Origin of the sequence: Streptomyces sp. CA-250714 (assembly GCF_050936705.1) — a bacterium.
Classification (GTDB): domain Bacteria; phylum Actinomycetota; class Actinomycetes; order Streptomycetales; family Streptomycetaceae; genus Streptomyces.
This window is the reverse complement of sequence record NZ_JBNJMI010000001.1, coordinates 1538545-1596215: the sequence shown is the minus strand read 5'-3', so window position 1 is coordinate 1596215 and position 57671 is coordinate 1538545. Positions and strand designations below refer to the sequence as shown.

Sequence of the window (57671 nt, the reverse complement as noted above, 5' to 3'; positions counted from 1 at the left end):
ACCACGCTCTCCGTCGGTCAGCGCTACCGCGTCCGGCTGGCCTGTCTGCTGGGAGGCGAGTACGACTTCCTGCTGCTCGACGAGCCGACCAACCATCTCGACCTCGCCGGGCTCGAATTCCTCACCGCGCGGCTGCGGGCCCACTCCGGCGGCGTCGTCGTGGTCAGCCACGACCGCGCGCTGCTGGCCGACGTGGCCACGACCGTCCTCGATCTCGATCCGACGCGGGATGGCCGCCCCGCCGTCCACGGCGGCGGATACGCCGGCTACCGCGAGGGCCGGGAAGCCGAACTCGCCCGCTGGGAAGCGGAGTACGAACAGCAGCAGGCCGAGCACGCCCGGCTCACGCAGGCACTGTCCGAAGCCCAGAACCGCCTCAGCACCGGGTGGCGCCCACCCAAGGGCACCGGCAAGCACCAGCGGGCCACCCGCGCCGGGGCGCTGGTCCGCTCCGTTCGGCGGCGCCAGGACGACCTGGAGCAGCACAAGGTCACCGCGCCTGTGCCGCCCCAGCGGTTCCGCATGCCGGCACTCCCCGCCCGGCCCGGCGTCGTACTGCTGCGCGCGGACCAAGTGACCGTGGACGGCCGATTGCGCCGGCCGGTCAGCCTGGCGCTGCACTCCGGCGACCGGCTGGCCGTCACCGGGCCCAACGGGGCGGGAAAGTCCACACTGCTGTCCGTACTGGCGAACGCGGAAGGGCTGGTCCCGAGCGCGGGCCAGGTGCACCGGGCACGCAACGCGCGGGTGCGGCTCCTCGGACAGGAGTCGCCGCGCGCTTCGCTTCAGCGGGCCCGCCGGCTGTACGAGGCGCATACGGCGCGGCTGGTCAGCACGGGTGCGCTGGCCGCGGACGAGGTGGTCGGGCTCGGGGCGCTGGGCCTGCTGCTCACCCCGCGCGACGCCGACAAGCCCGTCGCCGAGCTGTCCATGGGGCAACAGCGCCGACTGGAACTGGCGTTGGTGCTGGCTGCCCGCCCCCATGTGCTGCTGCTCGACGAGCCGACCAACCACCTGTCGATCACCCTGGTCGACGAACTCACCGAGGCGCTTCAGGCGACCGACGCGGCGGTGGTACTGGCCACGCACGACCGGCAGTTGCGGCGCGACGTCAACTCCTGGCCACGCCTGGACCTGGCGGCTCCCATGAGGGAGGCGACGGTGTACGCGTAGCGAGGGAACGCGGCTTTGGCGACGCTGCGTGGCTCGGCTCCCTCCTGACGCGGCTATTGCTTCTCCCGTGTGCCACGAGCGAGGAGGCCGCCGGCCGCTCCGCGCGGAGCGGCCGGCGGAAGCCGCGTAGGGCGACGACGTAGGCCGGAACGCACCCCCTCGGCGGGGTCGCCGGTCTGTCGTTATCGTGCTGCGGTGACTGGCTCTGCGCAGTGGCCGCTGCTGTTTCTCGATGTCGACGGACCGCTCATTCCCTTTGGCGCGGCACCGGAGCAGTATCCGACCTTCGCGGCGGGCGTCGAGCTGCCCGCTGCTGCCGCGAACCCCCTCGTGACCAGGATCGATCCCGAGCACGGGACCCGGCTGGCTGCCCTGCCGTGCGAGGTGGTCTGGGCCACGACATGGATGGCTGACGCGAACGAGTGCATCGCGCCCCTGCTCGGTCTGCCGGAACTGCCCATGGTCGGCTGGCCCGAGCCGTCCGCCATCGACGACCAGGACGAACGCGACGGACTGCACTGGAAGACCCGCGCTCTCGTCGACTGGGCCGCGGGGCGGCCGTTCGCCTGGGTGGACGACGAGATCACCGACACCGACCGGTCCTGGGTCGCCGCCAACCACCCAGGACACGCCCTGCTCCACCGCGTCGATCCCCGCCTCGGTCTGACCGACGGCGACTACGCGGCCCTGGACTTCTGGCTGCGGCAGTCCTTTTGACACGCGCCGCTCAGCGAACACGTTTCGCCGGTGGCGATAGCCGGTTCCCGGTGTGCAGCCGCAGGCCTACGGTGACCGCATGGACTCACCGATCACGGGCACGGCCGCTGGTGTGCCGTTCACCGCGCTGCCGCCGGCCCATAACGGCGCCGCGCCGCTGATCGTCACCTGGCACATGTTGGACGCGCCGAGGTCGGACGCGGCGTTCGCTGCCGCGTTGCCGATGCACGGGCTGCCCGCGTGGCGGGTGCACCTCGGCATGCCGATGTGCGGGGCACGCATGGTCGACGGCAGCATGGACGCTGGCTTGGAGTTGATGCGCCAGGACGCCCTGATGTCCTTTCTGTACCCGTTCGTTCGGCAGGCGTCCGAGGAGTTTCCGGCCGCGCTGGAGTCGATCCGTGCGCAACTGCCCGTCGATGACGGCCCGATCGGCGTGCTCGGGGGCTCGCTGGGTGGGGCCGTCGCGCTGCGGGTCCTGGCCGACACCGAGATTCCGGTCTTCGCGGGCGCCGTCGTGAACGCCGCCGTTCGGATACGGTCCGTCGTCGACCTGTTCCCGGGCGACTACTCGTATGACGCCGAGTCCGAGAAGGCCGCCGACAGCCTGGACTTCGTCGCCCAAGCGGACACCATCGCCGGTCGTGCGCCGCTGATGGTCGTCAGCGGCGAGCTGGATCACCCCGGGCTGCGGGCCGACGCGTTGGACCTCGTCGACGCACTGGGGGAGCGGTCCGAACTGCTGTCGATCCCCGGGCTGGCACACCCGCTCGCCGACGAGCCCGGCATCGAGCCCGCACCCCAGCTCCCCCTGGCCGGCGAAGTGGACACCGCCCTGACCACCTGGTTCCACCGCCGCCTCGCCGACGCGGGCTAGGTCGTGCTTCGCAGGGGCGGACGCGCCCCGAAGGGGCGCGGGGAACTGCTCCCCTGGGGGTACCTCCCGGCCGGAGGCTGGGGGACTCCGGCCGGGAGGTGCCCCCAAAGCCACAACGCAACCCGCAGCCCGCAAGCGCCGAACAGGGGCACCCCCTCACCGGAACAACAGAGAAAACCGCGTGGTGCTGTCCTGCGCGGCAACATCGGATCGTCGACGCGGGCCGCCCTGCGTGCCGTGGGCGAGCTGACCGGCCGCCGCGCCGTCGCCATGTGCGCGCCGGCCCACCCGGAGGCGCCCCGGCCCACCCGGCTGCGCCGCGGCGTACGCGCCGCCGGGGTGGACGCCGAGGTCCCGGAGGTCGCGGACTTCTCGGCCGAGCCGGCCGAGCCGGCCGGGCCGGGTGTCATCGACGTCCTCGACACCGGTGTGCTCGGCGCCGACCTGCCCGACTGGGGCACCGTCGATGCCCGCGCGGGCCGCGCCGCCGTCGCCGCGATCGAGACCGCCACCCGCGCGGCCCTGGCAGGCGAGGTCACCGGCATCGTCACCGGACCGATCAACAAGGAGGCGATCTGGGAGGCGGGCTCGAAGCACCTCGGGCACACCGAGATGCTCGGCGAGCTGACCGGCGTCACCCGCCAGGACACCATGTTCGTCGTCCCGCAACACGGCCGTTGCCGGACACCACCTGCGGATCTTCTTCACCACCCGGCATGTGGCGCTGCGCAAGGCCCTCGACCAGCTGACCGCCGAGCGAGTACGCCGCTCCATCGACGAGGCGGTCACCGCGCTGCGCGTCTTCGGCACCGACCGGCCCCGCCTCGCCGTGGCCGCGGTCAACCCGCACGGCGGTGAGAACGGTGCCTTCGGCGACGAGGAGATCGAGCACATCGCGCCTGCCTGCGAAACAGCCCGCGCCGACGGGCTGGAGGTGACCGGCCCGGTGCCCGCCGACTCCGTCTTCCACCAGGGCCTCACCGGCCGCTACGACGGAGTGCTCTCGCACTTCCACGACCAGGGCCACATTCCGGCCAAGACCTACGACTTCGACGGCACCATCTCCGTCACCGCGGGCCTGCCGATCCTGCGTACCTCCGTCGACCACGGCACTGCCTTCGACATCGCAGGGACGGGCCGGGCCGACCACGCCACCATGCGCTCCGCCTACCGGGCCGCCGTGGACTACAGCCCGTTCGCCCAGGCCATCCGTGCCACCTATGGGTGAGCCGTCCGCCGTCCGCCCCGGCACCCGGGCCGTGCTGGGGGTGCGATCGTCGGCGATCCGGCGCATCGGCGTGCGCGTCGCACCACACGGAATACGATCTAAGAGGGCGTAGCCGGGTGCTGGGGTGCAGCGCGGTGTTAGGAATAAGTCATGAAGCTGCCTTTCCGCCGCACCCGCACCCGGCCGGAGCGCCCATCTGCCGGCTCCGGAGTGAAGGGGCGTTCGCTGCTGCGCATGCGCAGTGCGGCCGGTCAGGTGTTCCTGCTCCAGGTCGTGCTGGTGCTGCTGCTGGTCGCGGCCGCGGTGACGGCCCAGGTGGTGCAGGCGCAGCGGGACGGCGCGAGCCGGGCCCGGGAGAAGTCGGTCGCGGTGGCCCAGGCGTTCGCGCACGCCCCGGGCGTGGCGGAGGCGATGCAGGGCCCGGATCCGGCGAAGGTGCTGCAGCCGCGTGCCGAGGCGGCCCGTAAGGACGCCGGCGTCGACTTCATCGTGATCATGAACCGGAAGGGGATCCGGTACTCGCAGCCCGACCCGTCGCTGATCGGGAAGAAGTTCGTCGGCACCATCGAGCCTTCGCTCCGCGGCCGCACCACCGTGGAGACGGTCACCGGCCCGCTCACCGGCGGCGACACCGATGTCGTCCAGGCGGTGGTGCCGGTACGGGACTCCGACGGCAAAATCATCGGCATGTCGTCGGCGGGACTCGCCATCCGCAACGTCACCGGCATGATCAACCAGCAGCTTCCGATCATCCTCGGTGCGGGGGCCGCGGCCCTCGTGGCCGTCACCGGCGGGACCGCACTGGTCTCCAGACGACTGCTGCGGCAGACACGCGGCCTGGGGCCGGCGGAGATGACGCGGATGTACGAGCACCACGACGCCGTCCTGCACGCGGTACGGGAGGGCGTGCTCATCCTCGACTCCGACGGACGTCTCGTACTGGCCAACGACGAGGCGCGCCGCCTGCTGGAGCTGCCGCCGGGAACCGAGCGCCAACACGTGAGCGAGCTGGGTCTGGACGAGGGCATGGCACGGCTGCTGGCCTCGGGGAAGGCCGTCACCGACGAGGTGCTGCTGTCCGGGGACCGGCTGCTGGCGGTGAACATCCGCCCCACCTCCCCGCGCGGCGGGGAGCCGGGCAGCGTGGTGACGCTCCGCGACACCACCGAGCTGTCGGCCGTCTCGGGCCGCGCACAGGTGGCGCGGGAACGACTGAAACTGCTGTACGAGTCGGGCGTGCGGATCGGTACGACGCTGGACGTGGCGCGTACGGCCACCGAGCTGGCCACGGTGGCGGTGCCCGGCTTCGCCGACCTGGCAGCGGTCGACCTGCTCGACGAGGTCGTACGCGGCCAGGAGCCCGCTCCGCAGACGCAGCGCCGGGTGCGGCGGATGGCGGTCAGCGACGGGGCGACGGGCCTGCCGCTGTACGAGGTCGGGGAAGCGATCGTGTTCCGGCCGGGTTCGCCCCAGGCGCGGGCGCTCGATGCGGAGCGGGCGGTGCTGGAGCGGGATCTGCACCGGGCGGAGGAGTGGCTGCAGCACGACCCGGACCGGGCGCGGCGGACACTGGAGTTCGGCGTGCACTCGCTGATCACCGTCCCGCTGCGGGCCAGGGGCGTGATCCTGGGTATCGCGCACTTCTGGCGCCGCGGCGACTCGCCGGCCTTCGACGAGGACGATGTGTCCTTCTCCGAGGAGCTGGCGGCGCGGGCCGCGGTGGCCATCGACAACGCCCGCCGTTACACCCGCGAGCACGCGATGGCGGTCACCCTGCAACGCAGTCTGCTGCCCCGCGGACTGCCCGAGCACGCAGCACTGGAGGCCGCCTGGCGCTATGTGCCGGCCGAGGCGGGCGTGGGCGGCGACTGGTTCGACGTCATCCCGCTCTCCGGCGCACGTGTCGCGCTCGTCGTCGGCGACGTGGTCGGGCACGGACTGCACGCGGCCGCGACGATGGGCCGGCTGCGTACCGCCGTACACAACTTCTCCTCCCTCGATCTGCCGCCCGACGAACTGCTCGCCCACCTGGACGAACTGGTCGTCCGCATCGACGACGAGGACAGCCGCGCCGGCCTCGCGACCGGGCGGCAGTACGAGGAGGTGGCCGGGGCGACGTGTCTGTACGCCATCTACGACCCCGTCACCGGCTCCTGCACGCTGGCCCGCGCCGGACACCACTGCCCAGCCGTGGTGTACCCGGACGGCACCGTCGACTACGCGGAGGTACCCGCGTCGCCGCCGCTCGGCCTGGGCGGTCACCCGTTCGAGACCATGGAACTGCAGCTGCCCGAGGGCACGCGCCTCGTGCTGTACACCGACGGCCTGGTCGAGAGCCGGGACCGGGACATCGACACCGGTCTGGACATTCTGCGCGGGGTGCTGGAGGAGACGGCGGACAGCAGCCCGGAGGAGACCGCTCGCGCGGTAGCGGACAACGTCATGCCCGCGCACCCGTCCGACGACGTCGCGCTGCTGGTGGCCGGAACCCGACGGCTCGACCCGGCCCAGGTCGCCGAATGGCAGGTGGAGCCCGACCCCGCGGCCGTGGCGCCGGTACGGGCGGAATGCGCGGCGCGGCTGCGCGAGTGGGGCATGGAGGAGATCGGCCACACCACCGAACTGATCCTCAGTGAGCTGATCACCAACGCCATCCGCTACGGCCGCCCGCCGATCCAGGTCCGCCTCCTGCACGACGAGGGCAGCCTCATCTGCGAGGTCTCGGACGGCAGCGGAACCTCACCGCATCTGCGCCGCGCCTCCACCACGGACGAGGGCGGGCGCGGCCTCTTCCTCGTCGCCCAGTTCGCACAGCGCTGGGGCACCCGCTACATCCCGGGCGGCAAGGTCATCTGGACCGAACAGCATCTGCGCGGCGGCGCCTCCGCCCGCGCCGCCGAGCAACTGCCGGAGGACGCGCTGCTGGACCAGTTCGACGACGGGGCCTGGTGAGCTCCCAGGGCCCTCCTTACGCGTCTTACGGGTCATACGCGTCTCACGGGCCCGAGCGTGAGGCGTGCGCGGCCCGGTCGAGGAGCCGTCGCCACACCCCGTACGCGAGCTCCTCCTCGCCGCGGCGTAGCCCCATGCGGTTGCAGTGCATGTGCAGCAGGCTCAGCACGATGCTGTCGCGGCCCGCCTGGAGTCGGCCTGTCCGCGCCAACTCGGCCATCCGCCGCGTCAGTCGCTCCGCGGCCGGGCGCCAGGAGGCGGCGGCCTCGTCGAGCAGCAGGCGGGTCGGGCCGTCGCCGGTGCGGGCGGTCCACAGGCTCCGCCCGGCAGCCCGGTAGACGCTGCCGCCGGCGTTCTGCGTCGCTGCGACGCGAGCGATGGCGTGCCGCGCCTCTGCCTCGGGGATCAGACAGGCGCACAGCCGGTCGAGGGTGAGAGCGACCAGCGCGACACGGCCGAGGTCCGTGTCCGCGCCCAGGTCCGGCAGCGGGCCAGGGTCCGGCAGGCCGGTCCCGCCGCCGCGAACGTGCCGGAGGAGTTGAACGACGGCCGTGCTGTCCCGCCGGAACCAGTCCTCCGCATCGGCGATGAGTTCCGGACCGCCGTAACGCTCCACCTCGCGCTGGTAGCTCACGAAGGTGTGGTCCGAGATGTGCCCGCCGCGAGCGAGGTCGTAGGTCCAGGCGGTCACATCGCGCAGCACCTCCTGACGCGTGGCCTCGTCGGGCACGAAGAACCGTATGCGCAGGTGGGGGGCCGGATCGGCGTAGCGTACGAAGAACGGCGCTGCCACGCCGTACCGTTCGGACAGCTGCTCCGCGAGGGCGGCCAGGCCCACCCTCAGCAGCGTGTCATGGGCGTCCGGCTCGGCGTAGAGCTTGACGGCCAGCCAGTCGCTGCCGACCCGCTTGATCCGTCCTTCAGGCCCGTCCCGGCCGTCCTGCCCGTCCCATGCGCCGTCGGTGCGGGCGCGAGCCGCGCGTACCCCGACGCGCCGGGCCGGCGGACCCGGGTCCTGACCGGCCCTGACGAGGGGCACCACGACCTCGGAGGCGTACGGCTCACCGGCAGCGTCGCGCAGGAAGCCCTCGTCGGGTGCGGGCAGCACCTCCTCCAGGACGATCCCTTCCTCGCCGGCCCGTGCCAGCGTCTCCCGCAGCTCGCGCAGGCAGGGCGCGCTGGTGAGGTCGAGCAGCAGGGTGTTGTCGTAGCTGACGATGTTGACCAGGCGGGGCACCAGCCATGTCTCGGCCCAGGCGTTGACGGCCTCGGCGAACGCGGCCTGCCCGTCGGCTCCGCTGCCGCCGCCCCGGCCGCCGGGAGGAGCGACGTCGGGTTCGCGCAGCCGCCACTGCGCGCGGCGCAGCACCAGGTTCCCTCGCTCGACGCGGGGCAGGAACGGCATGGTCCCGCTCAGCTCACCCCAGCTGAACGAAGCGATCGACCCCGAGAGCGCGCCGGAGACCTCCAGCAGGAACCGGCACGCGTTCGGCGCTCCCAGCCAGTTGAGCAGCGTGCGCTGGGTGATGTGCAGCCGTCGGCCCAGGGTGCGGCTGCGCAGATAGAGCTTTCCGTCGGCCACGCCGACGAGGACATCGTCCAGGCGGATCACCCGCGACTCGTCCCGGCCGGGCGTGACATTGACCGGCAGCTCCCACGCATGGGCTGTGGGGCGGATCGAGACGTTCACCAGCCGGGCGTCCCCGGGGAGATACGCCAGCTCGGCGCAGACGGCGTCGCCCTGGCGCTGCTCCTCGGCGGCGGCCAGGTCCTGGAGCGAGGCCCGGACATCCGCGTCGAGCAGATCGTGGAACCGGGCGAAGGTCCGGCCGCCCGACGCCACCCCGATGGTGCTGCAGACGGCACGCCAGCCCTCGCCGCCGGAGCTCGGGGCCATCAGTTCGAGGTACAGGTCGAGTACGGGCGGCGGGGGCCGGTCGTCGTCCGGGGCGGCGGAGGCGTCGGCGAGCTCGCCGAGCAGCCGGTCGTCGAGCTGGACGCTCGGCTCCCGCCGTGCGAGGGCCGTCGCCACCAGCCGGGTCAGCGCGGCCTCCCGTGCCGACCGGGCGGCGGGCTCCCTGCCGACGCCGGGCAGGGGGAACTCCCGTGGCGGGGAGCGGTATCCGCGGGGCGGCCCCAGGCCGGTCTCCGCGGACAGCGCCTCCAGCACCGGGATTTCCGACTGGTCGCCGTACCGTTCGCAGAAGGCGTCGGCGTACTCCGTCAGATGCGGCGGGTAGCGGTGCTCCGTACCCACACGGGCCAGCACATGTGCGGCCTCCTCCGCCAGGGCGGCCACCGGTCGGGGGAGCACCAGGGGCGGGTCGACGGCCAGCGCGGCGTCGATCTGGAGGGTGGGCCCGTCGTATCCGCCGAGTGCGGTGGGCATCGGCGCGCTGGCCGTCCTCAGCAGCTCCGACACGGGGAGCTCGCCCCGGTTGAACGCGCCGATCGCGGCCTCCACCTCGTCGATCGCCTGGGCGACTGACGGGTCGGTGACGGGCGGCAGCATCGACCGCAGCAGCACTTCCGGGGAGCTCACCGATGGCGAGGAGGCGTCGGCCGGGTCTGCCCGATCGGTCGGCGGGGTGAGCAGGCGCGGGCGCTCGGCCGTGATGAGGATGTCGCTGTCGAGGAGGCCGCCGAGCAGGGCGGCGATCCGCTCCGCACCGGCGTTCGGATAGGCGTCGGTGAGCAGGGCGGTCAGCCGGCCGAGCGTCGTCGGCGTACGGGTGTGGTCGAGTACGGACCGCACCGGAGCCGTGAGCCGCACGCTGACGGAGCGCCGGCTCCTGGGCGTGCCGTCGGCGTCCGAAGTTGCGTCGGCTGCGTCGCCCTCCCCGTAGCCGTCAGCGGTGGGCAGCCACACCCGGCCGCGGGCCACATGGAGCAGATCGTTGCGCCGTACCCGGACGTCCCCGGAACGCCCGTCGGCGAAGGCGAGCCGCTTGACCAGGTGCATGACCCAGCCCGCGTCGGCGCGGGCCCGGGCGGCTCCCATGGCGGACGGGCCGAGCCGGGTGCGCTGCTGCTCGCCGAACACACCTGTGGCCACGCCCGCGACGAGCCCGAGAGGCGTCGAGCGGAAGCTCATCCGGTTCAGATAGCGGCCCAGGCTGCGCACGGCCCGGCGGCGGTCCTTGCGGGTGAGCCGGTCGAACCGCTCTACGGCGTCCGCCAGATGAGATGTGGCGACCCGTACGGCGTCGGCCACGCCCGGGGTCCACCACAGCTTCAGCAGCTTTTCCGCGTAGTCGTCCTGCCAGGCGTCGGTGTGCCCGGCGTCGCCGTCCGCTACGGACGACAGCGACCTCAGCAGTTCCAGCATCGGGCGAGCGGGCAGGGCGGGCGCCCTCAGCATGAAGAACCCGCATGCCCGGTAGGTGTCGGCGGTCGAGTGGCTCACGTAGCGTTCACGCCCGATTCACGCCCGCACATCGGCCCGGGTCAGGAACAGCACCTCGTCCCACTCGGCCGCCGCGCGCGACACGGTACCGAGCAGGGTGAGCAGGACTCCGGCCGCGCCGTTCAACAGCCCGGCGTGGTGCTCCAGTTCTCCCCGTGCGGGCTGATCGGGGAACAGGTGGGGGTGGTCCGGGTCCGCGTGCGCGCAGACCCGCGCCCGGAGGTCGTCACACATCCGCCGCAGGCCCGGCGCGCTGGTCTGTGCGGCGGCACGGCCGCAGATGGCCAGCAGCCCCGACAGCCCGTGGCACACCGTGGGAGAGAACACGTTCCACTGCTCGACAGGGGTGCGTTCGACACCGGCGAGCGCGGCCGCCGCAAGCTCGGCCGGCTCCGGGTCGCCGCCGGCCGCGGACGCCGACAGCAGGGACACGGCGACGCCGGGTGCGCCGTAGCACCACGCGGCCCGGCCCGGCACCTGCTCGGCGGTGGTGTCGGGGCGCCCGGTGTCCGGGTCGGGCGGCAGAGCGGCGGCCCACGTCGGATGGTCGAGTCCTGGGATACGCCATGCGTCGAGCTGCCGGACGAGGTCACCGATCCGCTGCCGCACCCGGCGGACCCGCGTGTCTCCCCGCTCGTTCCAGCCCGCGATGCCCGTCGTATGGGCTGCGTCGGCGCGGCAGAGCGCCGCGAGGATGCCCGGCGGCCCGTGGGCGAAGCCGAGATTGAACATGCCGTCGGGGAAGTTCTTCAAGTACCACGGAAGCGTGACCGGCTGTCCGTCGGTGCCCGGAGCGGCGGGATAGCGGGAGGGCGCGCAGAACCACCGGGGCCTGCCGCCGTCGTCGCGGGTCAGCTCCAGGAGGTAGTCGACAAGCCGGTCGGTGGCCTCCCGCGCGGCGCCGGTCGCGGGCTCGCCGAGCACGTCAGCGGCCTTGAGCAGCGCGGAAAGCTGGCCGGCCGCGCCATCGATGACGTCGTAGTCGTAGGAGGCGACGCTCTCGGCGGAGAGGGAGAGCTTCAGGGCCAGCGCCTGCCGGCCGAGCTGGTCGGTCATCGTCGCGAGCGCCGGGAGGTAGCGCGGCTCCAGGCGGGCGTACTCGGCCACCACCCAGACGACGCCCGCGGTCCCGCTGTACAGCCCCGCTGCCGCCAACGGCGCGTTGGCACTCGCCTCGGCGGTACGACGTAGCTGGAGCTGGCCCGCCTTCAGACAGCGGTCGTCATCGAACACTTCCGCGGCGTATCGGAGGGCGAGCGCTACGCCTGGTGCGCCCTGCGCCAGATCCACTTGCCCCTCGGCGTCTCCGGCCGACGCCGCCAGCCGCTCGGCCGTGCCACGGGCCAGGCGCAGAGCCTCGTCGTCGCTCACCTTCCGCACGGAACGCGACTCCACGGCGCGGCTCCCCTCCCAGGTCCGTAAGAACTCCCAGGTCCATAAGAAAGCGACCACCCGGAGGGCTCACCCGTCCCACTGATACGGACCGCGACACCCTCCGCGTGGCCTGCCATGAGGCGTGTATGCGGAGTCAGTCGCAGGACGCCCCGGGACACGTCGCCCGCGACGTCCCGGCCCCGCAATTCGGCTCCTGGGTCACCATCCCGGCGGAGACGGCCGGGGTTTCCACGTAACGGACGCGCAGGTCGAGAGAGAATTCGTCGGCGGATTCCCATTCGCTGTTCATGTTGTTTCCCTCCGAGAGGAGCACATGGATTTCCCCGAGGAATCGGCGCTTGGAGATGCCGGATTTATCTCAGGGCGCTCAAGGAACGTAACCGAGCGCCGCGGACAGCGTCAACACACCTGTAACAACGGTCACTTGACGAGCACACGCCCCATTTCTGCCGCGCCCCGTCAGGGGCGCGGGGAACTGCGCGAGCGACCACGACGCACCCGCAGTCTGCGTACATCAGGCAGGGGCACCCCCCTCACACTGGAACGGGAGGGCCGGCCCTCGCGACGAGGCGAGCCCATATTGCGCGGCCTGCGCCTCGAACATGCCCTGATACAGGCCGCCGGAAATGCCCATCAGCTGCTCATGGGTGCCGTGTTCGGCAACGCGCCCATGGCCGAGGACATAGATGTGGTCCGCCGTGGCCGTCGCGGCGAGCCGATGGGTGATCAGCACCACCGCGGTGCCGCTGTCGGCCAGTGTCCGCAGCCGCTCGAACGCCTCGATCTCGGCGTGTGGATCGAGCGCGGAGGTCGGCTCGTCGACGAGGAGGAACGGCGCGTCGCGGTAGCGGCTGCGGGCGTTGCCCAGTTTCTGCCACTGTCCGCCCGAGAGCTGGACGCCGCGTTCGTACCCCTTGAAGACGATGGAGTCCCAGCCGTATGGCAGGCCCTCGACCAGCGCATCCACATCGGCAGCCCGCGCGGCGTCCTTGACCCGGGCCATGTCCCGGGGACGGTCACCGGCACCGATGGCGATGTTCGCGGCAGCTGTCATCTGCCAGTTGGGGAAGTCCTGCGCCAGCAGACCGACGGAGCGGAAGATCTGGTCCCGGTCGGCCTCGGCTGCCTCCACCCGTTCTCCCTCCGGTCCCTCCCACCACACCTTGCCGCTGCTGGGCAGCAGCAGCCCGGCCAGGATCTTGGCCAGCGTGGACTTGCCCGAGCCGTTCGCACCGACGAGTGCGGTCACCTCACCCCGCCGTACGGAGACGTCGACGCCGCGCAGCGAGGGCACCTCGGCGCCCGGGTAGGTGAAGGAGACGTCCCGCACCTGGATCGCCCGTACCGGCGAGGGCAGCGGTTTGCCGGTCTGCGGGATGGCGTGCCGGGCCGCCAGCTCCGTGGCTTCCTCGGTGTCGCTGAGCTGCAGCATCTCCTCGTACATGCGGTTGACCTGCTGGACCAGGGAGGTGAGCCGGGCAGTGGAGTTGCGGATGGCGACGACCGCGGTGCCACCGACGGCCAGCGGGAGACCGCCGCTGGTCAGCAGCCACCACAGCACTCCGTAACAGCCCAAGGACGCCACGCCGGAGAACGCACCGGCGACCAGATCGGTGTGGGCCTGCGCCCGGGCCAGGCGCCGCTGTTCGTTCTCCATCAGCCCCGACATCTCCTCGTACCCGCGCAGCAGCAGCGAGCCGGCCGCGTGGGCCCGGACCTCTCCGGCGGCGTGCGGCATCGTCAGGTACTGCAGCAGCGTGGTGACCGCTCGCCGGTGATCCACCCAGTGCCGCCGTGAGATGTACTCCCGGCGTGCCGAGCGCACTGCTCCCCAGCCCTTGGGCAGGGCGATCGCCAGCAGCATCGGCAGCAGTGCCCAGTGCAGCGAGGCCAGTACGACGGCTGCGGCCACCAGGCCGATCACGACGTTGGCGACGCCTACGGACAGGCCGAGCATGCGCCTTGCCGAGTCGGTGCCGAACTTGCCTGCCTCCAGGTGCCGTTGCACATGCGGCTGCTCGGTTGCCACGACTTCCACCCGTGCGACCGCGCGGTAGTACCGGATGGAGACGGCTCGCTCGACCTGCGGCTCCAACCGCCCGGACATCGCCGTCGACCAGGCCGCGAGCAACGCGGTGCCCACGGAGACGACGGCCAGCATCGCGAGCGCGGGCAGGGACTGCTCCAGCTTGTCGCCGGCCGGACCGTTCGCGAACAGCTCGTTGAGTACGCCGTTGACCGCCACGAGCCCGAACGCCGCCGTCAGCCCCTGGCCGATCTGCGCTGTCACCAGCCCGGCCAGCGCCCGGGGGTCCGCGCCCCATCCGGCCCGCAGCACGACGCCCACCATCCGCGGCAGCGCGGCAGCCAGCTGCCCGAACCGCACACGTGCCAGTGCGCCCTCGTGCTCGACGAACGACTGGTCCCAGCGCAACCGCCCGCCGAACAGCTCCTGTTCCGCTGCTGAGACTCCGTCCACGGCCGCCCTCTCGCGCGGCTGCTCTTCGCCGACCGACGCCGGACCGTCCGCATCGGCCCCTTGCCTCATACCGACTCTCCGGTATGCGGGCACTGGGGCCGGGGGAGCTGCTCGGTTACGTCAACGCCGGGCGCTGGGGCAGGACTTGGGGCCACGGTTTCCTCCGGATGGGCGCCGCTTCGGGCGGAGGATCACCGTACTCACACACCCGGACCGGGGTCAGGGCGGGCGCCGGTCGCCATCCACCGGCGCGCGCGGGGTGCGGCGTGCGCCCCGTGGGCCTGAACCTGCCGGCCTGCCGGAGCCGGCATCCGGGGCCGCAAAAGGTGCGGCCAAAAAGGAAAGGCAAGGAGATCGCTACTCCCTGCCATGCTCAAGGTATAGCGCACTGGGGGGCTTGCGGCAAGGCCCCGGTGGTGCCGCAGACTCACGGACCTGAGCCGGAGCCTGCGGAAATGAGAGTCACGAAATGCATGTGGTGTTGTCGGGGTACGACTCGCGCGGCGGCGTCGAGCCGCTGGTGGGGCTCGCGGTGCGGTTGCGGGAACTGGGCGCGGAGGTGCGGGTGTGCGCGCCGCCGGACGAGGAGTTCGCGGAGCGGCTGGCAGGGGTCGGCGTGCCACTGGTGCCGGTCGGCCGGTCGGTGCGCGCGCTGGCGACCGGGACGAAGCCGCCGTCGCCGGCCGACCTGCCCCGGCGCGCTGCCGAGCTGATCGCCGCGCAGCTCGACGCGCTCCCCGCGGTGGCCGAGGGGTGTGACGCGCTGGTGGCGACCGGCTTGATGCCGGCCGCGGCCGGAGCGCGGTCGGTGGCCGAGAAACTGGGCATCCGCTACGTATACGCGACGTTTCAGCAGCTCACCCTGCCGTCGCCGCACCACCCGCCGATCGCGTATCCGGGTCGGCCGTTCCCACCGGAGGTGACCGACAACCGGGTGCTGTGGGACCTGGACGCCCGGAGCATCGACGAACTCTTCGGCGAGGCGCTCAACGCCGAGCGGGCAGCGATCGGCCTGCCGCCGGTGGACACCGTCCGCGACTACGTCATCGGCGACCGGCCGTGGCTGGCCACGGACCCGGTCCTGGACCCGTGGCAGGAGACCGGAGAGCTCGACGTCGTACAGACCGGCGCGTGGCTCCAGCCCGACGAACGCCCGCTTCCGGACGAGCTGGTGGCGTTCCTGGAGGCCGGCACACCACCCGTGTACGTCGGCTTCGGCAGCGCGGCCATGCGCGGGGCGACGGACGTCGCCCAGGTGGCCGTCGAGGCGGTCCGCGCGCAGGGCCGCCGCGTCCTCGTGGCCCGCGGCTGGGCCGGCCTTGATCTGATCGACGACCGGGACGACTGCTTCGCCGTCGGCGAGGTCAACCATCAGGCACTGTTCGGCCAGGTGGCCGCCGTTGTGCACCACGGCGGCGCGGGCACCACGACGACGGCCGCCCGGGCCGGCGTGCCCCAAGTGGTGCTGCCCCAGGGCGCTGACCAGCCGTACTGGGCCGGGCGAGTGGCCGAGCTGGGCATCGGCGCGGCACATGACGGTCCTACGCCGACGACCGAGTCCGTGTCGGCCGCGCTCACCACGGCACTGGCCCCGGAGACCCACGTACGAGCGAGGGCCGTGGCCGCCACGATGGCCACCGACGGCGCGTCGGTGGCCGCGAAGCTGCTGCTCGACGCGGGCTGAGCCGCAGGGTCCCGCGCACCCGCGGGAACCGTCGAGCCGGGTGCGGAACACCAGCACCGCACACCCGCACACCTCCACGACCTGAACCGACAACGGCACGGGCGGCCCACATCAGTCGGTGTGTTGCTCACCACGCCCACCAGGTTCGTCACGCCAGTACGGACACCTTGCCGCGCGCCATTGCCGCGAGCGATCCCAGAACGGAGCCCATGCCGTGCACCCGCTGACCACCAGCGTGTTTGACCTTCCCGACCACCTTTCCCCCAAGGCGGACCCGACGCTGATCGCCGGTGACGAGCAGCACTTCGCGGCCATCGCCGAGAGCCTGGAGCAGACGATCGCCGAACTGTCCGACAACCTCGATGCCGCACGCAGGGCACCCGGCGGCACCGGCCGGCAGGCGATGGACCGGGACGCCGAGATCCACCGGCTGACCGCTCGGCTGCGCACGCTGCGCCGCTTCGGTCTCGACCTGTGCCTCGGGCGCATGGTCGGCGCGGACGACCCCGAGCCGGTGTACGTCGGACGGCTCGGCCTGACGGACAGCGAGGGACGCCGGCTGCTGGTCGACTGGCGGTCACCCGCGGCCGAGCCGTTCTTCGGAGCCACCCACGCCAATCCGATGGGCCTGGCGAGCCGCCGCAGATACCGCTGGACCCTCACCCACTCTCGGCTCCGCGCTGGTGGGGGGACCCCCGCCCGGATCAGCGACTACTGGGACGAGGTGTTCACCCCGGACGGTCTTGTCGGAGACGAGCTGATCAGGCGCTGCGAAGGGCACGCCGCGCTCGACGACCAGTCCGCGTTCATCGCCAGCCTGGGCAGCAACAGGTCGGAACGGATGCGCGACGTACTCAGCACCATCCAGGCCGACCAGGACGCCATCATCCGCGCGGGATCACGCGGCGCTCTCGTCGTCGACGGCGGCCCGGGTACGGGGAAGACCGTCGTCGCCCTGCACCGCTCCGCCTACCTCCTCCACTCCGACCCCCGTCTGGGTCACCGCCGGGGCGGTGTGCTGTTCGTCGGTCCGCACCGGCCCTATCTGGCGTACGTCGCGGATGTCCTGCCGAGCCTCGGGGAGGAGGGCGTGCAGACCTGCACCCTGTGGGACCTCGTGGCCGAGGGAGCCACGGCAGCGGTCGAGGCCGATCCGGAGGTGGCCCTCCTGAAGTCGTCCGCGGACATGGTGCGGGCGATCGAGAAGGCCGTCAGGTTCTACGAGGAGCCGCCCGCCGAGGGGATGACGGTCACGACCGACTGGGCCGACATCCAGCTGAGCGCCGACGACTGGGCCGAGGCGTTCGACGCGGTGGAACCAGGCACTCCGCACAACGAGGCACGCGAGCAGATCTGGGCGGAGCTGGTCGCGATTCTGCTGGACAAGCTCGGCGGCGATGTCCCGCCCGACCTCTTCCGGCGGTCGCTGCTGCACGACGAGGAGCTGGTCACGACCCTCAACCGGGCATGGCCGCTGCTCGAAGCGGCCGACCTCGTCGGGGACCTGTGGTCGGTACCCGCCTATCTGCGGATGTGCGCTCCCTGGCTCAGCCGCGACGAGGTGCGCAAGCTACAGCGCAAGGAGGCCCCCCAGTCCTGGACGGTGTCCGACCTGCCGCTCTTGGACGCGGCACGGCAGCGGCTCGGCGACCCGGAGGCGGCCCGCCGGAAGCGCCGGCACGCGGCCATCCTCGCCGGCCAGCGCGAGCGCATGGCGCAGGTGGTCGACAACCTGATCGAGGCAGCGGCCGTCTCCGGTGCCGACGGTGACGACGGCGAGGGCCTGGTGACGATGCTGCGCGGCGCGGACGCCCGGAACAGCCTGGTCGACGATGCCGAACTGCCACCCGTCGATCAGGATCTGCTCGCCGGTCCGTTCGCGCACATCGTCGTGGACGAGGCACAGGAACTGACCGACGCGGAGTGGCAGATGCTGCTGCTCCGCTGCCCGTCCCGGAGCTTCACCATCGTCGGGGACCGCGCCCAGGCCAGACACGGGTTCACGGAGTCGTGGCAGGAACGGCTCCGCCGCATCGGCCTCGACCGGATCAACCTGGCTTCGCTGAGCATCAACTACCGGACACCGGAGGAAATCATGGCCGAGGCCGAGCCGGTCATCCGCGCGGTGCTCCCGGACGCCAACGTGCCGACCTCCATCCGCAGCAGTGGCATCCCGGTCGTCCACGGCTCCGTCTCCGACCTGGACTCGACCCTCGACACCTGGCTCGCCACCCACCCCGACGGCACCGCCTGCGTCATCACCACCGGCGCGGACCGTACGTCCCGAACGAAGCCCCGCGTCCGCTCACTGACCCCGGAGCTGTCCAAGGGCCTCGAGTTCGACCTCGTCGTCCTCATAGACCCGGAGGACTTCGGCGAGGGCGTCGAAGGAACTGTCGACCACTATGTCGCCATGACCCGGGCGACCCAACAATTGGTCATCCTCACCAGCTCGTGACCCCGCGCCCCGTCAGGGGCGCGGGGAACTGCGCGACAAGCCACGACGCAAGCCGCAGCCCGCAAGCGTCAGCAAGGGGCACCCCCTACCCGCAACAACGGAGAGGGCACCCTCGTCGGAGGCCGACGGCAAACTACCGCTCAGCCATCCAGCCAGTCGCCGCCCACGGCTGAAGGCACATACCCCTGCGCGTTCCAAAGGAAATGCGGATGCGCGCAGCCGAACATATAGGCCAGCAGGGCCGTGTCCTCCTTCCACGTCGCCGGCCGGTGCAGGGCGTGGAAGAGAGCCGCGCCCACCTCCCCGGAGTCGACCTGGACATCGCGGGCGCCCTCACCGCCCGCCAGCGAAGCGACAACAGCGGCTACGTAGGTGCGGCGCAGTATCTCCCACGCCGTACCGACGTCACCGTGCCATTCCCCGTGCAGGGCCTCGAACGCGGCGAGCTCCCGGTCGAACAGCCGCCACACCTGCGGGTGTTCCGACCGGCAGCGTGCCGACAGCCGGGCCGCGCGTTCGCCGAGACCGCCCACCGTGGGGGTGTGGCCGGTGCGCAGTACGACGCCGTCGGTCAGCAGGCCGGTGCAGGCGTTGGGCTCGATGCCGCACAGCGGGCAGTCGTCCATCGGAGGCAGGCCGTTGGTGATCCCGTCGAACCACAGCGCGTGCCGCCCGGTCAGACCCTCCCAGACGATGGTGGTGTCCATCAGCCAGGTGTTCCACAGCAGGCCGTGGGACTCCGGCATGCACCCGTACTTGATCAGCGCGAGCACACAGGCTCCGTACAGTGCCTTGTCGTGCGTGGACATGGAGCTCAGCCAGAAGTTGCTGCCCTCCCCGGTGACCGCGTCCGCGCGGGCGTCGGTCATGTCATTGAGCACCCGGCACAGCACCAGTGAGGCGAGGTGTTCCTCCTGCCACAGCTCGGAGTCGGGGGAGACGTGCCAGAACAGGCAGTCCATGAGCTGGAGCAGGGTGTAGGCCGGCTTGTCGAGCGGCGTCGACTGGGAGAGCGTGGCGCTGCCCGACACATGCCGTTTCAGCCAGTACTCGTCGACGGACCGCTTGTAGGCGGCGTACAGGCCGCATATCAGGGCCCGCGCACTGTTGGTCGCGCGGTCCTCGGCCAGCCGCTGCTCCACCACCCGCGCGGTGGCGGACACCTCGATCGCCGCCTCGACACGCTTGTACTCGTGGAGCACCAGGATGTCGTCCTCGTGCCGGAACCTGAGGCCGAGATTGCGGTCGGAGTCGTTCATCTTCCGGGTCCACACCCAGCCGCCGGTCAGCACGCTGTCGAGCTCTTTCCGGTAGGGCCACGTCTTGACCGTGAGCGGACGCCCGTCGCTCCTGCGCCAGTCGTAGTCGTCCAGGCTGCGCCTGAGCGGCTTGGGCAGATGAGCACAGAGCGTACATGTGCACGAATCGTCATCGGCGGGGGAGTCCGTGCGCTCAGCCCGCTCGCGCCAGGCGCCTTCCAGCAATGCGCAGGAGAGCCGGCACAGACTGATGCCGGTCTCCATGCCGGGGAATGCCCGCTGTATGACGGACAGGCATTCATCCAGCCTGTGCAGGCGTTCCTTGCCCTGTTCGTCGGGTGCGGGGAATTCCCTGGGCGCGCGGGCCAGTGCTCCTTCCACGGGGAATGTCATGCCGCCGTTGTGCCGAACTTCCCGGCGGGCGGCCGCATTCCGGCGGACAATGCCGGATTGTTCGCGCCGCTTGTAGTCTTCCGTACAACTCCTGACAGCGTTTCTGACCACGTTTGCTAATTCGCTGCTGGTGCCGCTTCGTCCCATCGGTGAGTCCTCCTGCTCGTGGGAACCCTCACGTCGGTGTTGCGGTGCATGTCATGCGCGGTGCGGTGGGGCGTACGGTGCCGAAGCGCGCTCCTCCCCGGCGCCAGGGGCAGTCTCCCCAACAAACGGCGGGCACATCCGAGATGGGCAGATGGCAGATGCCCCGCGCACGTGACCGTTCAAGAGTGAACGAACTCGGTCAAGAAGGCAACACTTTCCGAAAGTGCGGCTCCCCACCCGAGGATTTCGCGCAAGGCTCTGGCGACCGGTCCCGGGCGTCCTCCAGGGCGCCGGCACTCGAACGGAAATCCGAGGTGTATGGCAGAACACGGCATCTTCTGCGAGAGGGTACTTCTCCTCGCTAAGCTCTCCGACTCCCAGCGAGTTGACGCACTCGCGGAGAGCCGCTGCCTGCCGCCACACCATTTCGGGCTCCCGTGAAAGGGAACCGAAAGCAAGCACCAGCAGGCCATTCGGCTGGTGCGTTTCCGACCGCCCCGCAAGAGCAAATTGTTGAGGATCCAGATGGCACAGGACACGACCCCACCCGCGGCCCGGCTGCCCGCTGCCTGGTACGCCTGGTGGTCACTACCCGTAGCGATATGCGTGGTCACGGCCGTGGCGATGGCCGCCGGACTGGCCGAGGCCAGGCCGGGCGTTCTCGTCGCCGGCGCGGTGGCGACGGCGGCCACGGCCGTGTGCGTCGAGCGACTGCTGACCTTGGAACTCCGGGCCCGCCAGACCGCGGAGAAGCACCGGGCCCAGGCAGCGCGGGACAAGGAACAGTGGGAGCAGTGGCTGGCGGCCGTGGAGCAGAAGCACGCCGCCGAAACCTCCGCACTGCGCGAACAGCTCGCCGGGCTGACCGAGCGGCACGAGACGCAACTGCTGCGGCTGGCCGAGGAGTTCCTGCCCAACGCGATCGACGAACTGCGCGCGGGCGAGGCGATGGACGACATGCTGCGCCCGCTCGCCGAGGACCCGGACGTACCGGAGGAGTTCCGCGCCTCGTTCAGGAAGATCCTGCGGACCGCGATGCTCAACATCGAGGAGGAGTACGACCGCAGCACCTCGGCTCGGAACTCGGTGGTGAGCATCGGCAGCCGGATGCAGGTCTACACGAGCAAGATCCGTGACCAGCTGCACGAGATGCAGGGCGTGCACTACGCCATCCCCGCGGTTGCCCGGGACCTGATGCAACTGGACCAGGAGCTCGGTCCCGCCGACTGTCTGGCCGCCAGCATCGTCGTACTGGGCGGCGCCGAGAGGCCCGCCAGGCAGTGGCAGAAGCACCAGCCGCTGATCAGCGTGGTCCGCGGTGGCATGTCACGGATCAAGGAGTACAAGCGCATCCAGCTGCGCCGGCTGCCCCAACTGGGCGTGGACGGCAGCCTGGTCGACCACCTCACGCTGATCCTCGCGCACCTCATGGACAACGCGACGCGGTACTCGCCGCCGGTGGAACAGGTGATCGTGTCCGGCCGCGAGGTGCCCAACGGGCTGGGCATCGAGATCCAGGACTCGGGCACCGGACTCAGGGACGACAAGCGGCGCTACGCGCTGCGGCTGCTGAACGGCGATCCCGTCGGCGCGGGCCCGGGCGACCTGGCGGAGGACGCCCAGATCGGACTGCGCGTCGTGGGCAACCTCGCCCGCAGGTACGGCATCACGGTCACGTTCGACGACTCGCCATGGCTCGGCACTGCCGCAGTCGTGGTGGTGCCGCACAAGTACTTCAAGCCGCTCGACAAGCCCATGTACTCCGAGCCGGCCACGCCGCGGATCCCCCGTCGGCAGACCACCTCCTTCCCGGCCTCGCCCACGCGCCCGCCCGCTGCCACTCCAGCCCCTGCCGCCGCTCCCGCGGCGGCTCCGGAAAGCCTGGACGGTTCCGGGCTTCCGGACAGCTCCGGGCTTCCGGACGACGAGGAGCCGTTCACGGGACCCACCACACCGGGCGGGCTGCCCAAGCGGAGCAAGCAGCCCGACGTACCGCGCCCGCGCCAGGACATGGACTCCGCGCCGGGAGCGGACACCTCGAGCGTGCCGCCCGAGGAGTCGTTCGCCGGACTGGCCGCGTTCGTCTCCAACTGCGGCTCGGCGGACGGGAAAGCCCCGCACGAACCCCTCGACCAGCAACCAGAGAGTGACTAGCCACATGACGCAGCACCAGACCGACTTGAGCTGGGCGCTCCGCGATCTGGCGGAGAGCATCACGGAGATCCGCTTCGCCCTGGTGGCCTCCTCCGACGGAAAGGCCATCACCTCTTATGCCGCGGACCCCGACGACGCCGACCGGTTCGCCGCCGTCGTCGCCGGCCTGCAGTCGCTGGCCCAGCCCGTCGCCGAAAAGTTCCCCAAGCACAACGGCCAGTTGCGGCTCGCCGGGATCGAGGTCGACGGTGGACACCTCTTCGTCGTACGCGCCGGAACCGAGACGTATCTGGGCGTGCTGGCCAGGTCGGGGATCGACCAGGGGGTGCTGGGGCACCAGATGAGGGACTGCGCCCGCAGGATGGGCGACCTCCTCGGCACCGCTCCGCGGCAGGAGCAGCCTGGATGACCGAACCGCAGCCGGGCTCGGGTCCCTCCGGGCTGGAGCGCTACTACGTACTCACCAGTGGCCGCAGCGCGCCCCCCGTGGGAGCGGAGACGCTCGATGTGGCCACCCTCGTCGTCGCCCGCTCCGCACCGGACCCGGGGATTCCGCCCGAGCACGACGCGATCCTCCGGATGTGCCGCGACCCGCTGTCGGTGGCCGAACTGGGCGCGCACCTCGGGCTGCCCTTCAACATTCTCGCGGTCCTGGTGGCCGACCTGCTGAACACAGGCCGTGTGGAAGCCCGCGATCCCATCGCAGGTACGGGCGACAGCGGGCCCGACCTCGCGCTTCTCGAGGAGGTACTCAGTGGACTTCAACGGCTTTGACCAGCCGGCGTTTCCGCAACGGGCGGAAGCGCTGCACTCGGGAAGCCGGTCGGTCAAAGTGATGGTCGCCGGCGGTTTCGGCACGGGGAAGACGACCATGGTCGGCTCGGTCAGCGAAATCGTGCCGCTCACCACTGAGGAAACCCTCACGCAGGCCACCGTCGGCCTTGACGACCTGGTCGGCGTGGCGGACAAGAAGAGCACCACCGTCAGCCTCGACTTCGGCCGGATCAGCCTCAACGAGCAACTGGTGCTGTACCTGTTCGGCACACCCGGGCAGGAGCGGTTCTGGTTCCTGTGGAACGGCCTGTGCAAGGGCGCCCTCGGCGCTGTCGTCCTGGTGGACACCCGGCGGCTGAGGTCCAGCTTCCGGGCCATCGAGGAGATGGAGAGGCTGGGCGTGCCGTTCGTGATCGCCCTCAACGTCTTCCCCGACGCCCGCAGCCATCCCGTCGAGGAGGTGCGGGAGGCCCTGGCCGTCCCACTGCACACGCCGATCGTCACCTGCGACGCACGCGACCGGGTGTCGAGCCGCGATGTGCTGATCGCGCTCATCCGCCACCTCAAGGAACGGTCTGTTTCCGCATTGGAGACCCGATGAACGCCCAGCCCTCCGACAGTCCGCACCTTGACGTACCGAACCGGTCCGGGGGCTGCCCTGTCCGGCACGGCGCCGCCACGACGCGGCTGTACGCGGCGGAGTCCACGGTCGATCCGTACGGAACCTACTCCCGGCTGCGCAAGCAGTACGGGCCGGTGGCGCCCGTCCTGCTGGAGGGCGATGTGCCCGCCTGGCTGGTGCTCGGTTACCGGGAGAACCGGCGGGTGCTGGACAACCCCAGCCAGTTCAGCCGGGATTCGCGCATCTGGGGGGACTGGAGGGAGGGGCGGATCCCGGACACCTCGCCGCTCATTCCGATGCTGGGGTGGCGTCCCGACTGTCTCTCCCAGGACGGGGACGCCCATCAGCGGCTGCGCAGGGCGGTCACCGACAGCATGGAGACGGTCGCCAACCGGGGGATACGCCGGCACGTCGTCCACTTCGCGCACCGGCAGATCGACGACTTCGTGCACACCGGACGCGCCGATCTGGTCCTCCAGTACGCCGAGTATCTGCCGATGCTCGTCCTCACGCGGCTCTTCGGCCTGCCGGAGACCGACGGGAAACACCTGGCGGCGTCCTGCGCCCAGGTGATGAAGGGCGGTGAGGACGCCCTCGTGCACAACGAGCGCATCGGACGGGTGCTCGCCGACCTCACGTCGCACAAACGCGCCGAGCCAGGGCCCGACTTCGCCACCGGACTGATCCAGCACCCTGCCGGCCTGGACGACGACGAGGTGCAGAACCACCTGCGCCTCGTGCTCATCGCGGCGCACACCACCACCAGCAACCTGCTGGCCCGGGTGCTCCAGTCGATCCTCAGCAACAGCTCCTCGCTCGCCGACCTGGTGAGCGGACAGCTGACCACCGCAGCGATCGTCGAGGACATGATGTGGAACTCCGCGCCGCTGTCCGTGCTCCCCGGCCGGTTCGCGACCGCCGACTGCGAACTCGGCGGCCAGCGCCTCAAGGCGGGCGACCTGCTCATCCTCGGCCTGGCCGCGGGCAACCTGGACCCGGAGATCCGTCCGCACACCGGCACCGGGGTCAGCGGCAACCATGCCCACCTGGCGTTCAGCAGCGGCCCCCACGCATGCCCCGGGCAGGCGGTGGGCCAGGCCATCATCGAAACGGCCGTGGAGGTGCTGATCCAGCGCCTCCCCGAGCTTCGACTGACCGTCGACCCCGCCGAGCTCACGGACACGTCCTCCACCTGGGAGACCCGCCTCGACCACCTTCCGGTCAGCTTCACGCCGTAGCCGAGCTGTCCCGACGGGCTGGTGCCCCGGCGCCGCGGCGAGAGGGCTGCCGCCGGGGACGCCGGGGCGCCGCGAGTGGTCCGTCGGGCTACGCCCCGGGCGAAAGCGCTCACGCTCGGCTGTCCGCGCCCCCACAGTGGCGGCCATGCTGAACCGAGTCGCGGTCCTGTCCGACATTCACGGAGTCCTGCCGGCCCTGGAGGCGGTGCTCGCCGAACGAGACGTCATCGCCGCCGATCGCATCGTGCTCACCGGCGACATCGCCGCCGGTCCGCAACCGGTGCAGGTCCTCGACCTGCTGACCGGACTCGGCGACCGCGTCAGCTGGATCAGCGGCAATGCCGACCGCGAACTCGTGGAATACCGCAGGGGTTTGCGCGACACGATCCCTGATCCGATCGCCCCCTGGGCAGCCGAACAGCTCCGCGAGGACCAGCTCGACCATCTCGGATCGTTGCCGCGCTCACTCACACTCTCCGTGCGTGGCCTGGGAAAGGTGCTGTTCTGCCATGCCACCCCGCGTGACGACGAGGAGGTGGTCCTGGTCGACTCCCGTCTCGACCGCTGGAAGGACGTCTTCGACGGACTCGGCACGGACATCCGCACCGTGGTCTGCGGCCACACCCATATGCCGTTCGTCCGCCTCGCCCACGGCCGACTCGTCATCAACCCCGGCAGCGTCGGGATGCCCTACGGAAGAAGCGGAGCCCACTGGGCCGTAGTGGGCCCCGGCGCCGAGCTGCGTACCACGGAGTTCGACGTCGAGGCTGCCGTCAGCAGGGTCGTCCAGCACTCGGCCTACCCCGAAATCGCTGACTGGGCCGACTACTTCCTGCACGCCCGCGCGACCGACGCGGACGCCCTGGAAGCCTTCGCCCCACGGGACGGGCGCACCCACGCACCGTGCCCGTCGCCGTCGCCGTCGCCGTCGCCGTCGCCGTCCTCGGACTCGCGTCCGGCAGAGCGCGGCGAAGCCGCGGACTGAGCTGCTAAGCGCCCTCGTGCGCGAGGGGCGCTGGGGCGTCGCCGGCTTGTTCAGCTACGTTCAGGGCTGCTTCGAGCCGGATCCGCCACCACCGATCGCCGCGCATGATTCGCACGCCGTTCGCCGAGCGGGCGCGTCGGCCGGATCCGCCCGCCGGACCCGCCGACCGGATACCCCGACCCGATACGTCGGCCGGCAACGCCGACCGGATTCCCCGGCCGATCGGACGCCGGTGCCCCTGTCAGCTGTATGCCGACAGGGGCACCGGGTTCGCGCGTACGGAGCTCGTCGCTGACCTGGTCCGGGTCAGCCGACGGGGACCTTCGGGGCGAGGGCGGTGACGTGCAGGCGGCCGTGGTCCACCCAGGTGGGGAGCTTGAGGGTCTTGTGGGTGGTGTTGGCGGGCGGCGTGACCTGGAGGTAGCCGGTGTGCCGGGCGTCGGGGGTGCCGGCGTTGGCGTGGGTCCAGGAGATGACGGCCTCGGCGCTCTTGTTGTTCTTGAGCGTCAGCGTCTTCTTGCCCGGGTCCTTCGCGTACCAGGTGTCGCCCCAGTGCACGGTCGAGCCCAGGGTCCGGTGGCCGGAGTCCTCCAGGCCGAGGCCCGGGTAGCCGCGCAGATTACAGGTGTGGCCGCTGGTGTTCTTCAGCTTGAGGACGACGCCCTCGTGGTTCATCCCGCCCCCGAGCTTCTCCCCGAACGACGCGGTCAGTCCCGAGGTACGGCAGGTGGGCACCGTGGCGGTCGCCTCGCTGCCAAGTGCCTGTGCGGCCCCGGCCCCGGCGAGGCCGAGCCCCGCGGTTGCCGCGACGGCCAGGCTCGCCGCGCCGACGCGCTTGGATATGCGCCCCCGTGCTGTGCTGGTCTTGCGGTACTGGTACTGCGTCATGTCGCTCATTCCCCTCTCAATCGGGCGCTTGCGCCCTTTACGGGAGGTTAGATGCGCTCACCGAGCGAGAAGTTCACGGTAGAACCCACCTGACACTGTGACGCTGCTCACTCCCGCCTCCCGGAGCCCGGCCGCCGGGCGGCGGTCAGCTGTTGCGGGTGGCCGGCGGCTCGTCCGTGCTGCTGGGCCGACGGCCGGCCTTGTCGACGACGGCGTGTTCCAGCTCCGCCGAACTCGACAGCAGTGTCCCCCCGCCTTGGCGTAGCTGGTGTTCTTGGTGAGATAGCTACGGGAGCCGAGGAAGGAGAAGTCCTTCTCGTCGAAGACCCATTCGGTCCTGATGCCGTGCCGCTTGTCGTCCCGGGCGATGCCGAGCCCCGTACGGCCGAGGGCGTCATGGGCCTCCGGCGCCGGAGTGACCCCGGGGATCCGGGCCGCGGCCCGGTAGAGGGCGGCGCCGGTCCTGGGCGGAAGCATGCCGCCGAGCAGGGAGCCGATCTGCTCGAACACCGCCTGGTCGCGGTCCCGTCGGCTCGGCTGTGCGCCCTTGGGCTGCGGGGTTTTGGCGTACAGCTTGTCCAGCAGCTTGTCCGGGTCGGTGGGCAGCGAGCTGAGCCAGCGGTAGGTGGGCCGGTTGATGCCCGCCGGTGTGCCCTCGGTGTCGCCCAACTCCGCGTTGATGGGCAGGGTTTCCCCGTCGACCCGCATGAGGCCGAGCTTGTGCAGCGGCTTCTGCTGCTGCGCGAGCCAGGTCTCGCGCAGCCTCAATGGTCCGACCTCGGCCTTTCCGCTGGTCAGATCCGTTTCCCTGACCTTTTCCCGGGTGTACACGAACTGGTCGTCCCGTACGGAGGGCGGCCGGCGCTTCCCCTCGGCGTCGGAGATCCGCTGGAGCAGGGCCGCCGCGGGCCGCATGTCGGAGGCCGCGCCGTGCTGCGGGTCCTTGGCGGGCCGCCCGTCCCCACCGCTCAGGGCGGTACGCGGCGGCGCACTTCGTTGTCTGTGTCCCTCACACCCGTTCCCTCTCCGCCGGACGGCGGGAGTTCCCGTGGCCCGCGTCACGCACCGCGAAGAGTGTTCCAGGGCCGGCGTCCATCCCCCTCGACGCGCACAGCTGTGCGCGGCAGTGCCCGGTGCCCCTGACCGCCCGGTGCGTACGGCCAGGGGCGTCCGGTGCTCAGGAGGCTGCGAGCTCAGCCTCGACCGGGTTCTTACTCTCCAATGAGTTCCGCCTTTCTCGGGTTCCGATTTCTTGTTCTGCGTTCCTATTCGCATGGCACTGCGGGAACAACGCCGAACGTCCGCCCGGCTTGGCGGACTTCAGCGGAATCCCATTCAGTAACGCGGCGGAGGCGAAAGCAAGAGGGTCGGCCGCTAACCCCCCGAGGGGACGGAACGGGAGCGTCGGGGGCGCATGACCTGGGCAGGGGGCGCACTGCACCACGTGACCGATTCAGAACCATATTTCTCAGACACGCCCGGAGGATGTGAAGAGTCGAACACCGGATAATCGGCGCCTTGCCGCCGATTTCTCTTTGTCGCGGCGGCGCGAGAACTCCGCGGATTTCCTCCGGGTCGCGTACGCGTGTACGCGCGCCGTCAAGCCTCGTCCCGCCCCACTCGGCTTCACGCCGGGCATCCGGGTCAACCGGTGGCGCCGCCGGGTGCTTCTGCGCCGGGTCCGGCTGTGCCGGGCGGGGCCGCGGGTACGGCCCTGGGGCAGGTGCCGGACGAGTTGCGCGGGAGAACGGTTGGATCTGGACGCTGTCGCCGACGAGCTGTACGGACTGCCGCCCGGTGACTTCACCGCCAGCCGCGACGCGCGGGCGCAGGAGGCCAGGGCGGCGGGGGAGCGGGAGCTGGCCGAGCGGATCCGCAGGCTGCGCCGCCCGACGGCGGCGGCCTGGGCCAGCAATCTCCTCGTCCGCGAGGAGCCCGAGGAGGCACGGCTGCTGCTGGAGCTGGGCGAGGCGCTGCGGCAGGCCCACCACGATCTGGACGGCCAACAGCTCCGTGAGCTGTCCGCCAGGCAGCGGCAGATCACCGCGGCCCTCGCCCGGCAGGCCCGCGAGCTGACGGCCCGAGCGGGCCGACGGATCAGCGACGACGCCCAGCGCGAAGTGACCGAGACCCTGCATGCCGCGCTGGCCGACCCCGAGGCCGGCCGCGAATGGGCCGCAGGCCGGCTGGTCAAACCCCTGGCCGCGCCGGTCGGCTTCACCGGCGAGCTCGCGGAAGCCGCCGCGAAGCCCTCGGCACGGGCCCGCCGCCGCACCGACACCCAGCAAGAAGAGCAGCGCCGCAAGGAAAAAGCGCGCGCCGCGCAAGCCGAGCGCGAACTGCGCGCCGCCCAGGCCGAGGCCGACCGCGCCGAGGACCACTACCGGCAGACCGAAGAGAAGGTCACAGAGCTCCGCGAGCAACTACGGCACGCCGAAGCCGAACACCGCACAGCCCGCGACAACCTCCGCCAAGCCAAACGCGCTCTGAAACAGGCCGAAACCCGCGCCCCGTAAGGGGCGCGGGGAACTGCTCCCCTGGGGGCACCTCCCGGCCGGAGGCTGGGGGACTCCGGCCGGGAGGTGCCCCCACCAACCACGACGCACCCGCAGTCGGGCAATCAGCGTCGACTCACGGCGGGTTACCGCAGCAACGGCACCGCCGGTCTCCGTTCCTGTGGTTTCTCGCCGTCGCGGCGGAGAGAGGGGGACGGCGAAGCTGGACCGCAAGCCGACAGAGGCGGGGGACGCGGCGTCACCCGGCACGCCGTGCGGGACGCGGCATCGCCGAGATCCGTACCGGCTCAGCCGGAGTCCTCCTCCCGTTCCCCCTCGGCCTGGGACGGCGTGGTGCGCGGGCAGTCCGGGTGCTCAGCCTTGCGGCGCTCGGCGGGCGACAGGGAACGGGCCTCCGCGAAGCCGTTGTCGCGCTCGCCCTCGGCCTGGGAGGGCATCGGGGTCTGGTCACTCATCGTGTCGCTCCTCTCGCTCGGACCGCACCCCCACATTGCCGGGTACCCACTCCTGGCGAGGGGCTGCCCCTTGCCCGATTCCGCAGGTGGGCAAGCGCAGCCCCCATTGCCGGGTACGCGATCTCAACGGAGCGTGACGGTGAGGGACCGCCCGTACGCATGCCGGGTGCGGAAACTCAGCACCGTGCCACCGGGCGCATGGCCGACCCGCACCCCCGGGTCGGACGAGACAGGCCGCAGCCGACGGCCGCGCAGCAGCAACGTGAGCCGCTCCCGCCGCATGGTGGGGTCGGAGGCCGCAACCGTCACCCGGCCCCCTCCTCTCTCCCGGCGGAGGAGGACCGAGGCGGGGCCGTCCAGGCGGAGCCCTCCGACCGTGTGCCGGCCGCGGGCGAAGGAGTTGACGGCCAGCAGGTCGAGACCGGTGTGCCGCACCGCCTGGAGGCGGGTGGTGTTGGCGAGGACGGCGAGAGGGCTGCTGTCCGCACCGTAGGCCCGCAGCTCCCGCTCACCGGCGTGCGGCACCAGCGCGTAGGCGAAGGACCGCGGCGCGGCGCTCGCCTCCTGCCGGAAGGCGGCGCGGAACACCTGCCGGGTGACGGCGGTGTCCGGGTTCGCGGTCCGGACGATACGGCGGCTGCGGGTGACGGTCTCCAGCTCCACGGTGACCGGGTGGCGGTCCGCGCCGGGGGAGCCGCCGGGGGAGCCGAGGAAGAGATAGCCGACGGCCGTGCCCCGCGTCTCGTCGGCGTACCGCAGCCAGCGCAGCCGTTCGGTGCCGCCGCCCGCCCACCGGCCGCCCGCGGTCCGCTCCCCGCTGATCCGCACGGTGGCGTCCGGGTCGGCGATCCGTGCGTCCACGGTGGTGGTCACCGCGCGGCCGCCCCGGTCACCGACGCCTGCCGCCAGCACCACGATCTCGTCGTCCAGCAGGAACCAGGACTTGGTGGCCGTCGCGTTCCGGTAGACCGTGAAGTCGTCCGGCAGCCGGTCGCGTTCGGCGTAGGCGACATCGTCGGACTGCACCATTCCGGCGGCGCCGTACGTGCCCAGTACGGCGCCGCCGGAGTGGCGGTTGGTGCCGCGCGGGAAGTACACATACGTGTTCTGCGACTCGGACGAGGACGTGAAGTGCAGCGGGTGGTCCGGGTTGTCGTAGTACGGCTTCCCGTACAGCTCGGGCACGGTCTTCCGCCGCTCGTCGGGGGCCGTGACACCGGCGAGCCCATGGGGCGGGACGGTGGTGTAGTAGTCCACACCGAACGCGTTCCGCTGGTCCTCCCCGGCGAGGTAGAGGTAGTAGGCGCCGTCGCCCTGGAACCAGGGCATCAGGTTCTCCCCGTTCATGTACTCGTACTTGCTGATCCGCTCCGAGCTGCGGGCCAGCGCGAAGGCGTGGCCGCGGCGCCGGTGCACCGTCCTGTCCATGGCGTTGAACGCGGTGCAGCGGGCGGCCGGATTGAGGTCGGCGGCCGATACCGCACCGTCCGCCATGATCGCGGCATGGCGGACCACCGTGAGCGGGGAGGCGAAGCGCGCCGGGTCGGGCGGGGTGGCCGAGGCCGCGGCCAGGTGTTTGACGTAGCGCTTCAGCGCCGCGGCCCGCTCCCCTTCCGCGTACGCCGACAGATCGGTGACGGCCTCGGCGACCGCCGCGCTGTCGGCGTATCCGCCGGCAGTACGGGAGACGGCTCGGCCCTTGACGATCTCCATCATCCAGCCCTCGAAGACGACGGGCGCGAAACCGTCCGTCACCCATCGGTGCACCACCGGCACCAGCACCTCGGTGTTGGCGTACCCGGTCCCGTCGAGGAACCCGATCATCTGCACCGCACGGGCCAGCAGTGCCTTTCCGTACGACCCCGTGTACGCGACGGACGAGTGCTGGACGAACGACCCGTCCGCGTAGTGCCCGTCGGTGACGCCGTGGTTCAGGTGGTACGGGTCGATCGTCGCGTAGACGGTGAGCTGGTCCTCCAGCGCCTTGCGGATCCGTGACTCGTCGCCCAGCAGGGCGCCTTGCAGGATCCGGTTGGTGGTGATGTCGGCCAGATTCGCGCCGGTGTGGAACCGCGAGTCCAGGTCGACGTCGCCGTCCTTGCCGTTGCGCAGATACGCGTCCATGGACGCGGTGTAACGGCGGATCAGCTCGGGCCGCTGGTCGGCGACCTCCTCGGCGAGCAGCACCAGGGTGGCCGTGACGCTGGTGGAGATGCCGATCTCCCAGTTGAACCAGTTGCCGTAGTAGCCCTGTGACTGGTCGCCGTAGTAGCGCTCGTGAAGCGTGACGAGCCCGTCGACGACCCGGCGCCGGGTGGCGGCGTCGTTCGGCGGGCCGTCCGACGGGAGGCCCGGGGTACAGGCGGCCAGGGCGATCTCGTACAGTCGCCGGAACGACGCGTTGAGGTTGCTGTCGCTGGTGCCCAGCGGCAGCCCGCGGAACAGTTCGTTCTCCCCCGCGGCGGCCATGTCCGCCAGATGGCTGCGGGCCGCCTCGGCGACCGCCGCCAGCTTGGCCGCGGTCTCGGGCCGCGAGTTGGATTCAGGTGTCCCGGCGAGGACGGCACGGGTGTTGCGGAGCAGTCGCTCGACACCGCCGCCCGCACTGCGCTCGCGGGCCGTGCCCGGCGCGGCGAATGCCTCGGGGGTGGGGATCACCGCTGCCAGCCCGGCAGCGGACAGGAGGGACAGCACATGTCTACGCGTGATCTCCATGGGGCCTCCCGGTGGGAGCCGGACCGACGTGGCGCAGTCAACCAAGCAGTCAAACAGCCGCCGGGGACCCCGACAAGCAGCCGCGCACGCCGGACCGGCGCCACGGGCGCGCCGGCGGCCGATGCCCGCCAGCACCCCCTCCTCGCATACTGGACGGTCGGTACGGCGTACATGCCCCTGCCCCGGCGACGCGGCGGGCGGCCCCTCACGGGCTCCCTGCTGCGCTGAGCGGGTGCGGCTCAGCTCCACCACTGGTCGTAGGCGAGCTTGCCGACGAGGCCGACGACGGTGACGAGCAGTACGACGCGTACGAAGCCGCTGCCGCGCTTGAGTGCCATATGGGCGCCGACGAGGCCGCCCGTCATGTTGAAGAGGGCCATCAGGGCCGCCAGCTTCCACAGCACAGTGCCCTGCCACGTGAACATGGCCAGCGCGCCGATGTTGGTGCAGACGTTGACGACCTTCGTGGTGGCCGATGCGGTGACCATGTCCATGTTGAGGAGGGCCACCAGGGCTATTACCAGAAAGGTTCCGGTGCCCGGGCCGAGCAGTCCGTCGTAGAAGCCGATACCGACTCCCGCCACCCCGAAAACCGCCAGTACCCGCGCCCGGGTCGTCGCCCCGCCGGGCGTCTGCCCGAACTGCGGACGGAGCACGACGAAGGCGGCGACACCGAGCAGCAGCACCATGATGAGCGGCCGCAGTACGGCGCTGTTCACCCCGGCGGCGAGGAACGCCCCGCCCACCGAGGAGAGCGCCGCCACCACGCCCAGCCGGGACGCCAGCCGCACATCCACCGGCGCCTTGCGTACGTACGTCACCGCCGCCGCCGACGTCCCGACGACGCTCACCGCCTTGTTGGTGCCCAGCGCGTACGCCGGAGGCAGATGGGGGAGTCCGATCAGCAGAGCCGGGAGTTGCAGCAGGCCACCGCCGCCGACAACCGCGTCGATCCAGCCGGCCAGTGCGGAGGCGACGCACAGCATCGCCACAGCGGTGAACGATATGTCATACACGGGTGGAGCTTGTCCTCGCCGACTATGCGGCCGTCAGCGCACGGCCAGGGGCTCTCAGCATCGCAGACGATCATTCGACGCAGCCGCGGAGGTCGCGGAACAGCTCGTTCCGGTCGTGTTCAGGCGAAGGGAGTTCGGTCGGGGTTGACAGCCCGGGCTCCGCCCGGCCCGGGAACACGGTAGAGGCCGTTCCCCAAGTCCTCGGAGATGCTGAGCAGTTCCATATGGAGAAGCGCGTCCGGCCAGTTGGTGTCCGACGACCACCGCACTCCGGAAAGCGAGGCGGGAGCGATCCCGATCGCGCCCGTCAGATCGGCGGCCGTCAGGTCGGTGGCGAACAGCTGGGCGCGGGTCAGATCCGCGCCGGTCAGATCGGCGGCGCACAGGACGGCATTGGTCAGGTTGGCGCCCATCAGGCGGGCCCGGCTCAGCTCGGCTCGGACCAGGTAGGCGCCCACCAGATGGGTGCCGACCAGGTTGGCGCCGCCCGCGTCGGCGCGGGCCAGGCTGACGGTGCCCATGTCGGCGGCGGTCAGATCGGCGTCGCGCAGGTAGGCGCCATCCAGGTTGGCGTTGTGCAGCCGGGCGTTGTGCAGGTCGGCGCTGCTCAGATTGACGCCGTCCAGGTCGGCGCCGGTCAGTCCGGCGTCGGTCAGGTCGGCGCGATTCAGATTGGCCCCGGCCATCCGGGCGCCGACCAGGAGGGCGCTGCACAGCCGAGCGCTGTCCAGGTCGGCGCGGCTCAGATCGGCGTGGGTCAGGTCGGCGCTGGTCAGATCGGCGCCGGACAGATTCGCGTCACGCAGGTCCGCGCGGGACAGGTCGGCGCCGACCAGATTGACCTGAGCCAGATCGGCGCCGCGCAGACCGGCGTCGGTCATGTCCGCGTCGAGCATGCCGTACACCGGGCCCGGCAACAGGCCGTTGACGAGGGCGGGGATCTCTGCCGGATCCAGTCGTCGGCCCTGGCTCACCGCTGTATCGATGGCGTCGGTGGCGGTCTTGCGATCGACGGGGTGGGCGTCCGGGCATGCCAGGTAGAGCAGGTCGCGGAGGACCTGGTCGGATGTCCTGTTCTCCACCACGGCTCCAGAGTAGGTCGGTCGGCGGCTCAGCGGCAGCGGGCGCAGACGGGGCAGCGACTGCGGGACTGCGGCAAGGCCACTGCCAGCAGGTCGAGGATGACGGCTTCGGCACGGCGCAGGGCTTGGGCCGGGGGGAAGAGCTCCATGTCCTTGGCCCTGAGGACCTCCCCGACGAGAGAGCTCCAGTGCTCTTCGGCGCGTTTCCAGTCGGCGGCGTGCCACTGGCTCGCGAACTGCTCGACGGTCTTGCGGTCCCTCTCCGGGCCACCGTCGTGGACGTCGTACAGCGAACGCACCGTCAGCGCCGCTCGCTGTCGAACGGGCCGGTCAGCGTACGCAGTTCAGCGAGGATCTCGTCCAGATCGCGGGTACGGTGCCGATTGATCTGCGCCGTGACGATGTAGCCGACCATCCCCCCGATGAAGGCCGGCAGCAGCGCCCACCCCGTCAGCGACAGCGGCCAGGAGCACCACTGGGCGGGCACATCGGCGGGCGAGGTGATACCCAACAGCACGTTGTAGGCGTCCACCCAGCCGTTCGCCACCCCATTCACCACGAACAGCGCACCGCACCCCATCAGCAGCGGAACCGCCCGCAACACCACCCAACGCCGCGTCCGCGACAGCGCATCCCGCGACCCCCACCACAACCGCAGCCGCCCCCGCAACCCCGGCCGCGGCGGAGAAGCGCGAGGTGGGAGGGGAGACGTTGCCACCCGTCGAACTTATCCGACGGTACGGCTACTTCGCAGCGAGTTCGCCCCCGCGGACCTGCGCGATGAAGGCCTGCCAGGCGGGGGCGGGGATGAGGAGTGCGGGGCCGTGGGGGTTTTTGGAGTCGCGGACGGGGAGGGAGGGGCCGGGGTGGTCGACGGCGACCTCCAGGCAGTCGCCGCCGCCTTGGCCGCTGTAGCTGCTCTTGCGCCATGTCGAGACGGGCAAGCTGGTCGCGCGGATCATGAGGCGAGTTCCTTTGCTCTTGCGGCAATCATGTCGAGCGACGCCCGGGGAGGGAGGGCGTCAGCCCTCAGGAGATCATAAGTGTGGCTGTATTCGGAGACTGCGTCCGAGGAAGCGATGACGAAGCCACGAACTCGACCCTCGGTGCAGACCACGTCTGTTCCGTCGTCCATCGTCATGCCGACGAAGGCCCCGTCCATGCTCGCGTGTGCCCCTACGTCGTACGGAACGACCTGCACGATGGTGCGCTGGTCCGCCGCCGCTTCCACGAGTGCCCACAACTGCCGTGCCATGACGGCCGGGCTTCCGACCACTCGTCGCAGCACGTTCTCGTCGAGTACCGCCCACAGCCGTGCGCGATCGTCCCGCTCCAGGATGTGCTGACGGGTCATTCGAGCTGCCACGAGCTCTTCCGCGTTGGCCAGCCTGCCTGCCGCGAAGAGCGCTCGCGCGTACTCCTCGGTCTGCAACAGACCGGGCACCACTTGGTTCTGGAAATTCCAGATCCCCGTGGCGTCCTTCTCCAGCTCTACGAACGGGCGGAACCAGTCCGGGTACGCATGCTCGATCACTACGGGCCACAGGCGGGTGAACATCCCGCCTGTGCCGAGCACTTCGTCACAGCGTTGGGCGAACTCCTCGCTCGGGACGCGGCTCGCGGACTCGATCCGGGAAATGTAGGAGTGGGTGCAGAAGGTGAGGCGGGCCAGCTTGACCTGGCTCATCCCGGCCTCTTCTCTCCTGATCCGCAACTCGGTGCCGAAGTAGGCCAGGGTCGAGACCTTGGGATCGACCTCGAGGGCGTTCTCTGCGGCCATCTTTACTCTCCGCCTCTTGACAAGCTCAGGTGCACAGCGATTGCTCTCCACAAGGCTATGACCGGAGCGCCACTGTGGGGGCACAGAAAGTGAAATCCCCCCTCAGGAAAGGCGCGTTCCATGGCAGAGAGCCGTCACGAGAACCCGACGCTGGCCAAGCTCCGCGATGCGGAGGAGACATGCGAGCGGCTCCGTATCGCACTCGCGGGAGCGGAAATTGTGCTGCCCTCGCTCCGGGTGGACCTCGCCTCCTGTGCGACCACCGGACTGCGCAGCCCACTGCTCGAACTGGGCGGCTGCAATCTCGCGACGGCGGAGAAGCTGGCCAAGGCGCTGGGTGAGCACGCGCGTTGAGCCGTACGACGTGGCGTCCGGGTGAGGTCGTCACCGATCTCGCCCGGCGTACGGCCGGAATCGTGCGCGCCGTACACGCGGACGGGCGGGTGCTGCTCGTACGACCCGGCGGGCCCGCCTGGACGGCTGATCCGCGGGATCTGCGCGCTGCGACCCGCGCCGAGGTCATGTCGGTGAAGGTCGCTACGGCGAATCACCGTTGGGGGCTGTGAGGCCGCGGCTTGTCGACCTTCACGAGTTCGAGTTCGTCCTTCTCGCCCTTGACCGCGACCTCGCGGACGGAGCCGACACCTTTGGCGTAGAACTTGTTCTCCACCAGCTCGGGTTCGAGCGGAGAGTCGTCCTTGGTCTTGAGCACGTCGCGGAAGGTGCCGTAGGGGACCGAAACCCTGGCGTCCGTGCTCAGGACCTCGGCGCGGTCCTCGGCGACGCCCTTGGCGTGTTCCTGGCGGTACTTGTCGCCCGGCTTCGGGTGGGCCTTCATGACGATCCCGGGCCGGGCGCCCTTCCGTCCGGCTTCCCAGGACCCTTCGGTGCTGGTGACCTTGCCGTTCTTGATGGTCTTGGAGTCCTCGCCGAAGTACCAGACGTTGCCCTTGCGGTCCTGGGCGTACCAGTCGTCGGTGACCTCCACGACCTTGCCGCGCTCGGTGGCGGTGTCCCGGACGACGACGGTCCGGACGCCGAGGATCTTCTTGGTCCGGTGCGTCACCTCGACCAGATCTTCCTGCGGGCCGTCCTTGGTCACGCCCTTGTAGTGGAGTTTCGTACCGGGCGCGAGCGGGAGATACGGATTGTCGATCTTCTTGACGAAGTCGGCCGGGTCCACCTTCGCGGGCTTTCCGACGCGTGCGCTTGCGTCGGCGCTGCCGTTGTCCGCGCACGCGCCGGCCGCCAGCGCGGCGAGCAGCGCCATTGACGCTGAGGAAAGCCCGCGAGGGCGTACTGCTACTGCACGGCGCACGGTTCCTCCCGTGGGGCAGTGGTCCGGCTGTTGTGCCGACGCTATGTGCGGTGCGGGAGGGGTGGAGGGTTCACGGTGCCGTTCGGGTGACTGTGCACACTGAGCTCTGCGGGTTTCGTCGTGGCTGGTCGCGCAGTTCCCCGCGCCCCTTCGGGGCGCTCATCGCTTCGGTTCGTAGCCCGCGTAGTCGTTCCAGCCGGACGGCTGGGTCATCAGTTGTTTCCAGGTGGGCCAGGGCTCCTGGGTCTGCTGGCGGACGAGTTCGCCGGGCATGGTGAAGGGCGGCGCCTTGTGGGGCTTGTCGAGGGCCTGGCCGACGATCGTGTCGTAGAGCACGGCAGCGGCATGCAGGCGGGGCAGCACGGTATGGATGCGGTCGGCGTAACCGGCCGGGAGGACGGGCGGGTCCTCCTCGCCGAGGTCCAGTCCGGCGCCGGCCGACACGAGGGCGATCTCGGGCCGCTTGCGCTGGGAGATCTCATAGTGCAGGTGAAGGGCGACGGCATCCCATACGACGTCGATCCGCTCGGCCGACACCCCCTCCTCGCTGAGGAAGCGGGCGGCCAGGTCGGCGCCGTCGATATCGAAGGGCTGATCCCCGTTGCCCTCGGAGCTGAGCCCCGCATCGTGCAGCACGCAGCCCAGGAACAGCAGTTCGTCGTCGTAGTCCTCGTCGGGGCGCAGGCCCTGCTGTTCGCCGAGTGTGCGCCCGTAGAGGTAGGTGCGCAGGCTGTGGTTGAAGATCGCTTCGTCCTCGATTCCCCGGACGTAGCGGAGCGTGTTCAGCGCCACCTCGGTGCGAGGGAACGGCAGCTCTTCGAATGTGTCCATCAGTGTCTTTCCGGGAGGCACGGGTACGGCCGGTCGGCGCTGGGCGGCGTCAGTTGCCCCAGCGTGCGGCCTCGGCACTGGTCTCCATCCAGGTCGTGTGGGGCGGCGTGGACCGCTCCCGCAGCAGTTCGGCGGCGATGGAGTAGTGGGGGGCTTTCTCCGGGCGGCGGCGGGCCTGGGCGACGATCTCGTCGGTGATGGTGGTGGCCATGGACAGCCGTGGATAGGTGGCGTGGATCGCGGCGCCGGTCGCGTCGTCGACGAAGTCCGTGCCCAGCCCGAAGTCCATGGCGGTGCCCCTGTGCACCAGCGCACACAGCGTGCCGCGGCGGTCGGCGATGCCCGGCGAGGTGTGCAGGGCGATGGCCTCCCATACGGCGTCGACATCGGCTGCGGGCAGACCCTGCGCGGTGAGGAACTCCGCGGCCGTGTCCGCGCCGTCCACCTCGAACCGCTGGCGGCGGTCACCGGTCTCGGTCAGGCCGATGTCGTGCAGGAGGCAGGCCAGGAACAGCAGTTCCTCGTCGTACTCCCGGCCCGGGACCGCGCCCCGGTGATCCGCGCACAGCCGCGCGAACAGCGCGCTTCGGATGCTGTGGTTCGCGGTTGCTGCGGACTCCGTCTCGCGCACCAGCGCGAGGGCGCGGCGGGCAACCGGGGTGTCGGGGAGCGGCGGAACGCCGGTGATGATCGCGTCGGTCATGGCTCCATGCTCGGCGGGGACATCCAGGCGCGACAGTGGCAGGATTGCCGCTGTGCGAGAGGAAACTGCCTCGACGAGTCGCAACGGCGCGTGCGGAGATGTTGCGCCGCACCGGGTGGCGGTGCTGGTGCTGGACGGCGTGCTGCCCCTGGACATGGGCATTCCGGCCCAGGTCTTCACCGCGGTGCCGGACGCGCCGTACGAGATGGTGCTGTGCGGGGGCTCGGCGGGTTCGGTGCGGACGGCGGCGGGGTTCGCCGTGACGGTGACGGCGGGGCTGGAGGCGCTGGAGCGCGCGGACACGGTGGTCGTTCCGGGCTACGCGCCGCATCGGCGCGAGGTGCCCGCGGCCGTACTCGAAGCGCTGGCCGAAGCGCGCGCCAGGGGGCGGCGGCTGGTGTCCGTCTGCACCGGTGCGTTCGCGCTGGCCGCCGCCGGTGTTCTGGACGGGTGTACGGCCACCACCCACTGGCTGTTCGCCGATGACCTGGCGGCGCGGTACCCGCGGGTGTCGGTGGACCCGCGGGTGCTGTACGTGGACGAGGGGCAGGTGCTGACCTCGGCCGGCGTCGCGGCCGGCATCGACCTGTGCCTCCATCTGGTACGTCGCGACCTTGGCGCCGCGACCGCCAACGCGGCCGCGCGCACCGTGGTTGCCGCGCCGCACCGCGACGGCGGGCAGGCGCAGTACATCAGGCGCCCGCTGGCCGGCGCGGCGAACGGCAGCACGCTCGCACCCACCCGGGAGTGGGCCCTTGCCCATCTGCACGAGCCGCTGACGGTCCGTCGACTCGCCGCACATGCGCACATGGCGCCCCGCACCTTCGCCCGGCACTTCGTCGCCGAGTCCGGAACCACGCCGCTGCGGTGGCTGCTCGCGGCCCGGCTCGACCGGGCCAGGGAACTCCTGGAGAGCACCGGACTCCCCGTCGACCAGGTGGCCGAACGGTGCGGCCTGGGCAGCCCCTCCAACCTGCGCCTGCACTTTCGGCGTGCCCTGGGTACGTCACCCACCGCCTACCGCGCGTCGTTCGGGGCGCCAGCGCCCTGAACGGCTCGCGTCCGCGCCCGCGCCGCCCCCCACGAGCCGCTAGGCGGTGTCCGGCGGATCCTGCGTTCCCGGCATCGGGGTGCTGCGCTTGCCCACCCTGCGCCCCTGGCGCAGACTGCCCAAGCTTCGCAGCGCAGGGCACCCCCTCAACGATCCGTGCCGAACGAATAGATCGTCGAGGACCGATACGTCCGCCCCGGCCGCAGCACCGTCGACGGAAAGTCCGGCTGATTCGGCGAGTCGGGAAAGTGCTGCGTCTCCAAGCAGAAGCCATCCCCCGCGCGGTAGACCCGGCCGGAGGCCCCCTTGAGCGTGCCGTCGAGGAAGTTGCCGCTGTAGAACTGCACGCCCGGCTCGGTCGTGGCGACCCGCATCATGCGGCCGGACTCCGGCTCGGTCACCGTGATCACCGGGCGCGGCTCCTCGGTGATGCCCTTGTCGAGGACGAAGTTGTGGTCGTACCCCTGGCCGCGCAGGATCTGCGGGTGGCCCTCGCGCAGGTCCTGCCCGATCGGCTTGCCGTGCCGGAAGTCGAACGGCGTCCCGGCGACCCGCGCCAGCGCGCCCGTCGGGATGAGGCCGGCGTCGACGGGCGTGTAGCGGGAGGCGGCGATGCGCAGCGTATGGCTCTCGATGCTGCCGCTGCCCGCGCCGGCGAGGTTGAAGTAGGTGTGGTTGGTGAGGTTGACGACGGTGGCCTTGTCCGTCGTCGCCGTGTAGTCGATGCGCAGCTCGCCGCGCGGCGTGAGGAGGTAGCGGACCCGGGTGCGCAGGGTGCCGGGGTAGCCCATCTCACCGTCGCGGCTGACGTACCGCAGGGTGAGGCCCACGCTCTGGCCCGCGCGGTACGGCTCGACGTCCCACACCCGCTTGTCGAACCCCTTGGTGCCGCCGTGCAGGCTGTGCTTGCCGTCGTTGGCGGGCAGTTGGTACTCCGTCCCGTCCAGGGTGAACTTCGCGCCCGCTATGCGGTTGCCGTAGCGGCCGATCAGGGCGCCGAAGTAGGGGCTGTCCGCCACGTAGTCGTCCAGCGCGTCGAAGCCGAGCGACACGTTTGCCGTTCGCCCCCGCCGGTCGGGGATCTCCAAGGACTGGACGATGCCGCCGTAGGAGAGGACGCGCAGCCGTGTGCCGCCGTTGGCGAGTGTCCACCGGTCGACGCGCTCGCCGTTGTCGAGCGTGCCGAAGTGCTCCCGGACCGGCGGCTGATGGCCGTCGGTGCTGCCGGCGCGGTGGGCCGCTGTCGGTGACGCGGCCCTGGCCGTCGTCGTGGTGGCGGCTGCCGTCGCGAGGCCGGTGGTCGCTGCCAGGAGTGTGCGTCTGCTGGTCGTCATCGGTGCGGGGCTCCTCGACCTGATGGGCGTTCGATATTTCGTTCACCGTTCGATAAAGCGGCACCAGTGAAAGGCCCCGCTCTCGGACTGTCAACACCCCGCGACGCAGTCAATTCGGGATCGGTGCACACTCATTGACCCCGCTGTGGCGGCTCCCTCATCCTCAGCCTTGCGCAATACCGAACTGCATTCGATATCTCGAACAGCTGGGTCGAGGAGGAGCAGATGAAGACCCGCCCCACCGGATCACGCGCACCCGCCAGACCATGGCTGAAGCCACGCCTCCAGCTCGCCGTCGGCGCCCTGCTCGCCTGCACCGTCGGCATCATCCCGGCCGTGGCCTCGGGCGAGCCCGCCGCCAAGGCGACGGACTACACCCTCACGGTCGACGCCGGGCAGCGCGGACCCGGAATCGACAAGTCCATGTACGGCGTCTTCTTCGAGGACATCAACCGCGCCGCCGACGGCGGCCTGTACGCGGAACTCGTCCAGAACCGCTCCTTCGAGTACGACAAGGCGGACAACGAGCAGTACACGCCCATGACGGCATGGACCGCCTCCGAGCCCGGCGCGGCGCAGGTGGTGAACGACGACGCCCGACTGAACGCCCGCAACCGGAACCATCTGCGCGTCGCCCTCCCCGGCGGCGAGAAGGACTTCCGCCTCACCAACGCCGGCTACAACTCCGGCCTGGCCGTACGCAAGGGCGAGCGCTACGACTTCTCCGTATGGGCGCGCACCGACCGCCCCTCCGGCACCCCGCTGACCGTCTCCCTCACCGACGCGAAATCGACGGACGCTCTCGCGAAGCCGCTGCGCCTCACCGCGCGCGGCGACCGCTGGACCAAGTACACCGGCACCCTCACCGCCGACGCGACCAGCAACGACGGCCGGCTGAGCGTCGATGCGGACGGCTCCGGCACGCTGCGGCTGGACGAGGTCTCGCTCTTCCCCCGCAAGACGTTCAAGAACCGGCCGAACGGTATGCGCCCGGACCTCGCACAGCAGATCGCCGACCTCGACCCCGGCTTCCTCCGCTTCCCGGGCGGCTGCCTCGTCAACACCGGCAGCCACCGGGGCTACGAGGCACCCGACTTCGAGCGCCGCCGCTCCTACCAGTGGAAGGACACCGTCGGCCCGGTCGAACAGCGGGCGACCAACGCCAACTTCTGGGGCTACAACCAGTCCTACGGTCTCGGCTACTACGAGTACTTCCAGTTCGCCGAGGACATCGGAGCCATGCCACTGCCCGTCGTCCCCGCGCTGGTCACAGGGTGCGGGCAGAACAAGGCCACCGACGACCCGGCACTGCTGAAGCGCCACATACAGGACACCCTCGATCTGATCGAGTTCGCCAACGGCCCCACGAGCTCCGAATGGGGCGCCAAGCGGGCCGAGATGGGCCACCCGAAGCCGTTCGGCCTCACCCATCTCGGAGTCGGCAACGAGGAGAACCTGCCCGACGAGTTCCACGACCGCTTCAAGGAGTTCCGTAAGGCCATCGAGGCCAAGTACCCGGACATCACGGTCATCAGCAACTCGGGCCCCGACGACTCCGGCCAGACCTTCGACCGGCACTGGGAGCTCAACCGCCAGTCCGGTGTCGACATGGTCGACGAGCACTACTACAACAGCCCTGAGTGGTTCCTGGAGAACAACGAGCGCTACGACAGCTACGACCGAAAGGGCCCCAAGGTCTTCCTCGGCGAGTACGCCTCCCGGGACAACCGCTTCCGCAACGCACTCGCCGAAGCCGCGTTCATGACCGGGCTGGAACGCAACGCCGATGTCGTCAAACTGGCCTCGTACGCGCCGCTGCTGGCCAACGAGGACTACGTGCAGTGGAAGCCCGACATGATCTGGTTCAACAACCACACCTCATGGGGCTCGGCCAACTACGAGACGCAGAAGCTGTTCATGAACAACGTCGGTGACCGCGTCGTGCCCAGCACAGCATCCGGAACCCCGTCGGCCAACGCGCCGATCAGCGGCGGTATCGGACTGTCGACCTGGGCGACCAGCGCCGCGTTCGACGACGTCTCCGTCACCTCCGCCGACGGCGACACCCTGCTGAAGGACGACTTCTCCGGCGCCGACGCGCAGTGGACCCCGGCCGCCAAGCGCGGCTCGTGGAAGATCGAGGACGGCGCCTACGTCCAGTCCGACACGGCCGCCGAGGACACCATGGTCACCGCCGGCGACCCGAAGTGGCACGACTACGACGTACGGGCCAAGGCCACCAAGAAGGCCGGCAAGGAAGGCTTCATGCTCGCCTTCGGCGTCAAGGACACCGGCAACTACTACTGGTGGAACCTCGGCGGCTGGAACAACACCAAGTCCGCGGTGGAGCAGGCCCGAGGCGGCACCCGCGACACGGTGATCGAGGACACCACGAAGATCACCGAGGGGAAGGAGTACGACCTGCGGATCAAGGTCCGCGGCCGCCAGGTCACGCTCTACCTCGACGGCAAGGAGTGGGGCAGCTTCACCGACAAACCCGCCGAGCCGTTCCGCCAGGTCGTCACGTACGACGACAAGCGCGGTGAGCTCGTCGTCAAGGTGGTCAACGCGCAGGACGAGCATGCCCGGACCCGTATCGCGCTCGGCCGCGGCACAACCACAGCCGACACGGCCCGGCTGACCACGCTCGAAGGCCACCCGGACGCGGTCAACACCGCCACGGACCGGCCCATCGAACCCCGCCGCTCCACACTCCGCGGCGTCGGTGATGAGTTCACGCACACGTTCCCGCCGAACTCGGTGACCTTCATGCGGATCAAGGCGAAGGCTCCGGGTTCCTGATCCGCCCGCCCGGCCGCCCGGCCGCCTCCGGAAGTCCGGCCTTCCTGCCCGGACTTCCGGAGGCGCCCCTGGATTTCACACAGCGCGTGTACGAAAGTAGGTGCCTCGAACAGGCCGTACTCTGCGCACAGTTACCAGGAGCCGCCGCACATGAGCCACCAGATGCCCGAGTCGACCGGAGCCAAGGCACACTCGGCCCGGATGTACGACTACTACCTCGGGGGCAAGACCAACTACGGTCCGGACCGCCGGGTTGCGGCGCAGACGATGGCCGCCTTCCCCAATGTGCTGACGGCCGCCCGCGAGAACCGCGAGTTCATGCACCGTGCCGTCCGCTATCTGGCGCGCGAGCAGGGCATCCGGCAGTTCCTGGACATCGGCACGGGCATCCCCAGCGCCCCCAACCTGCACCAGGTCGCGCAACGGGAGGACCCGGCATGCCGGGTCGTCTACGCCGACAACGACCCCATCGTGCTCACCTACGCCCGCGCCCTGATGGGCGGTACGCCGGAGGGCGCAACGGACTACATCGAAGCCGACGTACGCGACCCCAAGCGCATCCTCGACCACGCGCGCGCCACCCTCGACTTCGAGCAGCCCGTCGCGCTCTCCCTCGTCGCCCTGCTGCACTTCATCGGCGACGGCGACGACCCGCAGGGCATCGTCCGCACCCTCGTGGACGAGCTCGCACCGGGCAGCGCCCTGGTCCTCTCCCACGGCACCGACGAACTCGACATCACGCTCCGCAAGGTGGTCGACATCTACGGATCGCAGGGCATCACCGTGCAGTTGCGCGGCACGGACGACGTCCGCGAGTTCTTCACCGCCACCGGCCTCACCCTGATCGAGCCCGGCATCGTGGCCACCTGCGACTGGCACCCCGAAATGGCGGACAGCCAGGACGGGATGCGCCGCCCGCCCGGCTCGATCAGCCCCGAAGATGTCGGCTGCTGGGCCGCGGTGGGTCTCAAGCCGACGGCGTAGGCACCCCCGTCGCCGGGGTTGCAGCAGGTCGACGATGCGCGGGGTTAGAGCAGGTCGACGATGCTCGGCGGGGCGAACAGATGGCGTGCGCGGTGTTCCAGGACGAAGCGCCGGGGGAGGTGCAGCATCTCCGGCGAGGTGCACTTGGCGCACGCCGGGTCCTCGTCGGGGATGTCGTCCGTGTGCTCGGTGGCGAGATGCTCGGCGAGCCGGATCTGACTGGTGAGAACCGTGTCGAACGGATCGCAGTCGAACGCCGGACCGTACTCCTCCCGCGCGGCGTTGGTCACCTCACAGGCGTGCTTCATTGCCTTGTACAGGTCGATGCACTTCTCGCACCCCCACATCCATACGGGAGGGAGCGGCCAGGTGTCAGCGGGGTCGTGGTCGGCGTCGCTGTCGTCCATGCGTTCACGTTAGCGACCCACCTGAGACTGCGTCAGCGCTTTCGCGGTTCCGCTGACTTGCGGGGCGCCGCCGCGGGGGCTTCGCGGGTTGCCCGTGTGCGGATGCGTCGTGGTCGCTGGGGGCACCTCCCGGCCGGAGTCCCCCAGCCTCCGGCCGGGAGGTGCCCCCAGGGGAGCAGTTCCCCGCGCCCCTTCGGGGCGCGTCCCCCCAGCCTTCCGGGGGCCTGGGGGCGGAGCCCCCGGAACCAATTCCCGCCGGAACGGCGAGCAGCCACGACGGCGAGGGTCCGGCGGAATCATCGCGAGCGGCAACCACAACGCTCAATGCTTACGCCCCGGCAAATGCTCGGTGACCTCCGTCAGCTTCTGGCGGAAGCCGCGCGCGGCGATCCCACTGCGCTCGGGGTCGCGAATGCCGGCCTTGACGGCCTTCTTCGCCTGCTCCTTCATGATGTGCGGCGGGATGGGGGCGATCTCGTTGTCGACGACGAACTCCAGCACGACGGGACGGTCGGCGGCCAGCGCCTCCTCCCAGGAGGAGGTGACCTTCTTCGGCTCGTCGCAGCGTATCCCGCGCAGCCCCGCCAGCTCCGCGTACTCGGCGTACGGGAAGTCCGGGATGTACTGCGAGCCCGGGTACTTGGGGTCGCCGCCCATGGCGCGCTGTTCCCAGGTGACCTGGTTGAGGTCCTGGTTGTTGAGGACGCAGAAGATCAGCGGCGGTGAGCCCGCCATCCGGTCCGCGTAACGCTTCACGGTGATCATCTCGTTCATGCCGTTCATCTGGAACGCGCCGTCACCGACGAAGGCGATCACCGGCCGGTCCGGGTAGGCGAAGCGGGCCGCGATCGCGTACGGAACGCCGGGGCCCATGGTGGCCAGGGTGCCGGACAGCGACGCCTGCATACCCTTGCGGAGCTTGATGTGGCGGGCCCACCAGTTGGTGGCCGAGCCCGAGTCCGCGGTGAGGATGGCACCGTCCGGCAGCAGCGAGGACACCTCGTGCGCCACCGCCTGCGGATTGACCTTGCCGTCGAAACTCTGCGCGGCCCGCTTCTCCAGGACGGTGTTCCAGGTGCGGACGTTCTCCTCGATCTGCTTGCGCCAGGAGCGGTCCTCCTTGCGGCGCAGCAGCGGGATCAGCTCCTTGAGCGTCTCCTGGGAGTCGCCGACCAGGTGTGCGTCCATGGGGTAGCGGATGCCGATCATGCGGCCGTCGATGTCGATCTCGACGCCCTTGCACTGGCCCTCGTCGGGCAGCCACTCCGCGTACGGGAAGCTGCTGCCGATCATGAACAGGGTGTCGCAGTTCATGATCATGTCGTCGCTCGCCTTGCTGCCCAGCAGGCCGATCGGACCGGTCACGAACGGCAGATCGTCCGGGACGACCTCGCGGCCCAGCAGCGCCTTGGCGACCCCGGCGCCCAGCAGTTCGGCCACTTCGACGACCTCGGCCTCGGCGTCCGCGGCGCCCTGGCCGATCAGGATGGCGACCTTCTTGCCCTCGTTGAGGATGTCGGCGGCCTTGCGCAGCTCCTCCCTGTTCGGCAGCACCCGCGGCCGGCTCCAGCCGACGCTGGAGTACACCGAGCCGTGGGTCTTGGGCGGGGAGGGCTGGGCCTCCGACTCCTGGATGTCCTCCGGAATGATGACCGTGGCGACGCCGCGCGTCGTCAGCGCCGTCTTGAAGGCGCGGTCGAGCACATGCCGCATCTGGGCCGGGTGCATCACGATCTGACAGAACTCCGATACATCGGAGAAGAGCTGTTCGAGGCCGACTTCCTGCTGGTAATGGGTGCCCTGGGCGAGCCTCTTCTGCTGCCCGACGATCGCCACCACGGGCTGGTGGTCCAGCTTGGCGTCGTAGAGCCCGTTGAGCAGATGAATCGCGCCGGGCCCGGACGTGGCGGCGCAGACCCCGACCTCACCGGTGAACTTGGCGTGGCCGCACGCCATGAACGCCGACATCTCCTCGTGCCGGGACTGGATGAACTCCGGATCGCCCTTGGCGCGGTCGAAGGCACCCAGCATGCCGTTGATGCCGTCGCCGGGGTACCCGAAGACCCGGTGCACGCCCCATTCGCGGAGGCGCTGAAGAACGTAGTCGGCTACTTGCTGCGCCATTGGTACTCCCCATTCACATGGTCGACGCGACGGTCCCGGCCCGAGTCCCACACCGCGGACCCCCGCAAACAAGTCGCTGCTCAGCCGCGCGGGCCGTTTCACCGCTGGTGGGCGAGGTACCCATGACCGCGGCGCGGCCGAAGGCTCTCCGGCAGCCCAGGCGCCAATCGAAGGCGATCACCGAATGTGACTGAAGGCGACCCGCATGGCGAACCCCGACCGCACCCGCAGCCCCCGCGCCTCCCGTACCTCTCGGGCCGAGGAGATCCCCGTCAAGACCGATCCCGCGGTGCCGGGGCCGCCCCGTGCCCGGCAGGTGATCGCCGTCGGGAAACTGGCCAAGGCCCTGCGCCACGCGGTCGGGGGCGAGGTCCGCTTCGACACGGCCACCAAGGCGCTGTACGCCCACGACGCTTCCAACTTCCGCCAGGTGCCGATCGGCGCCGTGGTCCCCAGGACCCTCGATGACGTCGTCGCCACCCACCGGATCTGCCGCGAGTACGGCGCCCCGATCCTCAACCGGGGCGGCGGCACCAGCCTGTCGGGGGAGACCGTCAACTACGCCGTCGTCATCGACCACTCCAAGTACCTCACCCGCATCGGCGAGATCGACCCCGACGAGCGCCACGTCACCGTGGAACCCGGCGTCATCAACGAAGAGCTCAACCGGCACACCGGCGCCTGGAACCTGGTCTTCGGGCCCGACCCGTCCACCCACTCCCGCTGCGTCATCGGCGGCAACATCGGCAACAACTCCTGCGGCACCCACTCCGTGCAGTCCCAGCTGTACGGGCCCGGTCCGCGCACCTCCGACAATGTGCGGGCGCTGGAGGTCGTCACCTACGGCGGCGACCGGTTCTGGGTGGGCGTGGACGAGGAACGGGAGCTGGAGTCGATCATCGCCGCCGGTGGGCCGAAGGGCGAGATCTACGCCAGGCTGCGGGACCTGCGCGACCGGTACGCCGACGCCATCCGCGCCGGCTTCCCCCCGGTGGCCCGGATGCCGCGCCGGGTCTCCGGCTACAACCTGGACGAGCTGCTGCCCGAGAACGGCTTCAACGTCGCCCGCGCCCTGGTCGGCACCGAGTCCACCTGCGCCACCGTCCTCCAGGCGCAGGTGCTGCTCACCCCGGCGCTGCTGGAGCGGACGCTCGTCGTCGTCGAGTACGAACAGCTCACCGCGGCCGCCGCGGATGCGAACATCTGTACCCGCGAATTCCGGCCGATCGGCCTGGAGGCCCTGGACGAGGGGCTCATCCAGGACCAGCGGCTCCAGCATATGAACCTCGCCTCACTGGCCCAGCTGCCCCGGCAGCGCGGCGGCGCCGCCTGGCTGCTTGTCGAGTTCGGCGCGGACACCAAGCAGGAGGCACGTTCGCGGGCCGACCGGTTCGTGACCTGGCTGACCGAGGAGCGGGGCTACGCACCCGACCGGATCACCACCAGCGACGAGGACGAGGAGACCGCCAAGAACCTGTGGGCCGTCCGGGAGGGCGGGGAGGGCGCCACCGCCTTCCCGCCCGACGGCGACCACTGGCCGGGCTGGGAGGACTCCGCCGTACCACCCGACCGGCTGGCCGAGTACGTCACGGCGCTGCGCGGGCTGTACGACAAGCACGGGCTGCGCGGCGCCATGTACGGGCACTTCGCGCAGGGCTGCGTCCACTCCCGGATCAGCTTCGATCTGCGCAGCGCCGAGGGAGTGGCCGACTACCGCGCGTTCATGGCGGAGGCGGCCGACCTCGTCACCTCCTTCGGCGGCTCCCTCTCCGGCGAGCACGGTGACGGCCAGCAGCGCGGCGAGCTGCTGGAGCGGCAGTACGGCAGCGAACTCGTCCAGGCCATGCGGGAGTTCAAACTGATCTGGGACCCGGAAGCCAGGATGAACCCGGGCAAGGTCGTCGACGCCTACCGGCTGGACGAGGACCTGCGGCTCGGAGCCGACTTCAACCCGGCCCGGCCCGCGGTGAAGTTCGCCTACTCCGAGGACAACGGCGACTTCGCCCACGCGAGCCTGCGCTGCGTCGGCATCGGCGCCTGCCGCGTACCCGACGCCGACCAGGGCCAGACCATGTGCCCCAGCTACCAGGTCACCCGCGAGGAGAAGCACACCACCCGCGGCCGGGCCCGGCTGCTGCACGAGATGCTGCGCGGCGAGACCGTCAAGGACGGCTGGCAGTCCAAGGAGGTCGCCGACGCGCTCGATCTGTGCCTGGCCTGCAAGGGCTGCACCAACGACTGCCCCGTCAACGTCGACATGCCCACCTACAAGGCCGAGTTCCTGCACCACCACTACCGGTCGGCCCGCAGGTGGCGGCCCCGCCACGCCTATACGTTCGGCTTCATCGACCAGGCGGCGCGGCTCGCCTCCCGGCTGCCGGAGGCCGCCAATCTGGCCACCCACGCCCCGCTCCTCGGCCGGGCCGCCAAGCTCGTCGCGGGCATCGACCGGCACAGGCCGCTGCCCACCTTCGCGCCGATGACGCTCCAGCGCTGGTTCCGGCAGCGCGGCGGCACCGCCAACCCCGGCGGGCGGCCGGTCGTCCTCTTCCCCGACACGTTCAACAACTACTTCGACACGGACGTCGGCGTCGCCTGTGTGACGGCCGTCGAAGCAGCGGGGTGGTCCGTCATCATGCCCGAGCAGCATGTGTGCTGCGGGCGCCCGCTCTACGACTACGGCTTCCTGGACGCAGCCGAACGCTATCTGCGCCACGTCCTGGACGTATTGCGCCCGCACCTGCGCGCCGGCACACCCGTCGTCGGCATGGAGCCCAGCTGCCTGGCCGTCTTCAAGGACGAGCTGACCAAGCTGCTCCCGCACGACGACGACGCCCGCCGGCTGCGGGCCGGTGCCCACCACTTTGCCGAGTTCTTCGACGCCTACGACATCACCCCGCCCCGCCTGCCCGGGAACGGCGCGGGCCCGGACGGTGCCCTGTTGTGGGGGCACTGCCATCAGCGCGCCACCGGCGGTACGGAAGCCGACCGGAAGCTGCTGGCCAAGCTCGGCCTCCAGACCGAGAACCTGACCGGCGGCTGCTGCGGACTGGCCGGTTCCTGGGGCTTCGAGCAGGGCAAGTACGGCATCTCCATGGACTGCGGCGAACAGGCGCTGCTGCCCGCCGTCCGGGACGCCGCGCCGGGGACGACGGTGGTGGCCAACGGCTTCTCCTGCAAGACGCAGCTCGCCGCCGCGGGCTTCGCCGATGCGCCGGTCGTCCACCTCGCCGAGCTGGTCAGCCGCGCCTACCAGGACCCTCACGATGCGGAGCACACCACCCGGCCCGCACCGACCTGGCCCCGCCGCGCGGTACGCCTCGCGGCCCCCTTCGCCCTGGCCACCGGCGCGGCCCTCGCGGCGGGCCGCACAGCACGGAGCTGAGCGGGTGACCGGGTACGGGTACGGGCTCGCCCGCCCCGGGCCGGTTCACCCGCAGGGGGTCCATGTCGCCCCGAACCGGTTTCCCCACCGGCAAGCGGGCTACCCCTGTCGAGAACAGCCGAGCGCGCGGGTTGCGGCGATCGCATCGACCGCCGAACCCACGCCACTGTGGTTGCTCGCTGCTCCGGCGGAACCAAACGCGGGCCCTCCGCGAGCGCGGGCGACGGGGGCGCAGCCCCCACCACAGCCTCTCCGCGAGCGGGAGGCGGGGGCGCAGCCCCCGTCACCAAGTCCGCCGCGACGGCGAGCAACCACAGCGATCCAGGGTCCGGCGGAAATGTCGACGGGCCAAACCAGAACGTTCGGCCAAAGGGCGGAGGCCATATGCGGTGGCTGACGACGACCGACCACAAGGTGATCGGCAACCTCTACCTCGTCACGTCCTTCTGCTTCTTCCTCGCCGCGGGCGGGATGGCCCTGGTGATGCGGGCCGAGCTGATGCGGCCCGGGATGGAGCTCGTCTCCCGGGAGCAGTACAACCAGCTGTTCACCGTGCACGGCACCATCATGATGCTGCTGTTCGCCACCCCGCTGTTCGCGGGCTTCGCCAACGCGATCATGCCGCTCCAGATCGGCGCGCCCGATGTGGCCTTCCCCCGGCTGAACGCGTTCACCTACTGGGTGTATCTGTTCGGCGGGCTGATGGTGGTCGGCGGGTTTCTGACCCCCAACGGCGCGGCCGACTTCGGCTGGTTCGCGTACGCGCCGCTCAACGGCCCCAAGTACAGCCCCAGTACGGGCGGCGACCTGTGGACCATGGGGCTGGCCGTGGCGGGGCTGAGCACCATCCTCGGCGCCGTCAACTTCATCGCCACCATCATCTGCCTGCGCGCGCCCGGCATGACGATGTTCCGGATGCCGCTGTTCACCTGGAACGTGCTGTTCACCTCGATCCTGGCGCTGTTCGCCTTTCCCGTCCTGTCGGCGGCGCTGCTGGCGCTGGAGGCGGACCGTAAGTTCGGGGCCCATATCTACGACCCGGCCAACGGCGGCGCCGTGCTGTGGCAGCACCTGTTCTGGTTCTTCGGGCACCCGGAGGTCTACATCGTGGCGCTGCCGTTCTTCGGCGTGATCAGCGAGATCCTGCCGGTCTTCAGCCGCAAGCCGCTGTTCGGCTACATCGGGCTGGTCGCCGCGACGGCGAGCATCGCCATGCTCTCCGCGGTCGTCTGGGCGCACCACATGTTCGCCACCGGCGCCGTTCTGCTGCCGTTCTTCTCCCTGATGTCCTTCCTGATCGCCGTGCCGACCGGGGTGAAGTTCTTCAACTGGATCGGCACCCTGTGGAAGGGCTCGCTCAGCTTCGAGACGCCGATGCTGTGGGCGATCGGATTCCTCGTCACGTTCCTGCTCGGCGGGCTCAGCGGCGTCCTGATCGCCTCTCCGCCGCTGGACTTCCACACCACCGACAGCTACTTCATCGTCGCCCATCTGCACTACGTCCTCTTCGGTACGGTCGTCTTCGCCATGTTCGGCGGCTTCTACTTCTGGTGGCCGAAGCTGACGGGCCGGATGCTGGGCGAACGCCTGGGCAAGGTGCACTTCTGGCTGACGCTCGTCGGCTTCCAGCTGACCTTCCTGGTGCAGCACTGGCTCGGCGCCGAGGGGATGCCGCGCCGGTACGCCGACTATCTGCCCGCGGACGGCTTCACGGCGCTCAACACCGTCTCCTCGATCGGCGCGTTCACCCTCGGTGTCTCGACCCTGGTCTTCCTCTACAACGTCTGGTGGACGACGACGCACGCCGAGAAGATCACGGAGCACGACCCATGGGGCTTCGGGCGCTCCCTGGAGTGGGCGACCTCCTGCCCGCCGCCCCGGCACAACTTCGTCGCCCTGCCCCATATCCGCTCCGACTCGCCCGCCTTCTGGCTGCACCACCCCGAGGCCCTGGAGGGAGCCGCGATCGTGGCCCCGGGCGCACCGGAGAGCCCCGGGGTGCGGCCCGTGGGCCCTGACGAGCCGCCCAGCCCGCCGACGCCCGGCATGCAGGACCCCGCGTCGAAGCGGACACCGATGAAGGGGAGCCCCTGATGAAGCTCGAAGCCATTCTCTTCGCGGGCGTCGCGCTCTTCTTCGCCTGCGTCACCGTCCCGTACGCGCTCTACGGCGACGATCCGGCAGGCACCGCCGCCGTGCTGATCGCCACGCTGATGGCTTCGCTCGTCTCGTTCTTCCTGATGGTGCAGTACAAGCGCCGTGGCGTACGGCCCGAGGACCGCAGGGACGGGGAGATCCACGAGCGTGGCGGGCCGCTGGACTTCTTTCCCGCCCGCAGCCCCTATCCGGCGTTGACCGCGCTGGGCGTGGCGACGCTGGGCACCGGCACGGTGCTCGGGCTGTGGCTGGCGCTGATCGGGGTCGGTGTCACCGGCGCCGGAGTGTTCGGGTTCGTTTTCCAGTACGCGCGGACCGACCACTGACCGCACGGTCCTCGCGCTGCTCGGCCCGCAGGCCCGAGACCGCGCTCTGCGCGCGGTCGCGCTGGTGGCCGATGGTCCGCCACTGCCGGGCCGGCGAGTCCTGGTAGTACCAGCGGCTGAGCGCGGCGCGCAGCCGCGCCGCCCGGCTCGCCGCCGCCTCCCCGTCGAGGGGGCGGGGGAAGCGCTGGGCCGCCAGCCGGAACTTCTCACTCTGCGGCAGCGGCTCGTGGTCGGCGCTGAAGGTGCCCTCCACCGACTGCCGTACGTGGCTGGTCTCCTCGCCCTCGATGACGCGTTCGGCGTCCCGTTGCTGCAAGGCCAGGCACAGCCGCTTCGTCAGCAGGAACGCCAGCGGCGGACCCACCACGAGCAGTACGCGGAATGCCCAGGTCAGCCCGTTCAGGGAGACGTCGAAGGTGAAGGCGAGCACATCGTTCCCGCCGGCCAGCAGCAGGATTCCGTAGAAGGTGATCCCGGCGACGCCGAGGGCGGTGCGTACGGGACGGTTCCTGGGCCGGTCGCACACATGCGGAGTCTCGTCCCCGCCGGTGATCCACCGCTCGAAGAACGGATACGCGTACAGGACGAGGAACAGCAGCGCCGGGAGGATGACGGCGGGCACCAGCACGTTCCACATCAGGGTGTGCCCGAACAACGTGGTCTCGAACGGCGGCATCAGCCGCAGCGACCCCTCCAGGAAGCCGACGTACCAGTCCGGCTGAGCGGCTGTCGAGACCTGGCCGGGGCTGTAGGGCCCGTAGTTCCAGACCGGGTTGATCTGCGCCAGCGCGCCCAGCAGCCCCAGCACGCCCGCGACCATGAAGAACAGCCCTGTCGACCGGGCGGCGAACTGCGGCACCATCGCGTGCCCGACCACGTTCCTGTTGGTTCTGCCCGGGCCGCTCCAGTGCGTGTGCTGGAGGACGACCACCAGGATGAGGTGGACCACCACCAGGGCGAGCAGCAGCCCCGGGATCAGCAGGATGTGCAGCGGATAGAGCCGGTCGATGATCTCGTGGCCCGGATACTCGCCGCCGAACGCGAACAGCGTGAGGTACGTGCCCACGACCGGGATCGAGAGCATGATGCCCTCCGCGATGCGCAGCCCCGTGCCCGAGAGCAGGTCGTCGGGGAGCGAGTAGCCGGAGAAGCCCTCGGCGAGCGCCAGGACGAAGAGCGTCAGCCCGATCACCCAGTTGATGTCCCGCGGCTTGCGGAAAGCCCCGGTGAAGAAGATCCGCAGCATGTGCACCCCGATGGCGCTCACGAAGATCAGCGCGGCCCAGTGGTGGATCTGACGGACCAGCAGGCCGCCGCGTACCTCGAAGCTGATCTCCAGCGTCGACGCGTACGCCACCGACATCGGCTGGCCGCGCAGCGGCCGGTAGGCGCCCTGATAGCGGATCTGGGTCATGTCCGCGTCGAAGAACAGGGTCAGATAGACCCCGGTCAGCAGCAGTACGAGGAAGCTGTAGAGAGCCAGCTCCCCGAGCAGGAAGGACCAGTGCTCGGGGAACGCCTTGCGCAGCAGTACCTTCCCGCCCGCGGCGACGGGCAGTCGCTGGTCCGCGGCTTCGAATCCGCGCTCGGCGGCCTTGCGCAGCGCGGCCCGCCGGGCGGCACGGGCCCGTGAGTGTCTCATGCGGTCGCCCTCCTCGAAGACCGCATACCTCAGTGCCCCGCCGCCTCGACGGCAAACGCCTCGGATTGCCGGTTGCCTCGTACGCCCCCGCGACGGCACACCAACGGCGGCGAACGCGCGCCGGAGGGCGGGCCGCGCCCGGGATCAGTCCGCCGAGAGGGCCTCCACCAGCCGTCCCGTCTCCGGGTGCGGCAGGGAGCGGGCGACGTCGGCTACCGCGACCATCCCGACGAGCTGGTCACCGTCGATCACCGGGAGCCGCCGCACCTGATGCCGCGACATGGTCTCCAGCACCTCCTCGGTGCTGTCGTCGGCGCCGATGGTGACGGCCTCGGCCTGGTTGAGGCTGCCGGCCGGGAAGGTCGCCGGATCGCGGCCGGGCCCCAGCACCTTGACCACCAGATCGCGGTCGGTGACGACGCCCTTGAGCTTGTTGTCCTTCCCGCAGATGGGCAGCGCACCGACGCCCAGCTCGGTCATCAGCTCCGCCGCGTCCGCCGCTGTCTGGTCGGTCCGTACGCAGTCGGCGCCGGGGCTCATGATCTCGCGTGCCGTGGTCATCACGACTCCTCACTGCTCGGTGGACTTCGGTCTCTGCTCGATGGACTCCCGCCGGGTCCCCTGCCGCGAGGCACCGAAACAGGCCCGGGACGAGGCACCGGAACAGGCGCGAGGCACCGGAACAGGCACGGAGAGCATCCGAACGGCGGCCGGTGGAGTGGTGCGCGGCGCGGACCGTTTGTCCGCGGCCAGGTGTGGCAACCGGAGCGATATGTCCTCCGAAACGTCGTCCAAGTCGTCCGAATCATCGGCCGCAGCGCCGTCCGAAGCGTCGTCACTCCCCGCGTGGCTCGACAGGCTGGGCACGCTGAGCGCACTCGACCCGGCGATCGGCCCGCTGCAGGCCGCCGTCAAGAAGAGCCCGCTGAGCGGAGTGCGGGACGTGCTGCACGGCACCTGGCTGGGGCACCCGCTGCACCCCGCACTGGTGCAGATCCCCATCGGTGTCTGGACCTCGGCGGGGCTGCTGGACCTGCTGCCGGGTACCCGGCGGGCGAGCCGGGTGCTGATCGGCACCGGGGTGCTCGCCGCGCTCCCCGCGGCCGTGACCGGAGCGACCGACTGGGCGCAGCTGCACAAGCCGCAGCTGCGTACGGGGCTGGTGCACGCGGCGGCCAACGTCGCGGCCCTCGGCCTGTACACGGCGTCACTGGCGGCCCGGCTGCGCGGCCGCGAGTGCCGGGGGCGGCTGCTCGGTTTCAGCGGGCTGGCCGTCGCCGGTGTCGGCGGACTGATCGGTGGTCACCTCGCCTACCGGCAGGCGGTGGGCCCCAACAAGACCGAGCCGGTGCCGCACCTGGTCGAATCCGGCTGGCACCCGGTGGGCAAGGCCGACAGCTTCCCCGTCGGCCAGCCGACGAGCGCCACGCTCGGCGAGGTCCGGCTGCTGGTCTACCGCGAGCCCGCAGGACCGGTACGGGTGCTGGCCGACCGGTGCGCCCACCAGTCGGGCCCGCTGTCCGAGGGCACGGTGGCCGACGGATGTGTGACCTGCCCCTGGCACGGCAGCACCTTCCGGCTCTCGGACGGCTGGAACGTGCATGGCCCCGCCACCGCGCCGCAGCCCAGCTTCGAGGCGCGGGAGCGGGACGGGGTGCTGGAGGTGCGCCTGCCGGACGCCGACTGAGGTGACGGGGCGTCAACTGGCGGCCTCCCGGTACCGGTCCGGCAGGCCTGTGGCATCAGCGGTTACTTCCGATCCCTCCCGTTTCGGGGCTGGACGGCCGGGTTACCCCTGCGGTGGTCCGTCTCTCTTGCTCTTGGAGGTCCCATGGCCGGCCCGGCCCACAAGAATCCGAACGAAGGGGAGCCGTTCGTCCCCGGTCGTCCAGCGCCCGAAGCACCTCCCGTCGAGGAGCCGACCACCCCGCGCGAGCCGCTGCCGCCCAAGCAGGACCAGTCGGGCCCCGAGGTCTACTCCGCCACCGGTGAGCGTGCCGATGTCGATCCGGCGGTATGGGCTCAGACGGGCGGCAGACTCACCACGGCACAGGGCCTGCGGCTGTACGACACGGACCACTCCCTCAAGGCCGGTGAGCGCGGGCCCGTACTGCTCCAGGACCACCATCTCCGGGAGAAGATCACCCACTTCGACCACGAACGGATCCCCGAGCGGGTGGTGCACGCCCGGGGCGCCGCCGCGCACGGCGTCTT

General features: G+C 70.7%; 47 protein-coding genes and 1 pseudogene (2 of these 48 only partly in view). 25 read left to right on the top strand and 23 right to left on the bottom strand.

The genetic code is table 11. The features are described 5' to 3' along the window. The 6 genes and pseudogenes from ACQEU8_RS07095 to ACQEU8_RS07070 all read left to right on the top strand — a co-directional run. Positions 1-1173, top strand: partial view of an ABC-F family ATP-binding cassette domain-containing protein gene (locus tag ACQEU8_RS07095; RefSeq protein WP_433097974.1) — the 3' portion only. It extends 489 nt beyond the left edge of the window; 1173 of the gene's 1662 nt are visible here — the last part of the coding sequence; the start codon falls outside the window, past its left edge; it ends in the stop codon at positions 1171-1173. Between the two features lie 195 nt (positions 1174-1368). Continuing rightward, a complete protein-coding gene (locus ACQEU8_RS07090) occupies positions 1369-1890 on the top strand; it encodes an HAD domain-containing protein (protein WP_433097972.1) in 522 nt (173 codons plus the stop codon). 79 nt (positions 1891-1969) lie between these two features. After that, a complete protein-coding gene (locus ACQEU8_RS07085; RefSeq protein WP_433097970.1) occupies positions 1970-2767 on the top strand; it encodes an alpha/beta hydrolase family protein in 798 nt (265 codons plus the stop codon). A 270-nt stretch (positions 2768-3037) separates the two neighbouring features. Next, positions 3038-3373 (top strand): annotated as a pseudogene (locus tag ACQEU8_RS07080) (4-hydroxythreonine-4-phosphate dehydrogenase PdxA); the annotation flags it as partial. 112 nt (positions 3374-3485) lie between these two features. Further along, positions 3486-3995 (top strand): PdxA family dehydrogenase, encoded by a 510-nt coding sequence (locus ACQEU8_RS07075; protein WP_433097968.1) that lies wholly within the window; start codon positions 3486-3488, stop codon positions 3993-3995. Between the two features lie 150 nt (positions 3996-4145). Continuing rightward, the gene (locus ACQEU8_RS07070) at positions 4146-6947 is read left to right on the top strand and encodes a SpoIIE family protein phosphatase (protein ID WP_433097966.1); all 2802 of its coding nucleotides are present in this window, start codon (positions 4146-4148) and stop codon (positions 6945-6947) included. 43 nt (positions 6948-6990) lie between these two features. On the opposite strand, the gene ACQEU8_RS07065 is transcribed toward ACQEU8_RS07070, so the two are convergent. From ACQEU8_RS07065 to ACQEU8_RS07050, 4 genes are all read right to left on the bottom strand, one after another. Beyond that, positions 6991-10353 (bottom strand): lantibiotic dehydratase, encoded by a 3363-nt coding sequence (locus ACQEU8_RS07065; RefSeq protein ID WP_433097964.1) that lies wholly within the window; start codon positions 10351-10353, stop codon positions 6991-6993. Between the two features lie 18 nt (positions 10354-10371). Further along, complete coding sequence (locus ACQEU8_RS07060) at positions 10372-11748, bottom strand: lanthionine synthetase C family protein (RefSeq protein ID WP_433097962.1); 1377 nt, start codon at positions 11746-11748, stop codon at positions 10372-10374. Positions 11749-11881: 133 nt separating this feature from the next. Further along, positions 11882-12037: a hypothetical protein gene (locus ACQEU8_RS07055; protein ID WP_433097960.1), complete on the bottom strand. Its 156-nt coding sequence runs from the start codon at positions 12035-12037 to the stop codon at positions 11882-11884. A gap of 225 nt (positions 12038-12262) precedes the next feature. Next, positions 12263-14296: an ATP-binding cassette domain-containing protein gene (locus ACQEU8_RS07050; RefSeq protein WP_433097958.1), complete on the bottom strand. Its 2034-nt coding sequence runs from the start codon at positions 14294-14296 to the stop codon at positions 12263-12265. A gap of 400 nt (positions 14297-14696) precedes the next feature. On the opposite strand from ACQEU8_RS07050, the gene ACQEU8_RS07045 reads away from it, so the two are divergent. Together ACQEU8_RS07045 and helR are read left to right on the top strand one after the other, a co-directional pair. Continuing rightward, positions 14697-15911 (top strand): glycosyltransferase, encoded by a 1215-nt coding sequence (locus ACQEU8_RS07045; RefSeq protein WP_433097956.1) that lies wholly within the window; start codon positions 14697-14699, stop codon positions 15909-15911. A 214-nt stretch (positions 15912-16125) separates the two neighbouring features. Next, positions 16126-18369 (top strand): RNA polymerase recycling motor ATPase HelR, encoded by a 2244-nt coding sequence (gene helR, locus ACQEU8_RS07040; RefSeq protein WP_433097954.1) that lies wholly within the window; start codon positions 16126-16128, stop codon positions 18367-18369. Positions 18370-18509: 140 nt separating this feature from the next. Here the strand turns inward: helR and ACQEU8_RS07035 are convergent, their stop codons facing one another. After that, the gene (locus tag ACQEU8_RS07035; RefSeq protein ID WP_433097952.1) at positions 18510-20021 is read right to left on the bottom strand and encodes a hypothetical protein; all 1512 of its coding nucleotides are present in this window, start codon (positions 20019-20021) and stop codon (positions 18510-18512) included. Positions 20022-20693: 672 nt separating this feature from the next. Here ACQEU8_RS07035 and ACQEU8_RS07030 point away from each other — a divergent pair. The 6 genes from ACQEU8_RS07030 (at position 20694) to ACQEU8_RS07005 (ending at position 25941) form a co-directional block, all read left to right on the top strand. Then, on the top strand, positions 20694-22322 hold the full coding sequence (locus tag ACQEU8_RS07030) for an ATP-binding protein (RefSeq protein ID WP_433097950.1): 1629 nt from the start codon (positions 20694-20696) through the stop codon (positions 22320-22322). 4 nt (positions 22323-22326) lie between these two features. Then, positions 22327-22731 carry a roadblock/LC7 domain-containing protein gene (locus ACQEU8_RS07025; protein WP_433097948.1) on the top strand — a complete coding sequence of 135 codons (405 nt, stop codon included), beginning with the start codon at positions 22327-22329 and terminating at the stop codon, positions 22729-22731. Next, positions 22728-23096, top strand: a complete 369-nt coding sequence (locus tag ACQEU8_RS07020; RefSeq protein WP_433097946.1) for a DUF742 domain-containing protein — start codon at positions 22728-22730, stop codon at positions 23094-23096. Before ACQEU8_RS07025 ends, ACQEU8_RS07020 begins: the two co-directional genes overlap by 4 nt. Continuing rightward, on the top strand, positions 23077-23697 hold the full coding sequence (locus ACQEU8_RS07015) for a GTP-binding protein (protein WP_433097944.1): 621 nt from the start codon (positions 23077-23079) through the stop codon (positions 23695-23697). The genes ACQEU8_RS07020 and ACQEU8_RS07015 overlap by 20 nt, the downstream gene beginning before the upstream one ends. Then, complete coding sequence (locus tag ACQEU8_RS07010) at positions 23694-24956, top strand: cytochrome P450 (protein ID WP_433097942.1); 1263 nt, start codon at positions 23694-23696, stop codon at positions 24954-24956. The genes ACQEU8_RS07015 and ACQEU8_RS07010 overlap by 4 nt, the downstream gene beginning before the upstream one ends. Before the next feature lie 145 nt (positions 24957-25101). After that, the gene (locus ACQEU8_RS07005) at positions 25102-25941 is read left to right on the top strand and encodes a metallophosphoesterase family protein (protein WP_433097940.1); all 840 of its coding nucleotides are present in this window, start codon (positions 25102-25104) and stop codon (positions 25939-25941) included. A 306-nt stretch (positions 25942-26247) separates the two neighbouring features. On the opposite strand, the gene ACQEU8_RS07000 is transcribed toward ACQEU8_RS07005, so the two are convergent. Beyond that, the gene (locus ACQEU8_RS07000; RefSeq protein WP_433097938.1) at positions 26248-26838 is read right to left on the bottom strand and encodes a DUF4232 domain-containing protein; all 591 of its coding nucleotides are present in this window, start codon (positions 26836-26838) and stop codon (positions 26248-26250) included. A 48-nt stretch (positions 26839-26886) separates the two neighbouring features. Further along, positions 26887-28104: a CU044_5270 family protein gene (locus ACQEU8_RS06995; RefSeq protein ID WP_433097936.1), complete on the bottom strand. Its 1218-nt coding sequence runs from the start codon at positions 28102-28104 to the stop codon at positions 26887-26889. A gap of 476 nt (positions 28105-28580) precedes the next feature. On the opposite strand from ACQEU8_RS06995, the gene ACQEU8_RS06990 reads away from it, so the two are divergent. Beyond that, positions 28581-29345: a hypothetical protein gene (locus ACQEU8_RS06990; protein ID WP_433097934.1), complete on the top strand. Its 765-nt coding sequence runs from the start codon at positions 28581-28583 to the stop codon at positions 29343-29345. 287 nt (positions 29346-29632) lie between these two features. Here the strand turns inward: ACQEU8_RS06990 and ACQEU8_RS06985 are convergent, their stop codons facing one another. The 8 genes from ACQEU8_RS06985 to ACQEU8_RS06950 all read right to left on the bottom strand — a co-directional run bounded on the left by ACQEU8_RS06985 (position 29633) and on the right by ACQEU8_RS06950 (position 36393). Then, positions 29633-29800, bottom strand: coding sequence for a hypothetical protein (locus ACQEU8_RS06985; protein WP_433097932.1), 168 nt, complete (start codon positions 29798-29800; stop codon positions 29633-29635). Between the two features lie 123 nt (positions 29801-29923). After that, a complete protein-coding gene (locus ACQEU8_RS06980; RefSeq protein ID WP_433097930.1) occupies positions 29924-32515 on the bottom strand; it encodes a polysaccharide lyase family 8 super-sandwich domain-containing protein in 2592 nt (863 codons plus the stop codon). Positions 32516-32754: 239 nt separating this feature from the next. Beyond that, entirely contained in the window at positions 32755-33501 is a 747-nt protein-coding gene (locus ACQEU8_RS06975; RefSeq protein ID WP_433102201.1) for a sulfite exporter TauE/SafE family protein, read from the bottom strand. 149 nt (positions 33502-33650) lie between these two features. Continuing rightward, entirely contained in the window at positions 33651-34616 is a 966-nt protein-coding gene (locus ACQEU8_RS06970) for a pentapeptide repeat-containing protein (protein ID WP_433097928.1), read from the bottom strand. Between the two features lie 26 nt (positions 34617-34642). Further along, positions 34643-34912 carry a DUF6313 family protein gene (locus ACQEU8_RS06965; protein WP_433097926.1) on the bottom strand — a complete coding sequence of 90 codons (270 nt, stop codon included), beginning with the start codon at positions 34910-34912 and terminating at the stop codon, positions 34643-34645. 2 nt (positions 34913-34914) lie between these two features. Then, positions 34915-35220: a DUF6313 family protein gene (locus tag ACQEU8_RS06960; protein WP_433097924.1), complete on the bottom strand. Its 306-nt coding sequence runs from the start codon at positions 35218-35220 to the stop codon at positions 34915-34917. A gap of 136 nt (positions 35221-35356) precedes the next feature. Then, a complete protein-coding gene (locus ACQEU8_RS06955) occupies positions 35357-35575 on the bottom strand; it encodes a DUF397 domain-containing protein (protein WP_433097922.1) in 219 nt (72 codons plus the stop codon). Next, complete coding sequence (locus tag ACQEU8_RS06950; protein WP_433097920.1) at positions 35572-36393, bottom strand: helix-turn-helix domain-containing protein; 822 nt, start codon at positions 36391-36393, stop codon at positions 35572-35574. The genes ACQEU8_RS06955 and ACQEU8_RS06950 overlap by 4 nt, the downstream gene beginning before the upstream one ends. A 120-nt stretch (positions 36394-36513) precedes the next feature. Here ACQEU8_RS06950 and ACQEU8_RS06945 point away from each other — a divergent pair, with 120 nt between their 5' ends. Beyond that, positions 36514-36747 (top strand): hypothetical protein, encoded by a 234-nt coding sequence (locus ACQEU8_RS06945; RefSeq protein WP_433097918.1) that lies wholly within the window; start codon positions 36514-36516, stop codon positions 36745-36747. Next, positions 36744-36959 (top strand): hypothetical protein, encoded by a 216-nt coding sequence (locus ACQEU8_RS06940; RefSeq protein ID WP_433097916.1) that lies wholly within the window; start codon positions 36744-36746, stop codon positions 36957-36959. The genes ACQEU8_RS06945 and ACQEU8_RS06940 overlap by 4 nt, the downstream gene beginning before the upstream one ends. Here the strand turns inward: ACQEU8_RS06940 and ACQEU8_RS06935 are convergent. The 3 genes from ACQEU8_RS06935 to ACQEU8_RS06925 form a co-directional block, all read right to left on the bottom strand. Continuing rightward, a complete protein-coding gene (locus tag ACQEU8_RS06935) occupies positions 36941-37663 on the bottom strand; it encodes a hypothetical protein (protein ID WP_433097914.1) in 723 nt (240 codons plus the stop codon). The genes ACQEU8_RS06940 and ACQEU8_RS06935 overlap by 19 nt on opposite strands. 207 nt (positions 37664-37870) lie before the next feature. Continuing rightward, positions 37871-38542, bottom strand: coding sequence for an HD domain-containing protein (locus ACQEU8_RS06930; RefSeq protein ID WP_433097912.1), 672 nt, complete (start codon positions 38540-38542; stop codon positions 37871-37873). A gap of 49 nt (positions 38543-38591) precedes the next feature. Continuing rightward, on the bottom strand, positions 38592-39245 hold the full coding sequence (locus ACQEU8_RS06925; RefSeq protein WP_433097910.1) for an HD domain-containing protein: 654 nt from the start codon (positions 39243-39245) through the stop codon (positions 38592-38594). Between the two features lie 154 nt (positions 39246-39399). Here ACQEU8_RS06925 and ACQEU8_RS06920 point away from each other — a divergent pair, with 154 nt between their 5' ends. Further along, the gene (locus ACQEU8_RS06920) at positions 39400-40296 is read left to right on the top strand and encodes a helix-turn-helix domain-containing protein (RefSeq protein WP_433102199.1); all 897 of its coding nucleotides are present in this window, start codon (positions 39400-39402) and stop codon (positions 40294-40296) included. Positions 40297-40442: 146 nt separating this feature from the next. Here ACQEU8_RS06920 and ACQEU8_RS06915 read toward each other — a convergent pair whose 3' ends face one another. Further along, positions 40443-41630 (bottom strand): aldose epimerase family protein, encoded by a 1188-nt coding sequence (locus ACQEU8_RS06915; RefSeq protein ID WP_433097908.1) that lies wholly within the window; start codon positions 41628-41630, stop codon positions 40443-40445. Between the two features lie 225 nt (positions 41631-41855). On the opposite strand from ACQEU8_RS06915, the gene ACQEU8_RS06910 reads away from it, so the two are divergent. Further along, the gene (locus ACQEU8_RS06910; protein ID WP_433097906.1) at positions 41856-44432 is read left to right on the top strand and encodes an alpha-L-arabinofuranosidase C-terminal domain-containing protein; all 2577 of its coding nucleotides are present in this window, start codon (positions 41856-41858) and stop codon (positions 44430-44432) included. A gap of 150 nt (positions 44433-44582) precedes the next feature. Further along, entirely contained in the window at positions 44583-45416 is an 834-nt protein-coding gene (locus ACQEU8_RS06905) for an SAM-dependent methyltransferase (protein WP_433097904.1), read from the top strand. A gap of 44 nt (positions 45417-45460) precedes the next feature. Here the strand turns inward: ACQEU8_RS06905 and ACQEU8_RS06900 are convergent, their stop codons facing one another. Further along, positions 45461-45823 (bottom strand): hypothetical protein, encoded by a 363-nt coding sequence (locus ACQEU8_RS06900; RefSeq protein ID WP_433097902.1) that lies wholly within the window; start codon positions 45821-45823, stop codon positions 45461-45463. Positions 45824-46144: 321 nt separating this feature from the next. Continuing rightward, positions 46145-47947 carry a thiamine pyrophosphate-requiring protein gene (locus ACQEU8_RS06895; RefSeq protein WP_433097901.1) on the bottom strand — a complete coding sequence of 601 codons (1803 nt, stop codon included), beginning with the start codon at positions 47945-47947 and terminating at the stop codon, positions 46145-46147. Between the two features lie 205 nt (positions 47948-48152). On the opposite strand from ACQEU8_RS06895, the gene ACQEU8_RS06890 reads away from it, so the two are divergent. From ACQEU8_RS06890 to ctaF, 3 genes are all read left to right on the top strand, one after another. Beyond that, entirely contained in the window at positions 48153-51332 is a 3180-nt protein-coding gene (locus tag ACQEU8_RS06890) for an FAD-binding and (Fe-S)-binding domain-containing protein (RefSeq protein WP_433097899.1), read from the top strand. A 384-nt stretch (positions 51333-51716) separates the two neighbouring features. Beyond that, positions 51717-53426, top strand: a complete 1710-nt coding sequence (ctaD, locus tag ACQEU8_RS06885) for an aa3-type cytochrome oxidase subunit I (protein WP_433097897.1) — start codon at positions 51717-51719, stop codon at positions 53424-53426. After that, the gene (ctaF, locus tag ACQEU8_RS06880) at positions 53426-53815 is read left to right on the top strand and encodes an aa3-type cytochrome oxidase subunit IV (protein WP_433097895.1); all 390 of its coding nucleotides are present in this window, start codon (positions 53426-53428) and stop codon (positions 53813-53815) included. The genes ctaD and ctaF overlap by 1 nt, the downstream gene beginning before the upstream one ends. On the opposite strand, the gene qcrB is transcribed toward ctaF, so the two are convergent. Both qcrB and ACQEU8_RS06870 read right to left on the bottom strand, forming a co-directional pair. Then, on the bottom strand, positions 53760-55457 hold the full coding sequence (qcrB, locus tag ACQEU8_RS06875) for a cytochrome bc1 complex cytochrome b subunit (protein ID WP_433097893.1): 1698 nt from the start codon (positions 55455-55457) through the stop codon (positions 53760-53762). The two genes, ctaF and qcrB, sit on opposite strands and share 56 nt — an antisense overlap. 144 nt (positions 55458-55601) lie before the next feature. Then, on the bottom strand, positions 55602-56018 hold the full coding sequence (locus ACQEU8_RS06870; RefSeq protein ID WP_433097891.1) for a CBS domain-containing protein: 417 nt from the start codon (positions 56016-56018) through the stop codon (positions 55602-55604). Positions 56019-56229: 211 nt separating this feature from the next. Between ACQEU8_RS06870 and ACQEU8_RS06865 the strand changes: the two genes are divergently transcribed. Further along, entirely contained in the window at positions 56230-57144 is a 915-nt protein-coding gene (locus ACQEU8_RS06865) for a Rieske 2Fe-2S domain-containing protein (RefSeq protein WP_433097889.1), read from the top strand. Between the two features lie 144 nt (positions 57145-57288). Further along, a protein-coding gene (locus ACQEU8_RS06860; protein WP_433097887.1) for a catalase crosses the window boundary here: on the top strand, positions 57289-57671 show its start. The gene runs 1864 nt beyond the window's last position; only the first 383 of its 2247 coding nucleotides appear in the window; the start codon lies at positions 57289-57291; its stop codon lies beyond the right edge, outside the window.

Bases quoted from the DNA above. Each gene is read 5' to 3' on its own strand.
- ACQEU8_RS07085 (WP_433097970.1), top strand. From the start codon at position 1,970: ATGGACTCACCGATCACGGGCACGGCCGCTGGTGTGCCGTTCACCGCG.
- ACQEU8_RS07070 (WP_433097966.1), top strand. From the start codon at position 4,146: ATGAAGCTGCCTTTCCGCCGCACCCGCACCCGGCCGGAGCGCCCATCT.
- ACQEU8_RS07055 (WP_433097960.1), bottom strand. From the start codon at position 12,037: ATGAACAGCGAATGGGAATCCGCCGACGAATTCTCTCTCGACCTGCGC.
- ACQEU8_RS07050 (WP_433097958.1), bottom strand. From the start codon at position 14,296: ATGAGGCAAGGGGCCGATGCGGACGGTCCGGCGTCGGTCGGCGAAGAG.
- ACQEU8_RS07045 (WP_433097956.1), top strand. From the start codon at position 14,697: ATGCATGTGGTGTTGTCGGGGTACGACTCGCGCGGCGGCGTCGAGCCG.
- ACQEU8_RS07035 (WP_433097952.1), bottom strand. From the start codon at position 20,021: ATGACATTCCCCGTGGAAGGAGCACTGGCCCGCGCGCCCAGGGAATTC.
- ACQEU8_RS07030 (WP_433097950.1), top strand. From the start codon at position 20,694: ATGGCACAGGACACGACCCCACCCGCGGCCCGGCTGCCCGCTGCCTGG.
- ACQEU8_RS07025 (WP_433097948.1), top strand. From the start codon at position 22,327: ATGACGCAGCACCAGACCGACTTGAGCTGGGCGCTCCGCGATCTGGCG.
- ACQEU8_RS07020 (WP_433097946.1), top strand. From the start codon at position 22,728: ATGACCGAACCGCAGCCGGGCTCGGGTCCCTCCGGGCTGGAGCGCTAC.
- ACQEU8_RS07010 (WP_433097942.1), top strand. From the start codon at position 23,694: ATGAACGCCCAGCCCTCCGACAGTCCGCACCTTGACGTACCGAACCGG.
- ACQEU8_RS07005 (WP_433097940.1), top strand. From the start codon at position 25,102: ATGCTGAACCGAGTCGCGGTCCTGTCCGACATTCACGGAGTCCTGCCG.
- ACQEU8_RS07000 (WP_433097938.1), bottom strand. From the start codon at position 26,838: ATGAGCGACATGACGCAGTACCAGTACCGCAAGACCAGCACAGCACGG.
- ACQEU8_RS06995 (WP_433097936.1), bottom strand. From the start codon at position 28,104: ATGCGAATAGGAACGCAGAACAAGAAATCGGAACCCGAGAAAGGCGGA.
- ACQEU8_RS06985 (WP_433097932.1), bottom strand. From the start codon at position 29,800: ATGAGTGACCAGACCCCGATGCCCTCCCAGGCCGAGGGCGAGCGCGAC.
- ACQEU8_RS06980 (WP_433097930.1), bottom strand. From the start codon at position 32,515: ATGGAGATCACGCGTAGACATGTGCTGTCCCTCCTGTCCGCTGCCGGG.
- ACQEU8_RS06975 (WP_433102201.1), bottom strand. From the start codon at position 33,501: ATGCTGTGCGTCGCCTCCGCACTGGCCGGCTGGATCGACGCGGTTGTC.
- ACQEU8_RS06955 (WP_433097922.1), bottom strand. From the start codon at position 35,575: ATGATCCGCGCGACCAGCTTGCCCGTCTCGACATGGCGCAAGAGCAGC.
- ACQEU8_RS06950 (WP_433097920.1), bottom strand. From the start codon at position 36,393: ATGGCCGCAGAGAACGCCCTCGAGGTCGATCCCAAGGTCTCGACCCTG.
- ACQEU8_RS06945 (WP_433097918.1), top strand. From the start codon at position 36,514: ATGGCAGAGAGCCGTCACGAGAACCCGACGCTGGCCAAGCTCCGCGAT.
- ACQEU8_RS06935 (WP_433097914.1), bottom strand. From the start codon at position 37,663: ATGGCGCTGCTCGCCGCGCTGGCGGCCGGCGCGTGCGCGGACAACGGC.
- ACQEU8_RS06930 (WP_433097912.1), bottom strand. From the start codon at position 38,542: ATGGACACATTCGAAGAGCTGCCGTTCCCTCGCACCGAGGTGGCGCTG.
- ACQEU8_RS06925 (WP_433097910.1), bottom strand. From the start codon at position 39,245: ATGACCGACGCGATCATCACCGGCGTTCCGCCGCTCCCCGACACCCCG.
- ACQEU8_RS06920 (WP_433102199.1), top strand. From the start codon at position 39,400: ATGGGCATTCCGGCCCAGGTCTTCACCGCGGTGCCGGACGCGCCGTAC.
- ACQEU8_RS06915 (WP_433097908.1), bottom strand. From the start codon at position 41,630: ATGACGACCAGCAGACGCACACTCCTGGCAGCGACCACCGGCCTCGCG.
- ACQEU8_RS06910 (WP_433097906.1), top strand. From the start codon at position 41,856: ATGAAGACCCGCCCCACCGGATCACGCGCACCCGCCAGACCATGGCTG.
- ACQEU8_RS06905 (WP_433097904.1), top strand. From the start codon at position 44,583: ATGAGCCACCAGATGCCCGAGTCGACCGGAGCCAAGGCACACTCGGCC.
- ACQEU8_RS06900 (WP_433097902.1), bottom strand. From the start codon at position 45,823: ATGGACGACAGCGACGCCGACCACGACCCCGCTGACACCTGGCCGCTC.
- ACQEU8_RS06895 (WP_433097901.1), bottom strand. From the start codon at position 47,947: ATGGCGCAGCAAGTAGCCGACTACGTTCTTCAGCGCCTCCGCGAATGG.
- ACQEU8_RS06890 (WP_433097899.1), top strand. From the start codon at position 48,153: ATGGCGAACCCCGACCGCACCCGCAGCCCCCGCGCCTCCCGTACCTCT.
- ctaD (WP_433097897.1), top strand. From the start codon at position 51,717: ATGCGGTGGCTGACGACGACCGACCACAAGGTGATCGGCAACCTCTAC.
- ctaF (WP_433097895.1), top strand. From the start codon at position 53,426: ATGAAGCTCGAAGCCATTCTCTTCGCGGGCGTCGCGCTCTTCTTCGCC.
- qcrB (WP_433097893.1), bottom strand. From the start codon at position 55,457: ATGAGACACTCACGGGCCCGTGCCGCCCGGCGGGCCGCGCTGCGCAAG.
- ACQEU8_RS06870 (WP_433097891.1), bottom strand. From the start codon at position 56,018: ATGACCACGGCACGCGAGATCATGAGCCCCGGCGCCGACTGCGTACGG.
- ACQEU8_RS06865 (WP_433097889.1), top strand. From the start codon at position 56,230: ATGTCCTCCGAAACGTCGTCCAAGTCGTCCGAATCATCGGCCGCAGCG.